The following is a 43,905-nucleotide window of genomic DNA, read 5'->3' on the forward strand; positions in this document are numbered from 1 at the left end:
CGCTGTCCACACTCATCTTCCTGCTTATCTTCACCGTCGCGTTCATCCTCGTCCGTTTCCTCGGCGCTGATATCTCCGGTACTGCTCGCCAGAAGAAGGAGAAGAAGTCATGAAAAAGCTTGGCCACTACCTCGGCATCCTCTTCATCATGTTCTGGGGGCTCGCGCCCTTCTACTGGATGGTTGTCACCGCCTTGCGGCACAAGTCCCATACCTTCGACACCACCCCGTGGCCCACGCACGTGACCTTGGACAACTTCCGGGATGCACTGGCAACAGACAAGGGCAATGACTTCCTCAACGCACTGGGGAACTCTTTGCTTATCTCCCTAGCCACGACCGCTGTCGCAGTCCTCATCGGCGTGTTCACCGCCTATGCGCTAGCTCGCTACGACTTCCCTGGAAAAGGTATCGTCACCGGCATCATCCTGGCCGCCTCGATGTTCCCGGCCATCGCGTTGGTGACCCCGCTCTTCCAGCTCTTTGGCAACCTCGAGTGGATTGGCACCTACCGCGCGATGATCATTCCGAATATCTCCTTCGCGCTGCCCCTGACTGTCTACACGCTGCTGAGCTTCTTCCGTCAGCTGCCCTGGGAGCTGGAGGAGGCCGCCCGCGTGGACGGTGCCTCCCGCGGCCAAGCCTTCCGCCTCGTGCTCCTGCCCCTGGCCGCGCCCGCGCTGTTTACCACCGCCATCATCGCTTTCATCACAACGTGGAACGAGTTCATGCTGGCCAAGCAGCTATCCACCACTGCTACTGAGCCGGTGACCGTGGCTATCGCGCGTTTCTCGGGCCCCTCGGCCTTCGAGTACCCCTATGCCGCCACCATGGCCGCGGGCGCACTGGTAACGGTTCCGCTCATCATCATGGTGCTCATCTTCCAGCACCGCATCGTCGCCGGCCTCACCGCCGGAGGTGTCAAGGCTTAATGCGCCGTGAACTGCTATGGGACACCGCGCTGGGATTCGTTGGCTTCTTTGCCTTCCTGGCGCTGGTGCAAGCAGTCCTCAATCTTTTTCACCCCTCCCCCGCCATCTGGCCGGGGCTCCTGGCGGGCGCGCTGTGCCTGGCGGAGTTTCTGCTGTGGCGGGCCAAACGGAAGGATCTCCGATGACCTGGCACAATAACGCCATTTTCTACCAGGCCCTCGTGGGCTCGTACAAGGACACCCACGGCGAAGGCGTTGGCACGCTACGTGGAGTTATTGAGAAGCTGGATTACCTCAAGTGGCTCGGAGTGGACTGCCTGTGGCTCTCCCCGTTCTATGCTTCCCCGCTGCGCGATGACGGCTATGACATCGCCAACTACTACTCCATTCACCCTGACTACGGCACGATGGAAGACTTTGACGAGCTCGTCACCGAACTTCACGCTCGTGGCATGCGCCTCATGACGGATTTGGCTTTCAACCACACCTCTACCGATCATCCGTGGTTCCAGGCCTCCCGCACCGATCCGGAAGGCCCTTACGGCGACTATTACGTGTGGGGCGATGATCCCCTGCGCTACCCCGAGATCCGCATTATCTTCACCGATACGGAAACCTCGAATTGGGCATGGGACCCGGAGCGCAAGCAGTACTACTTCCACCGCTTCTACTCACACCAGCCGGACCTAAACTACGACAACCCGAAGGTCCACGAGGAAGTATTCAAGATTCTTTCCTTCTGGCTAGATAAGGGCGTGGACGGCTTCCGCCTCGATGCCATCGCCTACCTGTACGAGCGTGATGGGGTGGGCGGCGAGTCTCTGCCGGAGACGGTCGAGTTTGTGGAGAAGGTCCGCGCCTTCATCGACGAGAATTACCCCGAGGCCATCATGATCGCGGAGGCTAACCAGCCGCCCGAAGAAACCATGGAGTTTTATGGCACGGGCAATCGCTTCCACATGGTGTTCAACTTCCCAGTGATGCCGCGGCTTTACCAAGCCCTCGCGCTGGGGGACGCCACACCGGTCTACGACATCATGGCGGAGCTTCCGGAGCTTCCCCAGGGTTGTCAGTGGGGCACCTTCCTGCGCAACCACGACGAGCTGACCCTAGAAATGGTCGACGAGGACCAGCGCGCCATCATGTACGAGCACTACCTGCCGGATGAGCAGATGCGCGCCCACGTGGGCATCGCGCGGCGCCTCGCGCCACTGTTGGGCAATGATTACCGCAAGATTGAGCTTTTTTATTCACTTCTCATGACGCTGCCGGGCGCGCCTTTTTTGTATTACGGCGATGAAATCGGCATGAACGATGCCTCCGAGTTGCCCGACCGCGATGCCGTGCGCACGCCCATGCAATGGGAGCCCGGTGAGGGCGCAGGTTTCACTACATCCGCTCACCCGCGCCGTCCCATCGTCGGCGGCGTAGGGGTCTCAGTGAAAGAGCAGCTTGCCGACGATTCCTCTCTCCTCCACCGCCTCCGCGGTCTAATCCAGCAGCGTAAGGCACATCCGGAACTCGGCACCGCACCTTTCGAAGCCGTGGAAACCGGTCAGACGGGCGTTCTGGGATTCCAGCGCGGGGAGTTGTTGTGCCTGCACAGCTTCACGGATCAGACCGTCGACCTAGGCCCTGTGGAGCTCGGGCCCTATGGCTACGCCTGGCTGCCCATTGAGGCTTAAAAGGCGCTCGTTTCTCACCTCATATTTCAAACTAGGTTAACTGAAAGTTAACTCGCCGTGAACGAAAGCTAGCTTTTAGAGAACTTTACCTATATAGTTGGTTTAACCCCATGATGCGGACGGCCGCATCATTACGACAAGAAATAGAGAGGTGAGCCAAATGAATACCCTGACCGGATTCCTTTCCGCCATCACTAACGAATTCAAGAGTGCCACCGGAATCAACCTTGACACGGTGCACCCGGCGCCGCTGGTATCGCAGATCGCCGAAGATCTGCACAAGCACGGCCTTGTCCCAGCCACCCGCACCGACATCGAAGAGTCCTACGCGGCGCTGACCAACTCCTTTCCCAGCGAAGAGGATCTCACAGAGGTTGAACTCTTCCTTTACAACCTCGGCTGGCTAGCCGACGCTCCAGATAAAGCCGCTTAATCCACATCACAACTAGCCCCTCTTGTGCCCTGCCACAAGAGGGGCTATAGTTTCACATATCGGCTATCAGGCCTGTTACTCGCAAGAGGCAAGAACCTGAAGCGGAATCCCCCTTTAACGAAAGGGACTTCAGCTTCATTGCTCTCGCGAGTCTTTTTCGTTTTGGGACTTTTCGAAAGCCTAAGAACGAAAGTGAGGACATCATGACCGCCCCGGTACGTGATTATCCAAAGCTTGCCCACGACATCATCACTCTGGTCGGCGGGCCATCTAACATCACAGGAATTGCTCGGTGCGCCACTCGCCTGCGCCTCGTCCTGAAGAGCACTCCCGAAGACGCCCACACCAAGATTGAAAATCTGCCCGGCGTCATCACAACCGTCGAGAAGGGAGGGCAGTTCCAAATCGTCATCGGCAACCGCGTGGGAGAGGTCTACGAAGCTGCCATTGATCAGCTAGGAATCGATCCTAATGAACAGCAGATTGATGACGAGGACAATAAACCCACCCTCATGAACCGCATCATCGCTATGATGTCGGCGGTTTTTGCCCCCTTCATTTACGTACTCGCCGCAGCGGGCCTTATCCAAGGTGCGCTCATCCTCATCACTGCCGCCTGGCCGGAGTTTGGTGAGACAGGTACATACGAGATTTTCTCGCTCATGAGCTGGGCGCCTTTTACTTTCCTCCCCATCCTCATCGCGATCACCGCCTCGCAATTCTTCAAGACCAACACATTCATCTCTGTCGCCGCCGTTGGCGCTCTCGTCGCCCCAGAAATGGCCGACATTGCCTCACGTGTGGCCGAGGGCGAACACATTTCGCTTTTCGGTTTTGGATTGAGCGAGACCACATACACCTCAACTGTGCTTCCACCCCTTTTCGTCGTGTGGGGATTGTCTTACCTCGAAAGGTTTTTCCGGAAGCACCTACCTGAGGTCATCACGCAGCTGTTTACCCCGCTGTTCTGCCTCATCATCGCCGTGCCACTCACTGTTCTGATTATTGGCCCTCTATCCAACCAGGGCGCAATTCTCATTGCAGACGGTTTCAACTGGTTGGTCGATGTTGCTCCCCCTGTCGCCGCAGCCATGGTAGGTGGTTTCTGGCAGGTAATCGTCATTTTTGGTGTGCACTGGGGCGTTACCCCAATGGTCCTCGCGAACTTTGAACAGTATGGCTCAGACCCCTTCCAGGCCTTCCAGACCGCTGCGGTGATTGCTCAGGTTGGAGCGGCCTTCGGAGTCTTCCTCAAGTCTCGCAGCCCCGAAATGAAGAAGGTCGCCGCATCCGCTTCCCTGACCGGCGTCTTCGGCATCACTGAACCCGCTATTTATGGCGTTACACTCCGCCTAAAGAAGCCATTCATTGTGGGCTGTGTCGCGGGTGCGGCAGGCGCCATTGTGGTGTCCCTCTTCGGTTCCCTGCAATACGTCTATGCAGGACTACCTGGCGTGCTCACCATCATGAATGCCTACGAACCTGGAACGAACTCGCTCATGGGAGAGATTATTGGCTGCGCTGTAGCATTCTTCGGAGCCGTCATCGGCGTCTACTTTGTTGGTTTCACGGATGTGCTCGCCGAGGCCCCTGCCGAAGCAACCGACAGCTCCCCCGACTCCGATGCCGCATCCGCTGAATACCACAACCAGCTCTCCCAAAAAGAGACCGTCTTCCACATCTCAAGCCCTGTGACTGGCACAGTTCTCGCTCTTAACGAGGTGGACGATCCGGTCTTTGCACAGGGCACCATGGGCGAGGGCGTGGCCGTAGAACCGACCGACAACAAGGTTTACGCGCCCTTCGATGGCACTGTTGCGACAGTCCTTCCATCCAAACACGCTGTAGGGATCATTTCAGATGACGGCGTTGAAGTTCTGGTCCACATCGGCCTAGACACGGTCGCGCTCAAGGGAAAGCCATTCACCAGTCACGTTACAAAGGGACAGCGCGTCGAAGAAGGAGACTTATTGGTTGAATTTGATGCTCAATCGATTACCCAAGCCGGCTTTTCACTCACTACGCCAGTAATCATCACGAATACGAAGAAATTCGCTGATGTCATCATCCATCCATCAACCCGTACCACTCATGGAAACGAGCTCATGGCCGTTGAAGCCAAGTCCTCGAACCAGACTCAAGCAGAAGGAGCCAAGTAAATGACCACGTCACTCAATCCGGATTTCCTCTGGGGTGGCGCTGTTGCTGCACACCAATTCGAAGGCGGCTGGAACAAGGGCGGTAAAGGCCCCTCCGTCGTCGACGTCCTCACCGCTGGTGCCCACGGAGTTCCCCGCCGCGTCACCGAAACCATCGAAGCCAACGAGTTCTACCCCAACCACGAAGCAATCGATTTCTACGGTCGCTTCCGCGAAGACATCAAACTTTTCGCAGAAATGGGACTCAAATGCTTCCGCACGTCAATTGCCTGGTCCAGGATTTTCCCGCAGGGCGATGAGCTTGAGCCCAATGAAGAAGGACTCAAGTTCTATGACGAGGTCTTCGACGAGCTTCTTAAGTACGGTATCGAGCCCGTCATCACATTAAGCCACTTCGAGATTCCCCTTCACCTCGCTCGTGAATACGGCGGTTTCCGTAACCGCAAGCTCGTGGAATTCTTTGAGCGCTTCGCACGAGTATGCTTCGAGCGCTACCACAAGAAGGTCAAGTACTGGATGACCTTCAACGAGATCAACAACCAAATGAATGTGGATAACCCGCTTTTCCTTTGGACCAACTCGGGCGTGACCATCGCCGAAGGTGAAAACCCCCAGCAGGTGCTGTACCAGACCGCGCACAACTGCCTGCTCGCCTCCGCACGTGCCGTAGCAGTAGGGCACGAGATCAATCCCGACCTACAGATTGGCGCCATGGTTGCCATGGTCCCGGTGTACCCGTACAGCTGCAATCCCTCAGACATCATGGCCGCCGAAATTGCTAGCCGCGATCGATACTTCTTCCCCGATGTACAAATCCGCGGCTCTTACCCGGCCTATGCTCTGAAGAAATTTGAGCGAGAGGGAATTAACCCAGGATTCCAAGAAAGCGACGACGAGATTCTCCGCAACGGCACCGTCGACTACCTCGGGTTCTCCTACTACATGTCCAACACCGTTAAACACGATGCAGTGGCCGACGCTGGTTCCTCGGTCAACGGCGGATTGCCCAATTCAGTAGACAATCCGTATATCAAGTCCTCTGATTGGGGCTGGCCAATCGATCCACAAGGGCTGCGCTACTCCCTCAATTCCCTTTACAACCGCTACCAAAAGCCACTTTTCATTGTGGAAAACGGCTTCGGTGCGGTCGATAACGTGGAAGCCGATGGTTCCATCCACGATGAGGCCCGCATCGACTATCTGCGAAACCACATCGCGGCAGTAAAGGAGGCCGTCCTCGAAGACGGCGTCGATCTCCTAGGCTACACCCCATGGGGAATCATCGACCTAGTTTCCTTCACCACCGGTGAAATGAAGAAGCGTTACGGCATGATTCACGTCGACCGCGATAATGTAGGCAACGGAACGATGGAGCGCTCAAAGAAAGATTCTTTCGAGTGGTACCGAAATGTCATAGTTTCCAACGGAGCTGAACTCTAGGTTTTCACCGCCTAAATCAGGGCACGGTGGCGCACAACTTGGCTTTCAAGCCTGCGCCACGGTGCCCTGTACCCTGATTCTATGAACGTCATCCGCGCACTCAACAACAACGCCGTTCTTTGCACTGATGCACAAGGCATTCAAGCCATCTGCTTAGGCAAAGGGATCGGCTTCAGCCGAAAGCTTGGCGATGAAATCCAGGATGATGCTGTGGAGCAAGTTTTCCGCCCGAACTCCGCTCATCCCATTGCAAACCTCACCGCGCTACTCTCTGAGCTCCCGCTGGAAATCGTCAGCCTTGTCGCAGATTTCATTAGCGCTCACTCGAAGGTCAAGGAACCCCAGCTTCTAGTTTTAGGGCTGGCAGATCATATTTCCTTCGCAATCGAACGAGAAAAAGGCGGAATCAAGTTCAACTACCCACTGATGTGGGAAGTATCCACTCTGTACCCAGAGGAATTTGAACTAGGACTAAAGCTCCTAGACCAAGTTGAAGAAGCCACCTCTGTCCGTCTAGCCCGCGATGAAGCTGCTGCCATAGCGATGCATTTCATCAACGCGCAATTCGTTGATGGGGATATGACAATGGCAGAGAACATCACGAAGGAGATTTCCGCCCTTCTCGATGTGGTCTCTTCGCAGCTCCAGTGCCAACTACAGCCCAGTTCCCCCACAGTCACACGGTTCGTCACGCACCTGCGTTACCTCTTCGTCCGTTTGAACACTCCGAACCGGGAAGCTGACGCACCGTTGCATTCAATGCTTGCAGCTATCGAACATGATGATGCTGCTGCAGTGCGCATCGCCCGTCTAGTCCGTTCCAAATTAGAAGGTCAGGGCCATGCAATTAATGACAATGAGCTGGCCTATATCGCCTTACACGTCGCACGTCTGCGCAGTGCTCTTGGGAGTAGGCAAGGAGGCGAGCTCAATTAAATACCCCTAAAACGCCGTTTGCGAGGAAACACTCATCTTTCCCACCCCGCCTACCTGCACAAACGCGGGCTGTGAGGGAAATCACCCGCGCGCCGCTATACATTCCTATACAAAACTTCTCTACACTGTCGAAACATGACTATTTCCTCACATTTGTCGGAGCTTGACTCCCTGAGCGCCGACACCACCGCAGGCAAGATCGCTGAACTGAAGAGGCGTCGCGAAGCAGCGGCGCAGCCCATGGGTACAAAAGCCCACGACAAGGTCCACGCCCAGGGCCGCCTCACCGCGCGTGAGCGCTTGGACTACCTCCTCGATGAAGGCTCCTTCGTGGAGACCGACATGCTCGCCGTGCACCGCACCACGGACTTCGGCATGGGCAAGAAGCGCCCGCTGACCGATGGCATCGTCACCGGTTGGGGAACCATCGACGGCCGCGAGGTCTGCATCTTCTCCCAGGACGGAACCGTCTTCGGCGGCGCCCTCGGCGAAGTCTACGGCGAGAAAATGATCAAGATCATGGAGCTGTCCATCACCACCGGCCGCCCACTCATTGGCCTGTACGAGGGCGCCGGCGCCCGCATCCAGGATGGCGCCGTGTCCCTGGACTGGATTGCCAAGACCTTCTACCAAAACGTCAAGGCCTCCGGCGTCGTCCCACAAATCTCCGTCATCATGGGTGCTTGCGCCGGCGGCAACGCCTACTCCCCCGCACTGACCGACTTCGTGGTGATGGTGGATGAGAAGTCCAAGATGTTCGTCACCGGGCCCGACGTCATCAAGACCGTCACCGGTGAAGAAGTCAGCCAGGAAGAACTCGGCGGCGCCGGCATCCACATGCATAAGTCCGGCACCTCGCACTACACCGCTTCTAGCGACGAGGAAGCGCTCGATTGGGTACACGACCTACTGACCTACCTGCCCTCCAATAACCGCCAGCTGACCCCGGTTGAGCCCTACGAGGAGCTGGGCGAAGAAACCGTCGACGACCTCGTGCTGGATAGCATCATCCCGGATTCCCCGAACCAGCCCTATGACGTCAAGGAGATCATCGAGGCTCTCACCGATGACGGCGATTTCCTGGAGATCCAAGCCGACCGCGCCGATAACGTGGTCACCGCCTTCGGCCGCATCGAAGGGCGCACCGTGGGGTTCGTGGCCAACCAGCCCCAGGTCTTCGCCGGCTGCCTCGACATCAATTCTTCGGAGAAGGCCGCGCGCTTCGTGCGCACCTGCGATGCCTTTAATATCCCGATCATTATGCTGGTCGACGTCCCCGGCTTCCTCCCCGGCGCCGACCAGGAACACGATGGCATCCTGCGCCGCGGCGCCAAGCTGCTCTACGCCTACGCCGAAGCCACCGTTCCGAAGATCACCGTCACCCTGCGCAAGGCCTACGGCGGCGCTTACTGTGTGATGGGCTCCAAGGGACTGGGAGCGGACGTCAACCTGGCTTGGCCCACCGCCCAGATCGCGGTCATGGGCGCTGCCGGCGCCGTCGGTTTTATCTACCGCAAGGAGATCAAGGCTGCCCACGAGAAGGGCCTCGACGTAGCTGAACTGACCAAGTCCTTCGAGCGCGAATACGAAGACCACATGCTCAACCCGTATAAGGCAGCGGAGCGCGGGCTTATCGACGCCGTCATTCTCCCCTCTGAAACCCGCAGTGCAATCGCCAAAAATCTGCGCTTCTTCACGGACAAGAATGTGGCCCGCCCGGCACGCAAGCACGGCAACATCCCGCTTTAGGCTGCGCTCGGAACGAGCGCAGCGTAGTGCAGAAGACGCACTGTATTACACTAGTGTCCCATGACTGACTTGAAGACGACCGCTGGCAAGATCGAGGACCTGAGCGCCAAGCTCACCGAGTCCCGGGCGCCGCAGGGAGAGGTTCCTGCGGCCCGCAGCGCCATCGAGGCGCTCTTTGACGCCGGATCCTTCGTGGAGACCGACGCGCTCGCTCGCCACCGCTCCACCGAGTTCGGCCGCGAGCACATCCGTCCTTACACCGATGGCGTCGTCACCGGCTTCGGCACTGTCGATGGCCGCAAGGTCTGCGCCTATGCGCAGGACGCCTCGCTTTTCGACGGCACCATGGGCGAGGTCTATGGCGAAAAGGTCACCAAGCTTTATGACCTGGCCATTAAGACCGGCGTGCCCATCGTCGCACTCGTCGCCAGCGATAAGCCCCGCGCCCAGGAGGGCATTGTCTCCTCCGCCATGCAGGCCCGCATCCTGGCCCGCGCCACCACCGCTTCCGGCCTCATCCCGCAGGTCACGACAGTCTACGCGGACTCCAAGGAGGCCTCGCTCGTAGCCGCGCTGTCGGATGTCGTCATTGCTCCGGACGGTGACCTGCAGGCGGATGGGGAGCACGAGGTGAACGTCGCCAAGCGCGTGCTCTCCTACCTGCCTTCCAATAACCGTGCCGCCGCTCCCCGCACCGAGGCCACCATCGTTGCGGGCTCTGTGGAGGAGAACATTACCGACGCCGACCACGCCCTCGATACCCTCGTGGGAGATGACGGCGCCGTCGATCTCGCCGACGTGGTCACCGCCACCTGCGAGGATGTTTTCGAGCTCGGCGCCCAGGTGCGCGGTGTCTTCACCGGCTTCGGTCGCGTGGAGGGCCGCACCGTGGGCATCATCGCCAACCGCGACTCCTTCGATGCGGAAGCTGCCGCTAAGGCCGCGCGTTTCATCCGCCTCTGCGATGCCTTCAATACCCCCATTATCGAGTTCGTCGACTCCCCGGCGCTGGATGTGGAGAAGGCAGCGCTGGCCAAGCTGGTGCACGCCTACTCCGCGGCGAGCGTAGGCAAGATCAGTGTCATCGTCCGCCGCGCGCACGGCACCGGCTACATCGCTTTCGGCTCCAAGGAACTCGGTGCGGACCTGTCCTATGCGTGGCCGACGGCCGAGATCTCAGTGGCCGATGCCCCTGCACTGGCCGCAGAGCTAGAGCTGAGCGAGGAGGAGGCCGCCGCCTACCTGACCCCGTACCAGGCCGCTGAGCGTGGTCTCGTCGATTCCGTCATTACCCCGGCAGCCACCCGCGGCTCCCTCATCGAGGGCCTGCGCCTGCTGGATCGCAAGATTATTCCAACCCTGCCGAAGAAACACGGCAATATCGTTTTGTAGAGGTTTCCCTATGACCGCTTCCCTGTTTACCGTTCTGCGCGGCAACCCCACCGACGCTGAGGTGGCGGCCCTGTCCACGGTGCTCAGCCAGCTCGACTCTGAGGCGCGCGCCAAGGCCGCCGATATCCACTCCGAGCGCGACCTGTGGGGCCAGCCGGGTGACGTATTCAACCCGTCCGCCTTCCGCAACGTCCGCTACTACTAAGCGCATGCGCCTGGTTCTAGCTTCCCAGTCCCCCTCCCGCCTGTCCATCCTGCGGGGTGCGGGCGTGGAACCCGTCATCGCCCCGGCCCACGTGGATGAGCGGGCCATCGAGGAGCGCCTGGCGGGTGCTGAGCCCGCCGAGATCGTCTGTGCGCTGGCTACTGCTAAGGCAGAGGCTATTGCTCCTGACTATCCCGAGGACGTCGTGGTGGGCGGGGATTCCATGCTGCTTCTCGACGGCTCCCTCCAAGGCAAACCCCATACCCCCGAGGCCACCGTGGAGCGCTGGCACGCGCAGGCCGGGCGCGCCGCGGAGCTCATCACCGGCCATTGCGTGCTGCGGGGCGATAAGCGCTTCGTAGAAGCCTCGCGCACGACGGTGCACTTTGCCCAGGCTTCGAACGCCGATATCGAGGCCTACGCCCGCACCGGCGAGCCACTCGAATGCGCCGGCGCCTTTACCTTGGAAGCCCTCGGCGGCTGGTTCATCGACCGCATTGAGGGCGATCCCTCCTCCGTTATCGGCCTTTCGCTACCAGTGCTGCGCCGCGCGCTGTATTTCTTTGGGCTCAACGTTTCCGATTTCTGGGCTCAGCACTAATTCTGGGCGAGCCCTTCTAGTTCCGGGCGAACCTTCCAGGTTCGCCCCTTTCAAGGTTCGCCCCCTCTGGTGGCCGTGGCGCCACATGGCTAGAGTGGGGCGGCATGGAAATGAAAGATATGCTCGCTCCCCCGCCCATCAAGCTGCCCGCCGATCCGGGTGCTGACAGTACCTCCGATCTCACCGCCGGAATCGTCGCCCACCCGGATTCCCCGCTGCTCTGGGCTCTGCTGGCGGAACAGGAACTAGACAAGAACAAGGGTGCTGAGCCCACCGCTTTCATCACCGCCTACGCCTATGCGCGTACCGGCTACCACCGCAGCCTCGACCGCCTGCGCGGCAATGGTTGGAAGGGCTGGGGCCCTGTCCCCTTCTCCCACGAGCCCAACCAGGGTGTGCTGCGCGCGATTGCCGCGCTGGGCCATGCTGCGAAGGCCATCGGTGAGGACGCGGAGTATGACCGCATCCGCCAGATGCTTTCCGACGCCGACCCCGAGTCCGTCGCCGCGCTGCTGGACTAAGCAGCTCGGCCAGCCCGACTGGCTAGGAACAACGCCACTCTGCTCGCCGCGTAAACCGCGGCGGCCCCTGCATAGAAAAATCCCGCGGACCTCGAATACTGAGGCCGCGGGATTTGTTTGTCTGCCCTACAGCAGCGCGGAGAGTGACTTTTAAGCCTTATCGCCATCCGCCTTGGCAACCAGATCGCCGGTGTTCTGCGCGGTGCGGATGTTTGCCACGAAGAACTCCAAGATCAATCGGAACTGGATGACGTAAAAAAGGAAGGTGATTCCGCCGAAGATCACAGCACCGAGGAACGCAAGGATTCCCAAAAGAACGCTATCAGCGAAAAACGCGAAGGAGAAGAGGATCGTTCCTACCCAGAAGACTGCTGACAAAATGACGAGCAGCATATAAATGAAGGACGAGAACTTCAGGGTGATAAAGTTGCTGAAAGAGAAGTCAAACAGCGCCTTGAAGAATCCCGTGCCCTTGGAAGAACCGCCATTCGGCGCAGCCTGCTGCGGGTACTGATTCTGCGGGGAGGCCGCAAAGGGCGAGTTCTGCTGGCCAAAGCCCTGCTGCTCCTGGGTGCCGAAACCTTGCTGTCCTTGGGAGCCGAAACCTTGCTGCTCCTGTGCACCGAAGCCCTGGTTCTGCTGGGAGTAGCTACCAAAACCGGACGTGGAGTTGGAGTGAGAGGCCTGGCTACCGAAACCATTGCTTGACTGCTGCCCAAAGCCATGGCCCTGGTTGGATTCCGTCTGCGCACCACCGCCAAAGCCGTCGTTGCCATAGCCGTTAGTGCCGTAGCCGTTGTCGCTGTGGCTCTGGTTCGAGTTCGTCGACTCAGCGGCATGCTCGGCGCCAGCACCACTATCGGTGTTGTAGGAAGCATAGGAGGCGCCAAAGGAGTCCTGGGTGGAGTGGGTGTCCTGGTCCTTAGCGGACTCGGATGCGGGCTCAGCAGAAGCAAAGCCTTCGCTAAACGTGCTGTCCTTAGCTTCGCGGTCAGTGTCCGGCTGCGAATCCTGGGAAGAGGCGCTACCAAACGAGGAAGTCTCAGCGGAGTTCTCGGAGTAATCGCCGTATCCTGCCTGGCCACCCCAGCCAAAGCCGGAGTTCGAATCCTGGGCATTCCAGCCAGACGCCGAGCTATCCTTGTTGGACTGGGGGCTGCCGTAGCCGCCAAAGCTACCGAAGTTATCGTTCCCAGAGTTCTCGCCGTGGGAACCGTTAAAGCTGTTATCGCCCACGTTGCTATCGCTGTTGTCGGCGTTCTCACCAAACTGGTTGGGGTTCGTCATTATTCCTTAGACCTTTCGGAGAATCATCGAATTTCGCAGCACGCTACAGCACTACACTGGCGCAATTTTTACCCCTTCGAACGTACCTGAGATCTCGCTCACCGGCAGCCCGGCTCGGGGAATAAGCCCCAAGAAAATGCAAATTTCCCCTGCCGCGGCAGGGGAAGCTCGATAAGGCTAGCGCGAAAATAAACGCTTATGCGTGCTTGGCCTCCACGCGCTTGATGGCTTCAGCCGCCACCTTTTCCTGGATGCCCATGTCCAGCTCAGAGGTGAAGCCCACGCAGGAGCAGTTGATCTCACCAAGGACATAGGTGTCTTCGCCGTTCTCACCGTCCGCCAGCATGAAGTCTGCGGTCCAGATCAGTGGGATGTTGTCACCACCGAGCTTCTCTGCAATGACCGGGCGGACCTCAGCGAACATGTCGACGAGTTCCTGCCACTCCTCCGGCTTCTGGTAGGTGTACTTAGCACCGGAGAACAGGGTCGCGGAGAAAGCGTCGCCGCCCTCAGCCGGCTTCTTGTGCACCACGAAGACCGGATCCGGGCCCACGAGAAGAATACGAATCTCGCCTTCAACGATGCGCGGCATGAAGCGCATGTCCACGAGCATGCCGTTGTCACCCACGATGTACTGGTCGCAGAAATCCATAAACTCGCCGAGCTCGCGCTCCTCAGTGTGGTTGTCCACAGCCTCGGTGCACTTGATCTTGGTGTCGAGAGGCAGTGCGGTGCCCGGTTCGACGGACTCGGCCAGCTTCTCGTCGGCAAGGCGCACGCGCCAGATGCCGGAACCAGTGGAACCGCGGTTCTGCTTGAGCACGCGCTCGCCGTAGGACAGGGAGGCCGGGAAGGTCTTGTGGAAGGACTCGACGTCGTAGTAGGCGGCGGTGTCAGCCGGAACCAGGTCCGTGTCATTGAGCTTAACCAGGGCATCCTTGGCGCCGTAAGCCATCATCTCGTACGGGGTGGACATGCCGACCAGGCCGGCGTCGGACAGCTTGGTGAGCAAGTCGAAGTAGCCTTTCTCACCGCCCGGGATGTTGCCCGGGTTCACGCGGGAAATGTAGGCATCGAAGTTCTCAGATACATACTCAAAGAGCTTCTCAGACCACTCGGGACGGTAGAACACGACCTCTGCGTGCCAGCCTGCATCCTTGATGCAGTCGACGATCGGCATGGTGTCCTTACGGTGTCCATTGATCTGCTTGTCGGATCCGCCCTCGACCTCGAAGACGACGATTGCCTTGTGCACAGTGCTTCCCTTTCGCTAGGGGGTTAATGAGTGTCACTTCTTAAAATAACCCAGGTTAGGCCTGTTCGCTCACCTGAAGAAGCGACGCCAAAATGCGATAAAAGTCGAGCTTAACGCAGTTTGTGGCCCCTGACCTGCACACTTGTTATAACCAGTGCACGCGAGCTAGCACCCTACGGCACAAAAATGTATCCAACACCACAAAGAGCCCTCCCCCGTGACCACTTTTCGGCCGAGCACGCTAGAGTTGAAGCGAACGTTTCCCCTTAACGAGAAAGGCAGGTGGACCGTGGCCGAATTCGACCCGAATCCCCCTTTCCAGGAGTACGCGCACCCTGAGCGCCTCGTGTCCGCACCGTGGCTATCCGCGCGACTGGGCATCAACGGCCTCCACGTCATCGAGGTCGATGAGGATTCACTCCTCTACGATATCGGCCACATCCCCACCGCTATCCGTATCAACGTCCAGACGGAGTTGCTCGATAACACAACGAGGGACATCATCAGCGCGGAAGATTTCACAGCCCTCCTTCGCTCGAAGGGCATCGAGCGCGATGACACCGTCATCCTGTACGGAGACAAGTCCAACTGGTGGGCTGCATTCGCCCTGTGGATCTTTGAGCTGTACGGCCACGAAGACGTGCGGCTTCTCGATGGTGGCCGGGATGCCTGGATGTCCGAGGAACGCGATACCTCGTTTATGGTCCCTGACCCGACCCCTTCCTCCTACCCTGAGGTTTCCCGCGAAGAATCATCCCGCATCTTCGTCGACGAGCTGCGCGGCTCCACCGCCACGGTGGTCGACACCCGCAGCCCAGACGAGTTCTGCGGCGAAGCTGCCCTCAAGAACGGAACTGGTGAGTCTGCCTACGGCACCACCTTGACCCACGGTCACATCCCAGGCGCCATCAACCTCGAGTGGGATCGAGCGGTCTACCCCAACGGCTGCTTCCGCGCGCTCAGCGAGCTCAAGGTCAACTATGGCGAGCTAGAGCCCGCAACGGAAACCGTCCTCTACTCGCATGTCGGCGCTCAGGCCGCACACACCTGGTTTGTACTCAAGTACCTGCTCGGCTTCGACAACCCGCGCGTCTACGATGGCTCGTGGGCAGAGTGGGGCAACATGGTTCGAATGCCCGTTGAGCGTTAAGAACACACCGAATTAACCCCGCATCCACGCTGGTGCGGGTTTATTTTTTGACACGAAACCAAGATGTGAAGGTATCCTCATGTTTTGGTGTGCAAGAATAGTACGCAGTCCTATCAGAAAAAATGGAGGAGGGTTCCTGCCGTGGCAGTTGAAACCAAGAACATCACCAAGGTCCTCGTGGCCAACCGCGGTGAGATCGCGGTCCGCGTTATCCGCGCGGCTCGCGACGCCGGCATCGCATCCGTAGCGGTCTACGCTGAGCCAGATGCTGACGCCCCATTCGTCACGCTTGCCGACGAAGCCTTTGCACTCGGCGGTCAAACTTCCGCAGAGTCATACCTCGACTTCAACAAGATTCTCGACGCCGCCTCCAAATCCGGCGCCGACGCCATCCACCCCGGCTACGGCTTCCTCTCCGAGAACGCCGATTTTGCCCAGGCCGTCATCGACGCGGGCCTGACCTGGATCGGCCCCTCCCCGAAGTCCATCGCCGACCTGGGTGACAAGGTCACCGCCCGTCACATTGCCGAGCGTGCTGACGCTCCCATGGCACCGGGCACCAAGGATCCCGTCGCCAGCGCAGAGGAGGTCGAGGCCTTCGCCGACGAGCACGGTCTACCGGTTGCCATCAAGGCCGCTTTCGGTGGCGGTGGCCGCGGCATGAAGGTCGCCCACACCCGCGAGGAGATCAAGGACCTCTACGAGTCCGCCACGCGCGAGGCCGTCACTGCTTTCGGCCGTGGTGAGTGCTTCGTCGAGCGCTACCTGGATAAGGCCCGCCACGTCGAGGCTCAGGTCTTGGCTGACCAGCACGGCAATGTCGTCGTCATGGGCACCCGCGACTGCTCCCTGCAGCGCCGCTTCCAGAAACTCGTTGAAGAAGCCCCTGCCCCCTTCCTCACCGATGAGCAGCGCGCTTCCATCCACGAATCTGCCAAGCGCATTTGCCGCGAGGCCGGATACTACGGTGCCGGCACCGTGGAGTACCTTGTGGGCGCCGATGGCCTCATCTCCTTCCTTGAGGTCAACACGCGCCTCCAGGTGGAGCACCCCGTTACCGAGGAAACCACTGGCTTCGACCTCGTTCGCGAGCAATTCCGCATCGCCGAGGGCCGCGAGCTTTCCATCTCCGAGGACCCGGCTCCGCACGGCCACGCCATCGAGTTCCGCATCAATGGCGAGGACGCCGCCGCGGGCTTCATGCCAGCCCCCGGAACCGTCGCCACGTACTCCGAGCCTTCCGGCCCGGGCGTGCGCATGGACTCCGGCGTGCGCGAAGGTTCCGTCATTGGTGGCCAGTTCGACTCCATGCTGGCCAAGCTCATCGTCTGGGGCCCAGACCGCGCGACTGCCATTGCGCGTGCACGCCGCGCCCTGGCCGAGTACCGCATCGAAGGCCTCCCCACGGTTATCCCCTTCCATCAGGCCATTCTCACCGATCCTGCCTTCACCGCCGAAGACGGCAACTTCACGGTCTACACCAAGTGGATCGAGGAAGAGTGGGTAAACGAACTGCCCGAATACACCGACACCACCGAGGCCCCCGAGGACGAGGAACAGGAGGCCGCCCAGAAGTTCGTCGTCGAGGTGGGCGGCCGCCGTATCGAAGTGGCCCTGCCGGGCAACCTCCTCTTGGGCGGTGGCAATAAGCGCAAGAAGTCGAAGAAGCGTCGTGGCAAGGGGGCGTCGGCAAACGTGTCCGGCGACACCGTGACCGCGCCGATGCAGGGCAGCGTCATCAAGGTCGCCGTCGAGGAGGGCCAGGAAGTTGAAGAGGGCGAGGTCGTTGTCGTCCTCGAGGCCATGAAGATGGAGAACCCCGTCAAGGCCCACAAATCCGGCACCGTGACCGACCTCAAGGTGTCCACCGGCACGCAGATCAACAAGGGCGAGCCGATTCTGGAGATCAAGTAGTTCGCTAATGCGTCTCTGCCGGCAGAGAACAGCGCAAAACTGCGACAAACCTTGCCTCGATTAGCACTGTTAAGTACTCTTTGACGTGATACCCCGGTGGAGCTCTGCTCCGGGTTACTTACCCGCTGAGTACTACTTACCGGGGTGCTGTTTTGTCGCTCCGGGGGGATGCAGCAATGGCGCATCAGGATTGCGCCACCAACTCCCCTCGAGTCACTCAGTTAGTGACTAAATTCAGAGATCAAGTAGCCTCGGAAGGCATGAGCGTTAACGATTCCGAGTTCGGCGTACGGTTGGCCAAGGAGCACGACCGTACCTACCTCTCCCGCCTTCTTTTCCTCGCCGATGTCCTCGGTGACGAGGACGCCCATATCGGGGACTTCCACACGCCTGACGTGGGGCTGTACGTCGATGAATGGTCTCCCCATGTCGACGGCGGCGTCATCGCTGTCTCCAGCCACCGCGTGCCCGTTGGTGGCGCGTGGCTGCGCTACTACACCACTGAAGCGAAGGGTGCTGCTTACACCGGCAATCCAGAGGCCGATCCTTTTGATGAGTCCCAGTGGGCCACAGACCTCGATCCAGAGGAGATCCCCGAGCTCTTCATTGCTGTGGAATCCCGCTACAGGGGCTTAGGCGCTGGGCGACGCCTCCTGCGCAACACCTGCGACCTCGCCGAGGCGCAGGAAGCCCCAGCCATTTCGCTGTGGATTGAGCCGGAGAACACCGGCGCCCGCAAGCTTTATGAATCCGAGGGCTTCGTCGACATCGACGTCCCGGGCCGCCCGGATGCCCACGTGATGCTCAAGCGTTTCTAGCACCGCAAGCCGACAAAAGATGTCGACTATACTCGACACTTCCTCGGTTTCTTCTAAAAGTGTCGACTATACTCGACACCTTTCGCGGCGCGCCTACGGCAGCGCGAAGAGCGACGTTGCTCACCCACCGCGGATCCAAGTCGGGCCACAACGACGGTTTCCGTATAACGCTGCACGTATCTTCGCGAAAACGCGACTAGCTTCTTCGCTCCCCTCGCAACGCGCAACGTCTACGTGCCTCCATCGACATGCGGGAGGCGTCTGATAAAAGGCATCAGTCAAAAGGCGTTTTCACGGCTGAAAACGCCTTTTACTCAGTGCAGATGGCGTTTTTGGACCCAAAGATGCCTTCTGCCAGATGCCTTTTGCGAGGCGCCCTCCTGGCTTAGGTCAATGTAGTGAGGAAGAATCCCATCCCACCGCCAAAACCACCAGGGAGCAGCGCCAAGAATGACGCTGCTCACCCATCCATGACCTAAGTCGGTCTTTAGTTGATGACCGCGATGAGGTCGCCGCCCTCAACCTTGGTGGCGGCGCCGATGGCGACGCGCTCGATGGTGCCATCCTTGGTGGCGGAGATGGAGGCTTCCATCTTCATGGCCTCGATGACGGCGATCTGGTCGCCGGCCTTGACCTCGTCACCCGGCTTGGCGGTCGGGTTCACCACGCCGGCAAACGGTGCGGCCACGTGGCCCTCGTTGGACGGGTCAGCCTTCTCCACGGTGGCGACAGTGGACTCAACGTTGTTGTCGCGAACCTTGAGCGGGCGGATCTGGCCGTTGACGTTGAGTACGACGTTGCGGATGCCCTTCTCGTCCGGCTCACCCATAGCATCAAGACGCAAGGTGATGGGCTTGAGGTCTGCGCGGTCGTTGGAGCCCTCCGGGAAGTGGTGGACAATGTAGTCCTTACCTTCTTCCAGTCCGTAGAAGAAGACGGTATCCGTCAGCGCCTCGGTATTGCCGTAGGTGCGGCGGAACTCGTTGAACTCCTCGAACTGCTTCGGGAAGAGCAAGCGGTTGAGGGAGGCACGGCGCTCGGTGGAATCATCCGAACTCAGGTGCTTCTTCTCCTCTTCGGGGACGGGCTTGACGGCAACGTCGCCAGGCGCGCGGCCCTCCAGGACCTTGTCGCGCAGCGGCGGCCAGCCACCCGGAGGCGTACCAAGCTCACCGCGTAGGAAGGCGATGACGGAATCCGGGATGTCGTACTTGGTGGGGTTGGCCTCGAAGTCAGCCGGGTCCACGCCAGCACCCACGAGGTGCAGAGCGAGGTCACCGACCACCTTGGAGGACGGAGTCACCTTGGTCGGGCGGCCAAGCATCTCGTTCACCGCAGCGTAGGTGTCCTCGATAACCTCGAAGCGGTCCTCCAAGCCCAGCGCAGTAGCCTGCGCGCGCAGGTTGGACAGCTGGCCGCCCGGAATCTCGTGGCGGTAGACGCGGCCGGTCGGTCCAGGAATGCCCTTCTCGAACGGCTGGTAGAGCTGGCGTACTGCCTCCCAGTAGGGCTCCAGGTCAGAGACTGCCTTGAGGGAAATACCGGTGTCACGCGAGGAGTTGGAGAATGCCGCGATGATGGCGGACAGCGATGGCTGAGAGGTGGTTCCCGCTAGCGGTGCGGAGGCACCGTCGACGATGTCCGCGCCAGAGAGGGCCGCCGCGTAGTAGGTAGCCAGCTGGCCACCCGCGGTATCGTGCGTGTGCACGTGAACCGGCAGATCAAACTCCTTGCGCAGAGCCATGACCAGCTTGGATGCGGACTCCGGACGCAGCAGGCCTGCCATGTCCTTAATGGCCAAGACGTGGGCGCCGGTGTTGACGATCTCTTCGGCCAGCTTGAGGTAGTAATCCAGCGTGTAGAGCTTCTCATCCGGGGAGCACATGTCGCCGGAGTAGGCCATGGCAACCTCGGCCACGGTGGTGTTGGTCTCTAGGACGGCGTCGATAGCCGGGCGCATCTGGGTGACGTCGTTTAGCGCATCGAAGATACGGAAGATATCCACGCCGGACTTAGCAGCCTCCTGCACGAAGCCGGTGCACACATCGTTGGAGTACGGCGAGTAGCCCACGGTGTTGCGGCCACGCAGCAGCATCTGGATGTTTTGGTTCGGCATGGCCTCACGCAGCAGATCCAGGCGCACCCACGGGTCCTCCTTGAGGAAGCGCATGGCGACATCGTAAGTAGCACCACCCCACGCCTCCACGGAGTAGAGTTCCGGGGTCATGCGGGCGACGGCTTCAGCAGCCGTGACCAGAGCGGTACCGCGCACGCGGGTAGCCAGCAGGGACTGGTGAGCATCGCGGAAGGTGGTATCGGTGACCGCCAGAGCATCCTGCTTACGGATCTTTTCTGCCCACTTCTTCGGGCCCAGCTCCAGCAAGTCGTCACGGGAACCGCGCGGCAGCTCGGAGTTAAAGTCCAGATCCGGCAGCTTATCGAAGGGGCGCAGGGTGGTCGGACGCTCACCGTTCGGCTTGTTGACGGTCACGTCAGCGATGTAGTCGATGATGCGGCCAGATTCGTCCACAGCCGGCGGGGCCTTCAGCAGGTCCGGGTGCTCCGGAATGAAGCTGGTGTCCACGCGAGTGTTGACGAAGTCCGGCTCGCGCAACAGAGCGCGCAGGAAGCCGATATTGGTGGCCACGCCGGCCACGGTGAACTCGTTGAGCGCGCGCTGCGCACGGGCCACGGCTTGCTCGAAAGTGACACCGCGGCAGGTCATCTTCACCAGCAGCGAGTCAAAGTTCGGGGAGATCTCCGCGCCGACGGCCGTTGCACCGTCGAGACGCACGCCCGCGCCGCCCGGCGAGCGGTACTGGGTCAGCGTGCCGGTATCTGGGCGGAAGCCGTTAGAGGGGTCCTCAGTGGTGATACGGCACTGCAGTGCCGCGCCGGTGATGTGGATATCCTCCTGCTTGAGGCCCAGCTCCTCCAGGGAGAGGCCCGCGGCAATCTGCATCTGGGACTTCACGATGTCCACGCCCGTGACCTCCTCGGTCACGGTGTGCTCGACCTGCACGCGCGGGTTCATCTCGATGAAGACGTGGTTGCCCTTCTCATCAACAAGGAACTCGACGGTACCAGCGCCCTCGTAATTGATGTGCTCGCAGAACTTCACGGCGTCCGCGCAGATGCGGTATCGCAGTTCCGGGTCCAGCGTCGGCGCCGGGGCAATCTCCACAACCTTCTGGTGGCGACGCTGCACGGAGCAGTCGCGCTCGTACAGGTGCATGACGTTGCCCTGGGAGTCAGCCAGAATCTGCACCTCAATGTGCTGCGGGCGAATGACCGCGGTCTCGAGGTAAACATTGCCATCGCCGAAGGCGGCCTCCGCCTCGCGGGAGGCCTCAGCGCACTTGGTCTTCAGTTCTGCTTCGTTCTCGATGAAGCGCATACCGCGGCCGCCACCGCCGGCCACTGCCTTCACGAAGACGGGGAACTCAAAGTCCTTGGCGTACTCCGCCAGCTTGTCGACGTCCGTCGAGGGCTTCGAGTCCTTCAACGTAGGCAGCCCTGCTTCCTCAGCTGCAGCCACAGCGGCGGCCTTATCGCCGGTCAGGTCGAGGGTCTCAGCCGTGGGGCCGATGAACTTGATGCCGTTGTCACGGCAGGCGCGAGCCAAATCTGCACGCTCTGAAAGGAAGCCATACCCCGGGTAAATGGCATCCGCACCGGACTTCTTGGCGGCGCGAATAACCTCATCGATATCGAGATAAGCCTTGACCGGCTGACCCTCGGTACCGATACGCACGGCTTCATCCGCGAAGGCGCGGTGGAAGGAGTTGCGGTCTTCTTTGGGATAAATTGCAACGGTCTTGGAACCGACCTCAAAGGCGGCGCGGAAGGCACGCACGGCAATCTCACCGCGGTTGGCCACCAAGATCTTGGAGAAGGACTTGTGGGCGGTATCAGACACTAGGAGTGATCCTTTCAGATAGGAACAATACGAAGACAAGGATAGTGTCCGAGGCGACAACGCGGGCGAGAATCGGCTTATATGTCAACAGGAATCCACACGCTGCACATAGTCGGACAAAGAAGAAAACCAGCCCACGAGAAGAAAGTTTCGTGCGCTGGTTTTACGCTGACTAGGTCCGCTTCTCTTAGATCTGCTTCGGAGGAACGGAGCGCTGCTCCTTGCCGTTGTAAGCAGACAGCGGGCGAATGAGGGAGTTGTTCTCGTTCTGCTCCACGATGTGTGCGGTCCAGCCAGTGATGCGGGCCATCACGAAGATCGGGGTGAAGAACTCGATGTCGAAGCCCAAGATGTGGTACGCGGGGCCAGCCGGGAAGTCCAGGTTCGGCTGGATCTTGATGGAGGTGTTCTCGTACATGGTCTTAGCCATCTTCTCGTACATCTCCACCCACTGCTCCTGGCCGTGATCCTTGGCCAGCTCGCGGAAGGCAGCCTCCATGGTCGGAACACGGGAGTCACCGTTCTTGTACACGCGGTGACCGAAGCCCATGACGAGCTCCTTGTTCTTGAGCTTGTTGAGCGTCCACTCCTCTGCCTTGGCCGGGTCACCGACCTCCAGGAAGTTCTTCATCACGGCCTCGTTAGCACCACCGTGTAGCGGGCCCTTGAGGGCGCCGATGGCGGCGGTAACAGCGGAGTAGGTATCGGACATCGTGGAGGTCACCACGCGGGCAGCGAAGGTGGACGCGTTGAAGGAGTGCTCCGCGTAGAGGATGAGGGACTTATCAAAGGCCTCAATATCGGAGCGCGACAGGGCTGGGGAGCCTTCCTCCTCACCGAAGACCATCCACAGGAAGTTCTCCGCAAAGCCCTTCTTGCGGGAAGGCTCGAGGTATCCCTCGCCACGGCGGCGACGGATGTCGAGTGCGACGATGGTCGGCAACTTCGCCATAAGCTCCAGCGCGGTGCGGCGGATGTGCTCGGAGTCCTTGGTGTACTCCTCCGGATCCTGGGAGCCGATGAAGGAGACTGCGGTACGCAGCACGTCCATCGGGTGGCAGGACTTCGGCATGGAGGTGATCAGGTCGATGAGGTGGCGGTCCAGGTGACGCAGTGCCTTCTCACGGGCGGAGAAGCGGACCAGCTCATCCTGGGTCGGCAGCTCGCCATTCCACAGCAGGTAGGCAACCTCCTCGAAGGAGCAGTAGCGGGCCAGCTCCTGCACCGGGTAGCCACGGTAGGTCAGGGAGTTGGTCTCCGGGACAACCTTGGACACGGCGGTCTCGTCGACGACAACGCCGTACAGGCCCTTGCGGATCTCTGGGGTTTCAGACATGGTGTTTCTCCTTAAGTGGGGGCCTAGCGTGTGGGCTAGGCCGGGGGGATTAGTCAAAGGTGGGCTTGTAGCTGTCCTTGGAGTACGTGAACACGCTCTGGTCGAAGGCGTTGTACTCGTCGTAGCGCACCAGCTCGTAGAGGCGGGAGCGGTGCTGCATGCGCTCGAGCCACTCCTCGGATTGCAGTCCGGTCTCCTGCATGTCGCGGAGGAATTCTTCGGTAGCACCCATGGCCACGCGCAGGGTGGATACCGGCCAGATGACGGCGTTGTAGCCCAAGTCCTCAATGCGCTTAGCCGACAGCAGCTCGGTCTTGCCGAACTCCGTCATGTTGGCCAGCAGCGGGGTGTCCACGGCGGCGCGGAACTTTTCAAAGTCCTTCGGCGAGTACAAGGCCTCGGTGAAAATGAGGTCCGCGCCGGCATCGGCATAAGCCTTGGCGCGCTCGATGGCCTCATCGATGCCGTGGATGCCGGCGGCATCGGTGCGGGCACAGATGATGAAGTTCTCATCGCGGCGCTCATTGACGGCGGCGGTAATGCGGCGAACCATGAGATCCGTCGGCACGACTTCCTTACCATCGAGGTGACCGCAGCGCTTCGGGTTGACCTGGTCCTCCAGGTGGCAGCCGGCCAGGCCAGCGTCCTCCAGCGCGGCAACCGTGCGGGCGGCGGACATGGGTTCGCCGAAGCCGGTATCGGCGTCGACAAGCACCGGCAAGTCCGTGGCACGGGCAATGTGCCCGGCGCGCTGCGCTACCTCGGTGAGCGTGGTCAGGCCGATGTCCGGCAGGCCCAGGTCATTGGCCAGCACCGCGCCGGAGACGTAGACGCCGCCGAAGCCACCGAGATCCTGGATAAGGCGCGCGGTCAGCGGGTTGAAGGCGCCCGGCAGCGTGGTGATTTCCGGTGCATTCAGCGCCTCGCGAAAGCTCTTGCGCTTGTCTGCGTTGCTGATAGTGGAGCCAAATAGGCCAGCCATTTAGAACAGTCCCTTCGGGGTCTCGGGTGCGGTGGCGATAGCCTCGTCGGTGAGGCGAACGTTGAGTTCGTTCAGGTCGGTGAGGTTCTCCAGGTTCTGCGCGGCAGCGAGGAAACGCTCCTGCTCCTCCTCCGAGACCTTGCCGGCAGCGAGCTTCTTGAACTTGTTGATGTACTCCTCGCGGCCGAAGGGGCGGGCGCCGAGCGGGTGGGCGTCGGCCACCGCGCGCTCATCCTCAATGACGGTGCCGTCCTTGAAGGTGATGACGGCCTTGCCGCCGAAAGCCTTCTCATCCAGGTCGTTGGAGTGGTAGCGGCGGGTCCACTCCGGGTCCTCGACGGTGGAAATCTTGTGCCACAGGTCGATGGTGTCCTGACGGTGCTTGCGCCCGTCAGAGTAGGAGGTCTCGTAGTCCCACTCGCCGTCCTGCAGGGCCACGGCGAAAATGTACATGATGGAGTGATCCAGGGTCTCGCGGGAGGCGTTCGGATCCATCTTCTGCGGGTCGTTAGCGCCGGTGCCGATGACGTAGTGGGTGTGGTGCGAGGTGTGCAGGACGATGGACTCGATGTCCTCCGTCTTCAGGCCCTTCTCCGCGAGGGTCTTCTTGAGGGCAAAGGCCATGTCGATCGGGGCCTGTGCCTGGTACTCCGCGGAGTGCTCCTTGGTGTAGGTGTCCAGGATGGCGCGCTTTTCTTCACCCTCCGCCGGAAGGGGGACGGTGTAGGTGCGCTCCGGGGAGTGCAGCATCCAGGCGATGAAGCCGTCCTCACCTTCCCAAATCGGGGCCGGGGCACCCTCGCCGCGCATGGAGCGGTCCACTGCCTCGATGGCCATCTTGCCCGCGAAGGCTGGGGCGTAGGCCTTCCAGGAGGAAATCAGGCCCTTGCGGGACTGGCGGGTGGCGGTGGTGGTGTGCAGTGCCTGGCCGATGGCCTGGTAGATGGTGTCCACATCGAGGTTCAACATGGTGCCGATACCCGCGGCGACGGACGGACCAAGGTGTGCCACGTGGTCAATCTTCCACTCGTGGAGGCAGATGCCCTTGACCAGGTTAACCTGGATTTCGTAGCCAGTAGCCAGGCCACGGATGAGGTCCTTGCCGGTCAGGCCCTTGTGCTGAGCCACGGCGAGAATCGGCGGGATGTTATCGCCTGGGTGGGAATAGTCGGCAGCAAGGAAGGTGTCGTGGTAGTCCAGCTCACGCACGGCAGTGCCATTAGCCAGGGCTGCCCATTCGGCGGAGTAGTTACCGTCCACGCCGAAGATGGTGGCGCCGCCTTCCTGCACCGGGTGGGCCTGTGCAATGACGCGGGCGGAGGTAACCGGGCGGCGGGTGGCGGAGGCAACGGCCACGGAGGCGTTATCGATGATGCGGTTGATGATCATCTCGGTGGTCTCGGCCGGAACCTCGACGGGATCGGCAGCTACCTTGGCAACCTTGTAGGCCAAGTGCTCTTCAATAGGAAAGTCCTCGGCGGACTTGTGGGTACGTACTTCGTGGTTAATCAACGGGATTCCCTCCTAGACCAGAACAACGATTGCGATAGGCATCACACTAACCTCGCTCCGTGTGACCTGCCACATGTGTAAACTGTGACTATCTGTTGCAAGACTTTGCGTTGTTTGCAAAACTTGTGGAATTTCCAGGTGGGATGGCTTTTTAGGAGGACGCAGACGGTGACTAAGCACTACGCGGGGGCGAGAATCCACGCACTACGCAAGGAACGCAAACTCACACAAGCCGCCATGGCGAAGCAGCTGGGGCTATCCACCAGCTACCTCAACCAGCTGGAAAATGACCAGCGCCCCCTCACCGTCACCGTCCTCCTGCAGCTGACCCAACGCTTCGGCGTTGACGCCACGTACTTTGCAGGGGACCGCGATCTGCGCGCTCTCGCCGAGCTGCGCCAGCTCTTCCCCGAAGCCACCGAAGCCACCCTTACTGACTTAAGCGGGCGCTTCCCCGAACTTTTACCCCGGCTTGTCGACGCCGCCGCACACACCCCCGCCGAACCCGGCCCTTTCGAAGCGGTCCGTGACTTCTTCTACGACGCCCACAACTACGTCCATAGCCTCGACACAGCCGCCGAGGAGCTCTCCGATTCGCTCGGAGACCGAGTCCTGCGCCGCGGGCGCTTAGCTTCCGTCTTGCAGGATGAATTCGGTGTCACGACGCGCTTTTCCTCCTCGTCCCCGCGCCGCCGCACCTTCCACGACCGCGAGTTGCACCTGCGCGCGGGCCTTACGGAATCCCAACTCGTCTTTGAAATGGCGCTCCAGTACTGCCTGCTGGCCTACCCGGAGCATTGCGCGGAACTCGTCGCCGAATTGCCGGGCGAGGAAGCACAGACTATTGGCACGCTGGGCCTCGCGCAGTATTTTGCCGCCGCCGTGACCATGCCTTATACCCAGTTCCTCGCCACTGCGGAGGAAACGCGCTATGACATCGACGTCATCGCGACGGCCTTTGGCACTGGTTTCGAGACCACCGCGCAGCGCTTGTCGACGTTACAGCGACCCGGCCACCAAGGCGTTCCCTTCTCCTTCATCCGCACCGACCGCGCAGGAAATATTTCCAAGCGCCAGTCCTCCACCGCTTTCCACTTCGCCCGCAGCGGCGGCTCCTGCCCGTTGTGGGTCGTGCACCGCGCTTTTGAAACGCCCAACCGCATCACGAGGCAGGTGGCCTCGATGCCCGATGACCACACCTACTTGTGGATTGCGCGCTTCGTCCAAGGCCAGGCCCAGGCCTGGGGCACGCCGCGCAAAGAATTCGTCGTGGGCTTAGGCTGCGATATCGCACAGGCGGATCGCGTGGTCTACGCGGATGCGCTCAACCTCTCCCCTTCTGAGGCGACCCCCATCGGCCCTGGCTGCGCCGCCTGCCCACGTCCAGCGTGCCCGCAGCGTGCCTTCCCACAGGTGGGGCGGCCCGTCAGCCTCGACCTCAATGCCACGCCGGTTTCGGCTTATGCCACCTCATAGTTCTTTCATTTTCGCCTAGGCTTTCGAATTTCCTACTGCGATGTCCGGTGGGCTTGCCAGGATAGGACGTGTTCGGCACCACGCCGAGTTCTCTTCCCTCACCTACGCAGGAGGTTCTCTCTCATGTCCACCCCTTATGCAGCTCACCAGCGAATACGGCGAGCAGTTCACCATGGAAGAAGCCCAGCATGCGGTGAGCACACTGGGCTTATAAGAGCGGGCCGTAGATAAATCAGACCCGGGTCTGATTTACGCGAGGTCTTTACTCAAGGTCATCGTGAGCAACGAGGCGGCGGGCCGCCTCCGTGATGGTGCCGGACAGGGACGGGTAGACCGCCAGGGAATCCGCTAGCTGGTTCACGGTGAGCTGGTTGGTCACGGCGACCGCGATGGGCAGAATAAGCTCGGAGGCGGTCGGAGCAACAATCACGCCACCGATGACGCGGCCGGAGGTCGCACGGCAGAAGAGCTTGACAAAGCCGTGCTGCAGTGAGCGCATCTTGGCGCGCGGGTTGGTATTCAACGGCATCGTGATGGTGCGGGCGGCAACCTCACCGGCCTCAATCTCCGCCTGGGTAAAGCCCACGGCTGCGATCTCCGGGCGGGTAAACACGGCGGTTGCTACGGTCTTCAGGCGCAGCGGGGACACGCCCTCACCCAGGGAGTGGTACATAGCGATACGGCCCTGCATCGCGGCAACGGAAGCCAGCGGGAACAGGTCGGAGCAGTCGCCGGCGGCATAGATGCCAGCGACATTGGTGCGGGAAACGCGGTCAACCTCGATGTGGCCGGACTTCGTGGTAGCCACACCAACGTGCTCCAAGCCGAGGTTCTTGGTATTCGGGATGGAACCGATGGACATGATGACGTGGGAGCCGTGGATCTCGCGACCATCCTGGGTCTTGACCACCACGTTGCCGTCCTCAGTACGGGAGACGGTCTCCACGCGGCAGTTCTTCTCCAGCTCCACGCCGCGCTCGGCCAGGACGGTCTCGAGGACGTCGGCAGCGTCGGCGTCGTCGTGCGGCAGAATGCGGTCGCGGGAAGCCACCATGGTCACGCGCACGCCCATCTCGGCGAAGGCGGAAACGAACTCAGCACCGGTCACGCCGGAGCCGACCACGATGAGGTGTTCCGGCTCCTCCTTGAGGTCATAGACCTGCTGCCAGGTGAGGATGCGCTCGCCGTCCGGCTGCGCGCCCGGCAGAATGCGCGGGGTGGCACCGGTAGCAACGAGGACGAGGTCCGCGTCGAGGGTCTCAGTGGTGCCATCCTTATGGGTGACATCAACCTTGTGCGCTGCACCCTTCACCCCATGCTGATCCTCGGAGAACGCCGCGCGGCCATCGATGACCTTGACGCCAATCTTCTCCAGGCCCGCACGGACGTCACGGGACTGGTTAGCAGCCAGCGCCTGAACACGGCCGTTGAGGGCCTCCAGGCTCAGCTGCAAGGAGCTGAGCTGGTGGTTCAGGCCCATGTCATCGGCGCGGCGGAAGTCGGTGCGAATGTTGGCGCCAGCGATGAAGGACTTCGAGGGCACGCAGTCCAAGAGAACGGAGGAGCCACCGGGGCCCTGTTCCTCAATCAACGTAATGTGCGCGCCGTACTTGGCGCCGGCGGTCGCAGCCTCGTAGCCTGCGGGGCCACCGCCGATGATTACGATGCGGGGGGCTTCCTGTGACACTGTCGCTCCTTTTTTAAAATTCTGCCTATAAGAACTCTGGGAAATCCTTGTCACAGTGTAGTGCTTAGGCGCTTAATCCTCCACGTTGGCAAACTGCTCCGCTACGGAGCCAAAGAGTTTGACGCCCACGCCGATGGCTCTCTCATCGGGGGCCAAATCACCCATATGCAGATCATGCTGCTCGCCTTCACCGGACCAGCAGCCAAGGCGAGCCATGGAGCCGGGCACCTTTTCTAGGTACCACGAGAAATCCTCGCCGCCGGAGGATTGTGGGGCCTGAACCACGGCTTGCGGGTCAATGGCCTGGGCAGCGCTGGCGAGGAGGGCGGTAGAGACGTCGTCATTAAGCACGGGCGGAACCCCGCGGTGGTAGACCAGCTCATGCTCCACACCCAGGGGCGCTAGCACCTGTTCCACCAACTCGGAGAAGAGCGTTTGCATATCCCGCCAGATTCCGATGTCTGCCGTGCGCATAGTGCCAGACACAGAGCCGGTCTCAGGGATCGCGTTCGGGGCATAGCCGGAATTCACCTGGCCGAAGACCAAGACGGTGCCGGTGCGCGGATCGACGCGGCGTGAGAGCAAACCTGGCAGGTCCGTCAGCAGCTTGCCCAGCGCATAGACGACGTCCGCCGACAAGTGCGGGCGCGAGGTATGCCCGCCGGGGCCGGAGACGTTGATTTCCACAACATCGGTCGCGGAGGTGATCGCCCCAGCGCGAACGCCGATACGCCCGACGCGCAGCTTTGGTTCGACGTGCACGGCAAAGATGGAGTTCACGCCTTCGAGCGCACCCCACTCGATGACATCGGTGGCGCCGCCCACCCATACTTCCTCAGCGGGCTGGAAGATGACACGAACACCGAAATCTAGCGGATGCTCGCGATTAAGGTCCGCCAGGGCGCAGGCCGTGGCCAGCGCAATGGTGGTGTGTATGTCATGCCCACACGCGTGCATGACGCCGGGGACCTCGGAGGTGTATTCGAGTCCGGTGACTTCGGTGACGGGCAGCGCGTCAATATCGGCGCGGAAGGCCAAGCGCCCAAGTTCCGTATCGGGGCCAATATCCACCATGAGGCCGGTCTCGGGGAAAAGATGCGGCTCCAAGCCGTACTCACGCAGGGTGCGGGACAGGAAGCGGGTGGTTTCCACCTCGTTATTGGAAGTCTCCGGGTGGCGGTGAATATGGCGGCGCCACGCGATGACCTCCGCGCGGTGGTTGCTGAACCACTCACTGACGTAGTCCGAGATCACTGCTTCCTCCTCCGTGGTTTCCTCTTGGGAAGAGTCTACAACTAGACCATGCGGTTCAGTTAGCCGGGCAGGTCACACGCTAGATATACTGAGCGGTCTGCCCTGACCGACGGTTTCGCTACAGGTCGATATTGCGGGGGCCATAGAGGCGATCGCCGGCGTCACCCAGCCCCGGCACGATATAAGCGTCCTCGTTGAGGGCCGGATCAATCGCTGCAGTGACCAAGCGAACTGGCAAGCCCGAGTTAGCCAGCGCATCAACGCCCGGCTGGGCGGAGACCATGCAGATCGCCGTGATGTCGGTAGCGCCACGGTCCGCAAGGAGCTTCAGGGAGTGCAGGAGGGAACCACCCGTGGCGAGCATCGGGTCAACCACGAAGACGCTGCGGCCGCTGAGATCCTCCGGTAGGGCCTCCAGATAAGGCACCGGCTCGTGGGTTTCCTCATCTCGCGCCATACCGATGAAGCCGACCTGGGCATCCGGAATCATGGACAGGGCCGGGTCAATCATGCCCAGACCAGCACGGATGATGGGCACGATAATCGGCGGGTTTTGCAGGCGGGTGCCCTCCGCCGTGGCGACGGGAGTGACGCAATCAAAATGCTCGACGGGCAAATCACGGGCTGCTTCATACACCAGCATGGTGCCCAGGTCTCGCAGGGCGGCACGGAAAGCGGTGTTATCGCTGCGGGCATCACGCATCAGCGTGAGCCGGGAGGCGGCGAGGGGGTGGTCTACTACGTGGATATCCATGCCCTTCACTGTATAAGAATCCGCCGGGAACCGATCAGCGGGCGGCGCAGTCTAAAAAGGCATGACTAGCTTTGACACATTCACTATTGACACCGAATACACCCGCCGGCTGGCACACGAACTGGCCACCGTCTCCCAAGCCTCCGCCACTCCCCCTCCTGCGTTACCTATAGATTCCGTTCTGGGTGGCTTCACCGGCGCATTTAACTCCGCCATGGAAAACCTCGCTACCCGCCTTGTCCAGGTCAGGGCGGATGCCGGAGCTGTGGCGGACTCCAGCTTCCGCATGGCCCGCGAGGCCGAGGACGCTGACGGTGCTCTTGCTAGCGCCTGTGGAGGTCTGTGATGTTGGAGTCAGCACTCGCTCACATCGCCCGGATGCAGCCGGCACAGCTTCCCGATGTCTCCCTGCCCACTGTGCCCGATCTCACTGCTGCCGGGCCCTTAGCGGAGATAGCGCACGGAGATCCGCGGGCGCTTTTCGCCACCGCACGCCAGGCCACCGAGGACCTTTCCACGGCGCGCTCTGCGCTAGATTCCGCGCGCGGGCTCATCTCGGCGGCCGTCAGGGACCTCATCGGGCTGGGATTCGAGTTGCTCCAGCGCGGACTGCCTTTAGCCTTGGGCTTGCTCATCCCCAACCCAGCCACACAGGCCGCAGCCCGCTCGGCTTTGCAGGCCTTGGCAATGGAGTACGTCGGCAAGGCGATGCTGCGCGTAAAGCAGCTGGCCGGGGAGCTCCTTCAGGCGGCCGCGCCCCTCGTGCCCATTGCACAACGCGCGGTGCGCCCTTCAGTGCGCGGTCCGCAGGAGGAAGGCGGAGCACGCCACGCGCTGACCACGTCCTCGTCCTCTGATAGCAAAGGAAGCGCGCAAGGCCAGGCCGCGGTGCAAGCCGCACTCTCCCAGCTGGGCACACCCTATGGATGGGGCGGCACCGGCAACGGCAGCTTCGATTGCTCGGGGCTAACCCAATGGGCTTGGCGCCAGGCTGGGGTGGAACTGCCGCGCACCGCTGAAAGCCAGACCGTGGGCCGCCAGGTGAGCGCGGATGAGCTGCAGCCCGGCGACCTCGTTGTGTGGGATGGGCATGTGGCCATGTACTCCGGTGACGGGCAGATGGTGGAGGCCGGCAGCCCCGTGCAAACCAATCCACTGCGCACCAACAACATGGGGATGGCTTTCAAAGGCTTCTGGAGGCCCACAGGGTAGACTATTTGCCCATGAACACCCGCGCTATTGTCCCCATCAAGCTCTCCCTTTCTGAGGGCGATTTTTATACCCTATGGGCGCCAAAGTGGCGCCAGAACGGTTCCGAGTGGCAGGCCTTTCTCGGTGACGACGAATCCGTCCTGCTCTTTAACACCGAAGCCGAGATGCTCTGCTTCCTCGAATCCGGCACGAAGCACGACTTGCTCGACCACCCGAAGTGGGAAGCCTTTAATTCCCAAGCGGCGGACCGTGTCGTGCCAGAAAAGAAACGCGTCTACGACCTCATCGGCATGCCGAAGCACCTGGCCGGCCGCCCCAGCCACGAGAACGTGTCCACCGTCGCACGCTGCCTGGAGATTGCACAGGCACTAGCGGAGGTCTGCGCCGCGGAACACACCGTCATCTTCTTCGCATCGCACTCCATCCTGCGCAACCCTGCCCGCGGAGCCGATCACTACGCCGGTGAACAGGGCATGAGTGAGTGGTCCGGCGTGGGCCGCGTTATCCACAGCAACTGGCGCTCGGTCATCGAAGACCTCGACAAGGTGGTCAAGGTCGTTCCTTCCTCTGACTTCACCCAGGATGCAACCACCAACGCCGCCACCCGCATCTCCGCCGCCAGCGAAGCAGCAGAGGAAGCCCGCAAGAAGGCCGAGGAAGAGCGCAAGGCCGCCGCAGAATCCGCCGATCCTTATGACAGCTCCCCCTGGGCAGCCGCGGGCATCGACCCGGTGAAGATCACCGCCGATCAGAGGACGGTCTACACCCTGCGCACCTACCTCGACGGCAAGCCGGTTTTCTTGGGCAAGTGGGGCGAAATCTTCACCTTCCCCAGCTCCAAGGTGCTGGTGCGCTGGATCATGGAAAACGATGACCACGACCTAGCAAAGGTATCCACCTGGGAGGAAGTCGTTGCCGCAGCGAACGCTGGTGAGCTCGAGGTCACCGTTCACCCGGATAACCAGTACAGCTTCTACGGCATTGTCCGCGATATTGAAAAGGGCCCCGAATCCGTTGATACGGACCAGATGAGCCGTTGCTACGAGGTCTGCGCAGATGCCGCCGACTGGGCCGGGGATGACTCCATCAACTCCTACATGCTGCAGAACCCGCGCTTCCAGGACTACCTGGGCTACATGCTGGGTTCCACCGAGCACGCAGGCTACGTGCCCTCCAAGCCCTACACCGAGCACGCGGAGTCCTGGAAGGGCCTGGAGGAAATGCTGACGAAGCGCTTCTCCCGCTTCTAGTTTTTACTCGGAAGACTCGCTGTCTTCTTCCGCTTCGGAAGCGTTCACATCAGAAGCGTCTTCCGCGAATTCCGGATCCGCTAGCTCCTCGTAGGCGGGTAGGATTTCCTGCTCGATGAGGCGCTGGCGGTCTTCTTCACTGGCAAAAGAGTTCTCAATCGCCTTGATAGTGAGATCGAAGAACTCCTCCAGCCCATAGCCGAAGGTCTCGCTCAGGGCCAGGAAAACGTCACTGAGCTTCTCGCCTGCCACGGTGCAGGTAAAGCCAAGCTGCTGCAGCAGCGGCAGAGGATGGTCAGCCAGCTCCTCTGCGGGCAGCTCCTCCAGCGGCGCGAAGGTCAACGCGATGCGGCGATCCCGCACCCACGCGGATGCCTTGCCAGGGCGAACGCCGTCGAGATCAGCGCTGAAGTCATCGACAAGATCAGTGGCGTGCACAAGGCGTGTCGCACCCGCCTGCACAGCCACCACGGCATCCTCATAGGAGGCAACGTCCCGCTCCCACGGGATGAAATCTGCGCGGAGCTTCTCAGCCGCAGACAACTTTGTCAGCGCAGCACCAGCAACGCCTTCGCCTACATCCCAGCTATTGGCATCGCCCTCAACGAGGAGGCGAGCATCAATTCCAGGAACGTCGAGTCCTTCCCGCGCCGCAGCGAGCGCCTCGGCGGCACCGAAGGAGAAAGCACTGGGGCACAGGCGGAGCTCGGCGTAGACCACGTGGTCGCTGGCAAGCGCCTGCACAACAGCGTGCGTGGCCGCGCGGAGCTCCTCTGGGGTGGAAGCATCCGTGGGCAACGGCGCCAAGAGCGTCACCTTGGGCAGACCGGCGAAAATCTCAGCGCCGGAGTCTTTATTTTCGGGGCTAATCAGAGGTGCGTCATGCATGAGGATCATCCTAGGACGCGGTCTAGGATTAAGCACGCTATGAAACATGTCCCCGCGATCCTCACTGCCCTCGCCTTAGCCGCGACGCCGCCCGCGTTTGCAGAAGAGGAAGAGTCCTCATCGCCCACGCGCACCACCGCGCCGGATACCGACTCCTGCCCGCATTCCCTTGTTCCCGAGGAACCGACGACCACCTCTGAGAGGTTGGCACCTGGCCAGGAAGCGCCCACTCCCCTTCCCGCGGTTGAGGGCGCTGCGTGCGGTGTGACAGCCCCGCGCGGTTTTCGGGTCAATAAGGACGTTGTGGCTTCGGCGTGGATGGTTAGCGACCTGGATACTGGCGAAATCATCGCCATGAAGGATCCCAACGGGCGCTACCGCCCAGCCTCCATCATCAAGGCGCTGCTGGCGCTCGTGGTCATCGAAGAGCTGCCCCTGGACCAGCGCATCACCGCCACGCTTGACGACGCCTCCGTCGAAGGCTCCGCCGTCGGCCTCGGCCCCGATGGTGTCTATACCGTGGAGCAGCTTTTACAGGGTCTACTCATGGCTTCCGGCAACGACGCCGCGCACGCCCTCGCGCAGGCTGTTGGCGGGGATGAGAAGGCGCTGGAGAAAGTCAACGCGAAGGCACAGGAGATTGGCACGCGCTCGACGGTGGCGGCGAGCTACTCCGGTTTGGACGCGGCAGGCATGTCGACGTCCGCGGCGGATATCTCGTTGATCTACCGCGCGGCTTTTGCCAACGACACCTTCGCGCGCATCGTCGATACCGAGCACGTGGAGTTTCCCGGCTGGGGTGACATGCCCGGTTATGAGCTGTGGAACGACAATGGGCTCTTCCTCAACGACCCGGACGGTATTGGTGGCAAGACCGGCTATACCGAGGACGCGCACCATACCTTCGTCGGCGCGATTAATCGCGGCGGGCGCCGCCTGCAGGCGGTCCTCCTCGATACAACCGTCGAGCATGGTTTCCGCGCTTGGGAGCAGGCGCAGATGCTTCTCGACGAAGCCTCCGACGTCCGCCCCGGCGATGGCGTAGGGCTTGTGGATGATTTCGCGGCTGGACAAGAGGAGCCCTCGGAATCTGCACCAACCACCCCGGCTCCTACCACGCCGTCCACGCCCGCCACCCCGGAGGCGACTGCGGGGTCTTCATCCTTTGGGGACTCGCAGGGCTGGATTGGGTGGCTCGTGGCAGGGCTCGTCGCTCTCCTGGTCGTAGTGGTTGCTACTTTTTCACTACTTCGGCGTTAGCCATAATGTCGTGCTGGCCGCGCAGCGCATTCTTCGGACCAATCGTGGTCACCACGTACAGGGCACCAAAGAAGGCAATGAGCGGGCCGATGAGCGGCACGAGGGAGGCCACGCGCCACCAGTTGCGCTTGATGCTCTGCTGCCAGGTGAGCTTGTTGTGGGTGGTGACATCGCGCACCGTGTATCCAGCTATCAGCTTCGCCGGCGTTGCCCCAACTAGGACTTCGAAGCAGATGTAATAGGCCACCGTGATGATCCCCGAGAAACTGGTGAGCCAGACCTCATTGAGAGTGGAGTTGTATACCCCGACGCTTAGCAAGAGGGACACACCAATCGCCGCAATGACGTAGTCGATGACGGCCAAAAGCACTCGGGTACCGGGAGTAGCGCGCGGGGCGTCCTGAACAGGCGCGGCGGGTGTGGCAGCATGATAGCTCTCGCCCCAGCGGCCGGTAGTGGCGTAGTCATCGAGCTGCGCCCACGTGAGCCGAGCACCTGATTCCATCATTTGGTCATAGCTGGCTCGGGACGAGGGCTCGCAGAGAATGCGGGCGGCAACGGCGAGTTCCTCGCGTTCGGAGTCCTCGGGGAGGTAGCCGAGGCCTTCGAGGTGGGCGTCAGCAGCCGCTAGCTGCACGCTGAGCTCGCGTGAGGTCGCGCGCGAATCCAGGGTGAAGTGCGCATAAAGGTTCGGGGCAAAAGACGCTGGTAGCATCCCGCCCTACTTTCGCCGCAGCAGGGCCCACGCACCCGCGGCGGCCGCACCAAGGGCAGCACCGGCGCCCAAGGTCACGCCCGTGTTCGGGCCCTGGCGGATCTCGTTGCGGACGCGGATGACTGCCTGATCCGGAACCGGCGGAACCAGCAGCTCGAGGGACTCCTCGGTGGTGGCTGTCCAGGCGGAGACGTAAAGCACGACGCGCCAGACCAAGTACATGACCACCATGAGGACGATCACCGGGCCAAACACGGCGCCGGCCGGGTTGCCTGCCGCGGAGGACATGATGATGGTGGACAGCTGTTTGATGGCCTCAAAGATCACAGCGCCGATAGCCGCGCCCTTCAGACCAGACTTGGTGGGCACCTTCGTGCGCGGCAGGAAAGCCACCATCCACCAGAAGACGAGGAAGTTAGCGATGAGACCGATCACGATGCCGGCGATAACCAGCACCGTTCCCATTCCTGGGAAGGACTCGATACCAACCCACTCGAAGATCTTTTGGGTCAGTCCGGAGGAACCCGCCGCCGTCACGCCGAAGGCGATAACCATGGCCACGAGCAGGCCGATGAGCCCCAGCAGGTCGCTGAGCTTCTTGGTCACAAAGTTGCCCGGGGCGTCAGTCGGATCCTGCATCCACATCGCCGAAATGCCGATGCGCAGGTTATTCATCCAGCCGAGCCCAGACCACAGGGTGGTGAGGCCACCGATGCCGTACATCGCACCGCGCTGTTCAATCGCGGTATGGAGAAGCTCCGTAATCGAATCCCCCAGATCGCCCGACACGGCGTTCGCGATCTGCTCTTCCAGTTGTTGCATGAGATCGGGGCGATTGGCCAACACGGTGGCGATGGCTGCCACCGTGAGCATGAAGATGGGGAAGATAGCAAGAACCGAGAAATACGTAATTCCGGCCGCGAACTGGTTGCCGCCTTGGCTACCGTAGCGATCCAGCATCTTCATGATGTGGTCGATAAAACCGGACTTCTCGCGGACCTTATCTACCGCTCCCGGCTCATCGGCATATGCACGCTCGATGCCGTAATCATCAGTCTTTTTCTCATCGGGTTGAGTCGTTGGCGCCACAGGCTTTCCCCTTTTTATGAATTACAGAAATAAGTTACAGAATCCTCTACACAGTCTTCATCATGCTAGCCAACTCAGCCGCGACGCGCGGGGAGAAAGCCCACCGCCTCGTAGACCTTGTCCACGAGCGGGGTGGCAATCTCCGTGGCGTGCTCGGCGCCCTTGGCCAAAATACGCTCCAACTCGCCGCGGTCTTCCATGAGCTCGTCGTAGCGAGCCTTCAGCGGAGTGGTGAAAGCCTCAAGTGCTTCCGCCGTGTCCACCTTCAGGTGGCCATAGCCCTGGCCCTCGTACTTGTCCACGAGGTCCGGGATGCTCTCGCCAGTCAGCGCGGACTGAATGGCCAGCAGGTTGGACACACCGGGCTGCTTCTCGCGGTCAAAGGCCACCACGCCAAGGTCATCGGTCACCGCGGACTTGATGCGCTTGGCGGAGGTCTTGGGAGCATCGAGCAGGTTTACGATGCCCTTCGGGTTAGCACCCGACTTCGACATCTTGGCCGTTGGCTCCTGCAGGTCATAAATCTTGGCCGAACCTTCCGGAATGAAGGCCTCCGGCACACGGAAGACCTCGCCGTACTTGTTGTTGAAGCGCTCCGCCAGGTTGCGGGTGAGCTCAAGGTGCTGGCGCTGATCCTCCCCCACCGGCACATAGTGCGGGGAATACAGGAGGATATCCGCGGCCATCAGGACGGGATAGGTAAATAGGCCCACGGACGTGCGGTCCTGGCCCTGTTTGAGGGACTTGTCCTTGAACTGGGTCATGCGGGAAGCCTCACCGAAGCCGGTCAGGCACTGCAAAACCCACGTCAGCTCCGCGTGTGCGGGGACGTGGGATTGTACGAAGAGGGTGGATTTCGCCGGGTCAATGCCCAATGCGATGAGCTGCGCGGCGCCCGCCACGGTGCGGTGGCGCAGCTCCTCCGGGTTCTGCTCCACTGTGATGGCGTGCAGGTCCGGGATGAAGTAAAAAGCCTCGTGGGAGTCTTGCAGGTCAATCCACTGCTTGAGCGCTCCAAGGTAGTTACCCAGGTGGTAGGAGTCCGCCGTGGGCTGAATACCAGAGAGGACTCGAGAAGCGGAGGTCGATGCAGAAGTGGAGTCAGTCATGGTTGATCACTCTACTCTGCCGCCTCCGCCGGGGAGGCGCTGCGTCGGTTAAATCTTGCGGGAGGTCGGGCTAATAACGTCCATCATCACGGCGAAACCGGCCACCATGAACGCGCCGCCAACACCCTGGAGGACGATCGGGCCAAGGAAGGCAAAGGACGGTCCGACGATGGTCCACCACCAGATACCCAGGGCAAGCAGAATAGCGCCGAGGACAAAGTAGATGATTGCGCGGGTCATGAGCATCTCCTGCGAAATAGAAAAGGACGTTAAGACGGGATTATCGTACCACTACTTGATGTGGGCTACTTGTACTCCACCAGAAGCGGAGAGTGATCGGACCAGCGCTCCTCCACCGTCGGCGCCTTCTCCACCCACGTGCGCTGCGCGCGCTCCAGCATGGCCTTCGTGGCAGCCTGATAGTCAATGCGCCACCCGGCGTCGTTGTTGAAAGCCTGGCCGCGGTAGGTCCACCAGGTATAGGGCCCCTCGGCCTCCGGGTGCAGGCGCCTGGCGACGTCAAACCATTGCGGATCCTTGGCCGCCTCCCAGGCGGTCTTGGTTTCGTAGTCCACCACGCCGAGCCAGTCCCCAAGCCCCTTCTTCTCCTGGGGCTCATCATCCGGGAAAGAGCCAAAAACGCGGTCCATGAAGGCTCGCTCCTCCGGCAAGTGTCCGGACTTCTTCTCGTTGGGCTTGTTGTTCTTCAAGTCCTGGGCGCGGTGGCAGATGTTCCAATCACCGCCGATAACAGACTCCGGATACGTCGCGGCCATCTCATCCAAAACTTCAGAGAATTCATCCAAGAAGAGGTACTTCTCATCCTGCTTCGGGGAATCAGTATCGCCGGAGGGCAGATACAAAGAGGCCACGCGCACGCCTTCCACGGTGGCGGCGATGAAGCGGCCGGATTCGGCGAAGGAGCCGAAGCCTACGGAGACGTCGCCAAGCGCATGCTTCGATAGGATGCCCACGCCCGCGCGGCCCTTGGCGGCGGATTCGGCCTGCACCAGGTTCCATCCGGCCTCCAGGGCTGGGGCCAGGGCCTTCTGGGTCTGCTCGGGGTTGGCGCGCACCTCCTGCATGAGGACGACGTCGGCCGGCGTGGTCTCCAACCACGCGTTCATACCCGGGTTGTTCTCATTGCGCTGTTTGCAGGCCGCGCGGATGCCGTTAACGTTGACGGAGGCGATGGTGAAACTCATGCCGGCCAGTCTAACTCTGTTCAATAATCTTCACGGAAGGGGCTAGGCGGCGCTTGTCCCACATGGTGATAACCCAGGTGATGCAGCCGGCCACCGCCAACCCCGCACCAGCGAGGGCGGTGGAGTTATAGGAATAACCTGCGCCCACGACCGCACCGCCGATAGCAGCACCCGCCGCATTGGCGATATTGAGGGCCGACTGGTTCAAGGCCGCCGCGAGGCTCTGCGCATCCCCCGCCACGTTGACGAGGCGAAGCTGCAGAGAGGGCACGAGAATGGAGCCAAAGAAGGCCAAGACACCAAAGGCAATCGTGCCCGCCCACGCGTTGTGCGCCAGGAAGTAGAAGGCCACGGACACACCGACCATGCAGATGAGAGCAAAGATGATGCCAAATTCCAGGTTTCGGTCTGCCAGCGCACCGCCGGCGACGTTGCCGACAGTCATACCGATGCCATAGGCCATGAGCACAATCCAGGTGTGGTTCGGGTCCATGCCGGCGACCTCCGTCATGGTCCACGTGATGTAGGTGTAGACGGCGAACATACCGCCGAAGCCGACGGTGCCGAGGAACACGGTGAGCAGGACCTGGCTGTTCTTCAACGCGCCGAGCTCGGTGAACATATCCGTTTCCGGCATACGCGTCATGTGCGGGAAGAGGAAAAAGAGCAGCACCATCGTTAAGGCTGCAAGGACCACGACCAAGTAGTAGGCCGAATGCCAGCCCAGTCCCTGGCCTAGGGCTTGGGCTGCCGGTACACCGATCACGGTGGCAACGGAAAGGCCCATGCCCACCATCGACATGGCAAAACCTTGCTTGCCCGGTGGGGCCATCGAGGCCGCCGCCAGATTAGCTACGGAAAAGTATGCGCCATGCGGCAGACCCGCAATGAAGCGCGCCACCAGCAGAACACCGTAGTTCGGGGCCAGGGCCGTCAGCAGGTTACCCACGAGTAGAAAGCCTATGAGCAGGATAATCAGTCGGCGGCGTGGAAGTTTGCCCGTGAGCGCCGCAATCACTGGCGCGCCCACGACGACACCAAGCGCATAGACGGCGATAACCACCGACGCCGTGTCTTCCGTAATACCGAAATCATCCGCGATGAGTGGCAGCAGGCCCATCGAGGTGAACTCGGTGGTGCCGATGGCGAAGGCACCCAGCGCCATGGCGATCATCACGATGGTGCGGCGCGTCGCGGAGATTTCCGTCTGGCGCGGGACGGGACGGCGTTGGATACTGGTATTCATCGGTTTCACGGGGGCAGACCTTAGTACTCTCGCCGCGTTGCTCGTAAGTCCAGCCGGAAAGGTTGTGCCAAATACACAGACCTCCCCCACTGGTGGTGCGAGTCACAGGGGGACCGGCACCGCGAGAAAATAAGACAGGTATCCTGTGAGGTTGAACAGTTTTCAACTTCTTTAGGAGAACCATGGCAAAGATTATCTGGACCCGTACCGACGAGGCGCCGTTGCTGGCGACCTACTCCTTCAAGCCAGTCGTGGAGGCCTTCGCGTCCACCGCAGGCATCGAGGTGGAAACCCGCGACATTTCCCTAGCCGGCCGCATCCTGGCCCAGTTCCCGGAGCGCCTTGGTGACAAGAAGGTCTCCGATGCCCTGGCTGAGCTCGGCGAGCTGGCCAAGACGCCGGAAGCCAACATCATTAAGCTGCCGAACATCTCCGCTTCCCTGGTGCAGCTGAAGAAGGCCATCGCTGAGCTGCAGGCAGCCGGTTTTGATCTCCCGGAGTACGAAGAGGCTCAGGAGAAGTACGACGCCGTCAAGGGCTCCGCTGTGAACCCGGTTCTGCGTGAGGGCAACTCCGACCGCCGCGCCCCGATTGCAGTCAAGAACTTTGCTAAGAAGAACCCGCACAAGATGGGTGCGTGGTCCGCTGATTCCAAGACCAACGTGGCCACCATGGACGCAGATGACTTCCGCCACAACGAGAAGTCCGTCATCATGCCGGAGGAGGACACCCTCTCCATCGTTCTGAAGACCGCCGAGGGCGAGCAGACCCTGCTGGAGAAGCTGCCGGTCCTCAAGGGCGAGGTCATCGACGGCACCTTCATGTCCGCCAAGGCACTCGACGAGTTCCTCAAGGCTCAGGTTGCCCGTGCCAAGGAAGAGGGCGTGCTCTTCTCCGCTCACCTCAAGGCCACCATGATGAAGGTGTCTGACCCCATCATCTTCGGCCATGTCGTCCGCGCTTTCTTCGCTGACGTCTTTGAGAAGTACGGCGAGGAGCTCGAGGCTGCTGGCCTCAACGGCGAGAACGGCCTGGGCGCTATCTACGAGGGTCTGGACAAGCTCGAGAACGGTGCTGAGATCAAGGCTGCCTTCGACGACGCGCTTGCCGCGGGCCCGGACCTCGCCATGGTCAACTCCCACAAGGGCATTACCAACCTGCACGTTCCCTCCGATGTCATTATTGACGCCTCCATGCCGGCTATGATCCGCACCTCCGGCCACATGTGGAACAAGAACGACGAGGAGCAGGACACCCTCGCCGTCATCCCGGATTCCTCCTACGCCGGCGTGTACCAGGCCGTCATCGAGGACTGCAAGGCTAACGGCGCCTACGATCCGACCACCATGGGTACCGTCCCGAACGTCGGCCTCATGGCACAGAAGGCTGAGGAGTACGGCTCCCACAACAAGACCTTCAAGGTGCCGGCTGCCGGCACCGTTGAGGTCCGCAACTCCAAGGGTGAGGCCCTTATCTCCCACGACGTGGAGGAGGGCGACATCTGGCGCGCTTGCCAGACCAAGGACGCCCCGATCCAGGACTGGGTCAAGCTGGCCGTCAACCGTGCTCGCCTGTCCGGCATGAAGGCCATCTTCTGGCTCGACCCGGAGCGCGGCCACGACGCCAACCTCATCGAGCTGGTCAACAAGTACCTGCAGGATCACGACACCGAGGGGCTCGACATCTCCATCGAGGATCCGGTTACCGCGACCAAGATCTCCGTCGAGCGCATCCGCAAGGGCGAGGACACCATCTCGGTCACCGGTAACGTCCTGCGTGACTACAACACCGACCTCTTCCCCATCCTCGAGCTAGGCACCTCCGCAAAGATGCTGTCTGTGGTTCCGCTCATGGCTGGCGGTGGCCTGTTCGAGACCGGTGCCGGCGGCTCCGCTCCGAAGCACGTCCAGCAGGTCCAGGAGGAGAACCACTTGCGCTGGGATTCCCTCGGTGAGTTCCTGGCTCTGGCTGAGTCCTTCCGCCACGAGCACAACACCAACGGCAACGCCAAGGCAGGTGTCCTGGCCGCAGCGTTGGACAAGGCCACCGAGACCCTGCTGGATGAGGGCAAGTCCCCGTCCCGCAAGGTCGGCGAGAACGACAACCGCGGCTCCCACTTCTTCCTGACCCTTAACTGGGCCAAGGAGCTGGCTGCACAGACCGACGACGCCGAGCTGGCCGAGGCTTTCAAGCCAGTTGCTGAGTCCCTCGAGGCCAAGGCAGGCGAGATTGAGCAGGCGCTTCTCGACGTCCAAGGCTCCCCCGTCGACCTCGGCGGCTACTACGCCCCGAACGAGGAGAAGCTAGCCGAGGTCATGCGCCCAGTCGCTGCCTTCAACGACATCATTGATGGCCTGAAGAAGTAATTCTGCGCTTCTTCCCTAGCCCCGGAGTCTTAGACTAAGGCTAGGCCACCGCAAAGGCTCGATCCACGATGAGTGGGTCGAGCCTTTTCTTGCTTCATTAATCGCAAACAGACCTGAAACAGCACTCCGCGACGCTATTTATACCCGTTGAGCTGCGAAGACTTTTTCTT

39 protein-coding genes (1 of these 39 only partly in view) are annotated in these 43,905 nt (G+C 61.1%); 23 read left to right on the forward strand and 16 right to left on the reverse strand.

What is annotated here, in order from left to right:
- The 13 genes from HMPREF3147_RS07090 to HMPREF3147_RS07150 form a co-directional block, all read left to right on the forward strand.
- Nucleotides 1-113: the end of a carbohydrate ABC transporter permease gene (locus HMPREF3147_RS07090; RefSeq protein WP_070446354.1), read on the forward strand. Its footprint begins 865 nt before the window's first position; the window shows 113 of its 978 coding nt (coding positions 866-978); its start codon lies beyond the left edge, outside the window; its stop codon occupies nucleotides 111-113.
- Nucleotides 110-931 carry a carbohydrate ABC transporter permease gene (locus HMPREF3147_RS07095; RefSeq protein WP_070446356.1) on the forward strand — a complete coding sequence of 274 codons (822 nt, stop codon included), beginning with the start codon at nucleotides 110-112 and terminating at the stop codon, nucleotides 929-931. The genes HMPREF3147_RS07090 and HMPREF3147_RS07095 overlap by 4 nt, the downstream gene beginning before the upstream one ends.
- On the forward strand, nucleotides 931-1,116 hold the full coding sequence (locus HMPREF3147_RS07100) for a hypothetical protein (protein WP_070446358.1): 186 nt from the start codon (nucleotides 931-933) through the stop codon (nucleotides 1,114-1,116). The genes HMPREF3147_RS07095 and HMPREF3147_RS07100 overlap by 1 nt, the downstream gene beginning before the upstream one ends.
- Complete coding sequence (treS, locus tag HMPREF3147_RS07105) at nucleotides 1,113-2,615, forward strand: maltose alpha-D-glucosyltransferase (protein WP_070446361.1); 1,503 nt, start codon at nucleotides 1,113-1,115, stop codon at nucleotides 2,613-2,615. Before HMPREF3147_RS07100 ends, treS begins: the two co-directional genes overlap by 4 nt.
- A 160-nt stretch (nucleotides 2,616-2,775) precedes the next feature.
- Nucleotides 2,776-3,048, forward strand: a complete 273-nt coding sequence (locus tag HMPREF3147_RS07110) for a hypothetical protein (protein ID WP_070446363.1) — start codon at nucleotides 2,776-2,778, stop codon at nucleotides 3,046-3,048.
- Between the two features lie 203 nt (nucleotides 3,049-3,251).
- Nucleotides 3,252-5,207 (forward strand): beta-glucoside-specific PTS transporter subunit IIABC, encoded by a 1,956-nt coding sequence (locus HMPREF3147_RS07115; RefSeq protein WP_070446365.1) that lies wholly within the window; start codon nucleotides 3,252-3,254, stop codon nucleotides 5,205-5,207.
- The gene (locus HMPREF3147_RS07120) at nucleotides 5,208-6,647 is read left to right on the forward strand and encodes a 6-phospho-beta-glucosidase (protein WP_070446367.1); all 1,440 of its coding nucleotides are present in this window, start codon (nucleotides 5,208-5,210) and stop codon (nucleotides 6,645-6,647) included.
- Nucleotides 6,648-6,728: 81 nt separating this feature from the next.
- A complete protein-coding gene (locus HMPREF3147_RS07125) occupies nucleotides 6,729-7,583 on the forward strand; it encodes a PRD domain-containing protein (RefSeq protein ID WP_070446369.1) in 855 nt (284 codons plus the stop codon).
- A 135-nt stretch (nucleotides 7,584-7,718) separates the two neighbouring features.
- Nucleotides 7,719-9,332: an acyl-CoA carboxylase subunit beta gene (locus tag HMPREF3147_RS07130; protein WP_070446371.1), complete on the forward strand. Its 1,614-nt coding sequence runs from the start codon at nucleotides 7,719-7,721 to the stop codon at nucleotides 9,330-9,332.
- A gap of 60 nt (nucleotides 9,333-9,392) precedes the next feature.
- Nucleotides 9,393-10,724: a carboxyl transferase domain-containing protein gene (locus HMPREF3147_RS07135; protein ID WP_070446373.1), complete on the forward strand. Its 1,332-nt coding sequence runs from the start codon at nucleotides 9,393-9,395 to the stop codon at nucleotides 10,722-10,724.
- A gap of 10 nt (nucleotides 10,725-10,734) precedes the next feature.
- Entirely contained in the window at nucleotides 10,735-10,929 is a 195-nt protein-coding gene (locus tag HMPREF3147_RS07140; protein WP_070446375.1) for an acyl-CoA carboxylase subunit epsilon, read from the forward strand.
- Between the two features lie 4 nt (nucleotides 10,930-10,933).
- Nucleotides 10,934-11,530 carry a Maf family protein gene (locus tag HMPREF3147_RS07145; protein WP_070446377.1) on the forward strand — a complete coding sequence of 199 codons (597 nt, stop codon included), beginning with the start codon at nucleotides 10,934-10,936 and terminating at the stop codon, nucleotides 11,528-11,530.
- Between the two features lie 104 nt (nucleotides 11,531-11,634).
- Nucleotides 11,635-12,051, forward strand: coding sequence for a DUF3151 domain-containing protein (locus HMPREF3147_RS07150; protein WP_070446379.1), 417 nt, complete (start codon nucleotides 11,635-11,637; stop codon nucleotides 12,049-12,051).
- A gap of 150 nt (nucleotides 12,052-12,201) precedes the next feature.
- Here the strand turns inward: HMPREF3147_RS07150 and HMPREF3147_RS07155 are convergent, their stop codons facing one another.
- Together HMPREF3147_RS07155 and HMPREF3147_RS07160 are read right to left on the reverse strand one after the other, a co-directional pair.
- On the reverse strand, nucleotides 12,202-13,338 hold the full coding sequence (locus tag HMPREF3147_RS07155; RefSeq protein ID WP_070446381.1) for a DUF4282 domain-containing protein: 1,137 nt from the start codon (nucleotides 13,336-13,338) through the stop codon (nucleotides 12,202-12,204).
- 196 nt (nucleotides 13,339-13,534) lie between these two features.
- Nucleotides 13,535-14,593 (reverse strand): Cj0069 family protein, encoded by a 1,059-nt coding sequence (locus tag HMPREF3147_RS07160; RefSeq protein WP_010189357.1) that lies wholly within the window; start codon nucleotides 14,591-14,593, stop codon nucleotides 13,535-13,537.
- A gap of 289 nt (nucleotides 14,594-14,882) precedes the next feature.
- On the opposite strand from HMPREF3147_RS07160, the gene HMPREF3147_RS07165 reads away from it, so the two are divergent.
- From HMPREF3147_RS07165 to HMPREF3147_RS07175, 3 genes are all read left to right on the forward strand, one after another.
- Nucleotides 14,883-15,743: a sulfurtransferase gene (locus tag HMPREF3147_RS07165; protein ID WP_070446383.1), complete on the forward strand. Its 861-nt coding sequence runs from the start codon at nucleotides 14,883-14,885 to the stop codon at nucleotides 15,741-15,743.
- Between the two features lie 141 nt (nucleotides 15,744-15,884).
- The gene (locus tag HMPREF3147_RS07170) at nucleotides 15,885-17,657 is read left to right on the forward strand and encodes an ATP-binding protein (RefSeq protein ID WP_070446385.1); all 1,773 of its coding nucleotides are present in this window, start codon (nucleotides 15,885-15,887) and stop codon (nucleotides 17,655-17,657) included.
- A gap of 260 nt (nucleotides 17,658-17,917) precedes the next feature.
- Nucleotides 17,918-18,475, forward strand: a complete 558-nt coding sequence (locus HMPREF3147_RS07175; RefSeq protein ID WP_070446387.1) for a GNAT family N-acetyltransferase — start codon at nucleotides 17,918-17,920, stop codon at nucleotides 18,473-18,475.
- 487 nt (nucleotides 18,476-18,962) lie between these two features.
- Here the strand turns inward: HMPREF3147_RS07175 and HMPREF3147_RS07180 are convergent, their stop codons facing one another.
- The 4 genes from HMPREF3147_RS07180 to prpD all read right to left on the reverse strand — a co-directional run bounded on the left by HMPREF3147_RS07180 (nucleotide 18,963) and on the right by prpD (nucleotide 26,224).
- Complete coding sequence (locus HMPREF3147_RS07180) at nucleotides 18,963-22,394, reverse strand: pyruvate carboxylase (RefSeq protein ID WP_070446389.1); 3,432 nt, start codon at nucleotides 22,392-22,394, stop codon at nucleotides 18,963-18,965.
- A gap of 187 nt (nucleotides 22,395-22,581) precedes the next feature.
- Entirely contained in the window at nucleotides 22,582-23,730 is a 1,149-nt protein-coding gene (locus HMPREF3147_RS07185; protein ID WP_070446391.1) for a bifunctional 2-methylcitrate synthase/citrate synthase, read from the reverse strand.
- A 49-nt stretch (nucleotides 23,731-23,779) separates the two neighbouring features.
- The gene (gene prpB, locus HMPREF3147_RS07190) at nucleotides 23,780-24,712 is read right to left on the reverse strand and encodes a methylisocitrate lyase (protein ID WP_070446393.1); all 933 of its coding nucleotides are present in this window, start codon (nucleotides 24,710-24,712) and stop codon (nucleotides 23,780-23,782) included.
- A complete protein-coding gene (prpD, locus tag HMPREF3147_RS07195; protein WP_070446395.1) occupies nucleotides 24,713-26,224 on the reverse strand; it encodes a 2-methylcitrate dehydratase PrpD in 1,512 nt (503 codons plus the stop codon).
- A gap of 168 nt (nucleotides 26,225-26,392) precedes the next feature.
- Between prpD and HMPREF3147_RS07200 the strand changes: the two genes are divergently transcribed.
- Together HMPREF3147_RS07200 and HMPREF3147_RS12595 are read left to right on the forward strand one after the other, a co-directional pair.
- Complete coding sequence (locus HMPREF3147_RS07200) at nucleotides 26,393-27,700, forward strand: short-chain fatty acyl-CoA regulator family protein (RefSeq protein ID WP_070446397.1); 1,308 nt, start codon at nucleotides 26,393-26,395, stop codon at nucleotides 27,698-27,700.
- A 136-nt stretch (nucleotides 27,701-27,836) separates the two neighbouring features.
- The gene (locus HMPREF3147_RS12595) at nucleotides 27,837-27,914 is read left to right on the forward strand and encodes an Ltp family lipoprotein (protein WP_236659433.1); all 78 of its coding nucleotides are present in this window, start codon (nucleotides 27,837-27,839) and stop codon (nucleotides 27,912-27,914) included.
- A gap of 48 nt (nucleotides 27,915-27,962) precedes the next feature.
- On the opposite strand, the gene HMPREF3147_RS07205 is transcribed toward HMPREF3147_RS12595, so the two are convergent.
- The 3 genes from HMPREF3147_RS07205 to upp all read right to left on the reverse strand — a co-directional run bounded on the left by HMPREF3147_RS07205 (nucleotide 27,963) and on the right by upp (nucleotide 31,395).
- A complete protein-coding gene (locus HMPREF3147_RS07205) occupies nucleotides 27,963-29,387 on the reverse strand; it encodes an NAD(P)H-quinone dehydrogenase (RefSeq protein ID WP_070446399.1) in 1,425 nt (474 codons plus the stop codon).
- A 72-nt stretch (nucleotides 29,388-29,459) separates the two neighbouring features.
- Nucleotides 29,460-30,641: a M20 family metallopeptidase gene (locus HMPREF3147_RS07210; protein WP_070446401.1), complete on the reverse strand. Its 1,182-nt coding sequence runs from the start codon at nucleotides 30,639-30,641 to the stop codon at nucleotides 29,460-29,462.
- A gap of 118 nt (nucleotides 30,642-30,759) precedes the next feature.
- Complete coding sequence (gene upp / locus HMPREF3147_RS07215; protein WP_010189385.1) at nucleotides 30,760-31,395, reverse strand: uracil phosphoribosyltransferase; 636 nt, start codon at nucleotides 31,393-31,395, stop codon at nucleotides 30,760-30,762.
- Between the two features lie 61 nt (nucleotides 31,396-31,456).
- Between upp and HMPREF3147_RS07220 the strand changes: the two genes are divergently transcribed.
- Genes HMPREF3147_RS07220 through HMPREF3147_RS07230 form a run of 3 tightly spaced genes read left to right on the forward strand, consistent with a single transcriptional unit; the run spans nucleotide 31,457 to nucleotide 33,857 of the window.
- Nucleotides 31,457-31,741, forward strand: coding sequence for a hypothetical protein (locus HMPREF3147_RS07220; protein ID WP_070446403.1), 285 nt, complete (start codon nucleotides 31,457-31,459; stop codon nucleotides 31,739-31,741).
- The gene (locus HMPREF3147_RS07225) at nucleotides 31,741-32,607 is read left to right on the forward strand and encodes a C40 family peptidase (RefSeq protein WP_070446404.1); all 867 of its coding nucleotides are present in this window, start codon (nucleotides 31,741-31,743) and stop codon (nucleotides 32,605-32,607) included. Before HMPREF3147_RS07220 ends, HMPREF3147_RS07225 begins: the two co-directional genes overlap by 1 nt.
- Before the next feature lie 11 nt (nucleotides 32,608-32,618).
- On the forward strand, nucleotides 32,619-33,857 hold the full coding sequence (locus HMPREF3147_RS07230; protein WP_070446405.1) for a hypothetical protein: 1,239 nt from the start codon (nucleotides 32,619-32,621) through the stop codon (nucleotides 33,855-33,857).
- A gap of 3 nt (nucleotides 33,858-33,860) precedes the next feature.
- Here the strand turns inward: HMPREF3147_RS07230 and HMPREF3147_RS07235 are convergent, their stop codons facing one another.
- Nucleotides 33,861-34,745: an amidohydrolase family protein gene (locus tag HMPREF3147_RS07235; protein ID WP_201828658.1), complete on the reverse strand. Its 885-nt coding sequence runs from the start codon at nucleotides 34,743-34,745 to the stop codon at nucleotides 33,861-33,863.
- Between the two features lie 39 nt (nucleotides 34,746-34,784).
- Here HMPREF3147_RS07235 and HMPREF3147_RS07240 point away from each other — a divergent pair, with 39 nt between their 5' ends.
- Nucleotides 34,785-36,005 (forward strand): D-alanyl-D-alanine carboxypeptidase family protein, encoded by a 1,221-nt coding sequence (locus tag HMPREF3147_RS07240; RefSeq protein WP_070446409.1) that lies wholly within the window; start codon nucleotides 34,785-34,787, stop codon nucleotides 36,003-36,005.
- Here HMPREF3147_RS07240 and HMPREF3147_RS07245 read toward each other — a convergent pair.
- The 6 genes from HMPREF3147_RS07245 to HMPREF3147_RS07270 form a co-directional block, all read right to left on the reverse strand.
- Nucleotides 35,980-36,720, reverse strand: a complete 741-nt coding sequence (locus HMPREF3147_RS07245) for an RDD family protein (protein ID WP_070446411.1) — start codon at nucleotides 36,718-36,720, stop codon at nucleotides 35,980-35,982. The genes HMPREF3147_RS07240 and HMPREF3147_RS07245 overlap by 26 nt on opposite strands.
- Before the next feature lie 6 nt (nucleotides 36,721-36,726).
- Nucleotides 36,727-37,809: a YhjD/YihY/BrkB family envelope integrity protein gene (locus HMPREF3147_RS07250; protein ID WP_070446413.1), complete on the reverse strand. Its 1,083-nt coding sequence runs from the start codon at nucleotides 37,807-37,809 to the stop codon at nucleotides 36,727-36,729.
- A 74-nt stretch (nucleotides 37,810-37,883) separates the two neighbouring features.
- Nucleotides 37,884-38,918: a tryptophan--tRNA ligase gene (trpS, locus tag HMPREF3147_RS07255; protein WP_070446415.1), complete on the reverse strand. Its 1,035-nt coding sequence runs from the start codon at nucleotides 38,916-38,918 to the stop codon at nucleotides 37,884-37,886.
- Nucleotides 38,919-38,966: 48 nt separating this feature from the next.
- Nucleotides 38,967-39,158, reverse strand: a complete 192-nt coding sequence (locus tag HMPREF3147_RS07260) for a hypothetical protein (protein WP_049157254.1) — start codon at nucleotides 39,156-39,158, stop codon at nucleotides 38,967-38,969.
- Nucleotides 39,159-39,223: 65 nt separating this feature from the next.
- Nucleotides 39,224-40,123 (reverse strand): exodeoxyribonuclease III, encoded by a 900-nt coding sequence (locus tag HMPREF3147_RS07265; RefSeq protein ID WP_070446419.1) that lies wholly within the window; start codon nucleotides 40,121-40,123, stop codon nucleotides 39,224-39,226.
- 10 nt (nucleotides 40,124-40,133) lie between these two features.
- Nucleotides 40,134-41,369, reverse strand: coding sequence for an MFS transporter (locus HMPREF3147_RS07270; protein WP_210384582.1), 1,236 nt, complete (start codon nucleotides 41,367-41,369; stop codon nucleotides 40,134-40,136).
- Nucleotides 41,370-41,551: 182 nt separating this feature from the next.
- On the opposite strand from HMPREF3147_RS07270, the gene HMPREF3147_RS07275 reads away from it, so the two are divergent.
- Entirely contained in the window at nucleotides 41,552-43,735 is a 2,184-nt protein-coding gene (locus tag HMPREF3147_RS07275) for an NADP-dependent isocitrate dehydrogenase (RefSeq protein ID WP_070446424.1), read from the forward strand.
- The last annotated feature ends 170 nt before the right edge of the window (nucleotides 43,736-43,905 follow it).

Origin of the sequence: Corynebacterium sp. HMSC05D03 (assembly GCF_001807205.1) — a bacterium.
In the GTDB taxonomy this organism is placed as follows: Bacteria; Actinomycetota; Actinomycetes; order Mycobacteriales; family Mycobacteriaceae; genus Corynebacterium; species Corynebacterium aurimucosum.

Excerpts from the sequence above, each read along its gene's own strand:
- HMPREF3147_RS07095 (WP_070446356.1), top strand. The coding sequence starts at position 110 with ATGAAAAAGCTTGGCCACTACCTCGGCATCCTCTTCATCATGTTCTGG.
- HMPREF3147_RS07100 (WP_070446358.1), top strand. The coding sequence starts at position 931 with ATGCGCCGTGAACTGCTATGGGACACCGCGCTGGGATTCGTTGGCTTC.
- treS (WP_070446361.1), top strand. The coding sequence starts at position 1,113 with ATGACCTGGCACAATAACGCCATTTTCTACCAGGCCCTCGTGGGCTCG.
- HMPREF3147_RS07110 (WP_070446363.1), top strand. The coding sequence starts at position 2,776 with ATGAATACCCTGACCGGATTCCTTTCCGCCATCACTAACGAATTCAAG.
- HMPREF3147_RS07115 (WP_070446365.1), top strand. The coding sequence starts at position 3,252 with ATGACCGCCCCGGTACGTGATTATCCAAAGCTTGCCCACGACATCATC.
- HMPREF3147_RS07120 (WP_070446367.1), top strand. The coding sequence starts at position 5,208 with ATGACCACGTCACTCAATCCGGATTTCCTCTGGGGTGGCGCTGTTGCT.
- HMPREF3147_RS07125 (WP_070446369.1), top strand. The coding sequence starts at position 6,729 with ATGAACGTCATCCGCGCACTCAACAACAACGCCGTTCTTTGCACTGAT.
- HMPREF3147_RS07130 (WP_070446371.1), top strand. The coding sequence starts at position 7,719 with ATGACTATTTCCTCACATTTGTCGGAGCTTGACTCCCTGAGCGCCGAC.
- HMPREF3147_RS07135 (WP_070446373.1), top strand. The coding sequence starts at position 9,393 with ATGACTGACTTGAAGACGACCGCTGGCAAGATCGAGGACCTGAGCGCC.
- HMPREF3147_RS07140 (WP_070446375.1), top strand. The coding sequence starts at position 10,735 with ATGACCGCTTCCCTGTTTACCGTTCTGCGCGGCAACCCCACCGACGCT.
- HMPREF3147_RS07145 (WP_070446377.1), top strand. The coding sequence starts at position 10,934 with ATGCGCCTGGTTCTAGCTTCCCAGTCCCCCTCCCGCCTGTCCATCCTG.
- HMPREF3147_RS07150 (WP_070446379.1), top strand. The coding sequence starts at position 11,635 with ATGGAAATGAAAGATATGCTCGCTCCCCCGCCCATCAAGCTGCCCGCC.
- HMPREF3147_RS07155 (WP_070446381.1), bottom strand. The coding sequence starts at position 13,338 with ATGACGAACCCCAACCAGTTTGGTGAGAACGCCGACAACAGCGATAGC.
- HMPREF3147_RS07175 (WP_070446387.1), top strand. The coding sequence starts at position 17,918 with ATGAGCGTTAACGATTCCGAGTTCGGCGTACGGTTGGCCAAGGAGCAC.
- HMPREF3147_RS07185 (WP_070446391.1), bottom strand. The coding sequence starts at position 23,730 with ATGTCTGAAACCCCAGAGATCCGCAAGGGCCTGTACGGCGTTGTCGTC.
- prpB (WP_070446393.1), bottom strand. The coding sequence starts at position 24,712 with ATGGCTGGCCTATTTGGCTCCACTATCAGCAACGCAGACAAGCGCAAG.
- HMPREF3147_RS12595 (WP_236659433.1), top strand. The coding sequence starts at position 27,837 with ATGCAGCTCACCAGCGAATACGGCGAGCAGTTCACCATGGAAGAAGCC.
- upp (WP_010189385.1), bottom strand. The coding sequence starts at position 31,395 with ATGGATATCCACGTAGTAGACCACCCCCTCGCCGCCTCCCGGCTCACG.
- HMPREF3147_RS07220 (WP_070446403.1), top strand. The coding sequence starts at position 31,457 with ATGACTAGCTTTGACACATTCACTATTGACACCGAATACACCCGCCGG.
- HMPREF3147_RS07225 (WP_070446404.1), top strand. The coding sequence starts at position 31,741 with ATGTTGGAGTCAGCACTCGCTCACATCGCCCGGATGCAGCCGGCACAG.
- HMPREF3147_RS07230 (WP_070446405.1), top strand. The coding sequence starts at position 32,619 with ATGAACACCCGCGCTATTGTCCCCATCAAGCTCTCCCTTTCTGAGGGC.
- HMPREF3147_RS07235 (WP_201828658.1), bottom strand. The coding sequence starts at position 34,745 with ATGCATGACGCACCTCTGATTAGCCCCGAAAATAAAGACTCCGGCGCT.
- HMPREF3147_RS07240 (WP_070446409.1), top strand. The coding sequence starts at position 34,785 with ATGAAACATGTCCCCGCGATCCTCACTGCCCTCGCCTTAGCCGCGACG.
- HMPREF3147_RS07245 (WP_070446411.1), bottom strand. The coding sequence starts at position 36,720 with ATGCTACCAGCGTCTTTTGCCCCGAACCTTTATGCGCACTTCACCCTG.
- trpS (WP_070446415.1), bottom strand. The coding sequence starts at position 38,918 with ATGACTGACTCCACTTCTGCATCGACCTCCGCTTCTCGAGTCCTCTCT.
- HMPREF3147_RS07260 (WP_049157254.1), bottom strand. The coding sequence starts at position 39,158 with ATGACCCGCGCAATCATCTACTTTGTCCTCGGCGCTATTCTGCTTGCC.
- HMPREF3147_RS07265 (WP_070446419.1), bottom strand. The coding sequence starts at position 40,123 with ATGAGTTTCACCATCGCCTCCGTCAACGTTAACGGCATCCGCGCGGCC.
- HMPREF3147_RS07270 (WP_210384582.1), bottom strand. The coding sequence starts at position 41,369 with ATGAATACCAGTATCCAACGCCGTCCCGTCCCGCGCCAGACGGAAATC.
- HMPREF3147_RS07275 (WP_070446424.1), top strand. The coding sequence starts at position 41,552 with ATGGCAAAGATTATCTGGACCCGTACCGACGAGGCGCCGTTGCTGGCG.